The sequence below is a fragment of the Kitasatospora sp. NPDC059795 genome (genome assembly GCF_042732175.1).
Classification (GTDB): Bacteria; Actinomycetota; Actinomycetes; order Streptomycetales; family Streptomycetaceae; genus Kitasatospora.
In genome coordinates this window covers 466,927-508,027 of sequence record NZ_JBHWID010000001.1, presented here as the reverse complement: position 1 = coordinate 508,027, position 41,101 = coordinate 466,927, and the positions used below count along the sequence as shown (strand labels likewise).

Sequence of the window (41,101 nt, the reverse complement as noted above, 5' to 3'; positions counted from 1 at the left end):
ATGGTGGTGGTGTTTTTTTTGTTTTTTTATTGGAGGGGGGGGAGGGCGGTGGGGGTGGCAGCCAGCTCGCCACCCCTTCGGCCTTCCCGTGGATCCCCCATCGCGGCGTTTTCCCCACAAGATCCCCAACGCCCGCCCAAAGCCATCTGTCGTCAGCCGCACCTCTCCCCTACGCCTTCCACTCGGATGGGTCATCTGACGTGCCGTACAAGGGATTTGACTCTACGGTGCGGTAGCGGGGGCCTGACCTAGCGAGAGGTTTCACTGGCATGGCTGGCAAGTTCGAGCTGTACATGGACGAGATGGGCAATCACCGCTTCCGCCTGAAGGCGGCCAACGGCGCGATCGTGGTGACCGGAGAACCGGAGGAGTCCCGCGAGCAGTGCCTGAAGAGCATCGAGTCGATCCGGAAGCTCGCACCGTACGCGCAGCTCCAGGAGGCCTGAGGCACACCGGCCCCCCGCACGGGGCTGCGGCGACGAGTCTGTGACCGACCCGACGGGTTGTCACAGGCTCGTCGCCGTGACGGTTGCCGCGCCCGGCGCCAAGGCATGCTGGGGAGGGACGGGGCGGACCGGGCGAGGGGGTTGGCGATGGCGGGGCGTGAACTGCTGGCGGCGGCGGGGGTGCTGTTCCCCGACGAGCAGGGCCGGGTGCTGGTGGCGCGGGTGTCGTACCTGGCGAAGCATCCGATGGAGGTGCTGGGCGGCGGCTGGGACGCGTCCGACCCGTCGCCCCGGCACACGGCCGTCCGGGAGATCCAGGAGGAGTTGGGCATCACCCCGGTGCTGCGCGAACTCGCCTGCCTGGACTGGTCCCGCGACCGCCACCGGCCGCCCATCGCGGCGTTCCTGTACTGGGCCGATCCGCTGACGGCGGAGCAGCGGGCGGCGATCCGGCTGGAGGCGGAGGAGTTGGACGCACTGGTGTACCTGACGCCCGATCAGCTGATGTCGGCGTTGCCGCCGCTGCTGTCGCGGCGGGTCGGGTCCTGTGTGCTGGCGCCGCGGTCGGCCGCGCCGCTGGAGCTCGCGGACGGCCTGCCGGTCGGCCACACGGCCCGGCACCTGCGGCCGTGGCCGGCCCCCGCGTACACCGGCCCGGCCGGGATCGCCGACCTGCTGCCGCCGGGCGGCGACCGGGTCGCACCGCCGCCGCCGATGGACCGGGAGACGTACCTCGCGAGCCGTCCGCGGATCCGGGCGAAGGCGCGGACGCTGTTCACGGACGGGCGCGGCCGGGTGCTGCTGGTGCGGCTGGCACCGTGGAACGGCGAGTCGCCGTGGGTGCTGCCGGGCGGGTCGATCGAGGCGGACCGCGAGCTGCCGCGGGAGGCCGCGCGGCGGGAGACCCGGGAGGAGCTCGGCTGGGACTGCGAGCCGGGCCGGCTGCTGGCGATCGACTGGATGCCCGGCGTGGACGGTCAACTCCCGCGCACCGTCCTGGTGTTCGACGGCGGGACGGTGACGTCGGAGCTGCTGGCGACGGTCCGGCTGCAGGAGGAGGAGCTCTCCGAGTGGGGACTGTTCGAGCCCGAGGAGGCGCGGCGGCTGCTGCCCCCGTCCGGCGCCGGGCGGCTCGCCGCCTGCCTGGCCGTCCGCGCGCTGCCGCCCGGCGCGGGGCCGGCCGAGCTGGTGAACGGCGTGCCGCAGTCCGGTTCGCCGCCGGTCGCCGACCCCGGCGGGTCGCGCGGGTAGCCGGGGCCCCGCTGCGGGCAGGATCAGCGGCAGGAGTGGCGGCAGGTCGACGGCAGGTCGGCGACACGAGCGACAGCAGGTCGGCGACAGGATCGGCGAGCGCGGGCAGGGAGTACCGATGGAACGAGTGACGGGGACCGGGCTGGGCCTGGACGGGTGCGCGGTGCGGGGGCTGGGCGGCGGCGACCGGCTGGTGCTGCACCTCGACGGCGGGCTGCGGCTGACGGTCCGCAACGACTTCCGGCTGCTGCGGGGCGCGGAGGTCGACCACTTCTACCCCGCGCTCGGCGTCGCCCCGTCCGGTGCGCTCGGCGCGCTGTCGGAGGCCACCGTCACCGCCGCGACCGTCACCGCCGCCGGGGGCCTGCGGCTCGCCTTCGACACCGGCCACACCCTGGCCGTCGCCCCCGACCCGGGCCCCGGCGGGCCGGTCCACCCGTGGCAGCTGGCCTCCCCCGCCGGCCTGCTCTTCACCGGCGGGCCGGACGGCGGGCCTGCCGCCTGAGCACGGGCGGGCCTGCCGCCTGAGCACGGGCGGGCCTGCCGCCTGAGCAGGGGCGCGCCTACCGCCTGAGCAGGTGGCGGGCGGGGGTGGAGGTCGGGGGTGGAGATCGGGCCCGCCGTGCGGCTCGTTACGCTCCCACGATGATCATCTTTTCCGCCCCCACCACCGTCTTCGACATCGACGGCACGCTCTGCTTCGACGGAAGGACGATCGATCCCCGCATCCTCTCCGCCCTCGACGCCTGCGAACGGGCCGGCCACGAACTGGTCTTCGCCTCCGCCCGACCGATCCGCGACCTCCTGCCGGTGCTGGAGGGCGCGTTCCCCAGCGCGACGCTGATCGGCGGCAACGGCAGCCTGGTCTCGGTCGGCGGGCGGGTCCGGATGCGGGCCGCGTTCAAGCCCAAGGACCTCGCCGAACTGCTGGACGAGGCCGGACGGTTCCGGGCCGGCTACCTCGCCGACGGCCCGTGGGACTATGCCTACACCGGCCCCGAGGACCACCCGATCCTCACTCGCGTCGACCAGAGCCGGGTGGCCCGCCGCGTCCAGCTCACCGAACTCTCCGCCGTGGTCAAGCTCCTGGTGGTCTCCGCGACCGACCTGTTCGCCCTGGCCGCGTCCTGCCGCGCCCGCGGCATCGCCGTCAACCACCACGTCGACGAGGCGATCATCGACTTCGCCCCCGGCACCACCGACAAGTACGAGGCCCTCGCCTCCCTCGGCATCACCCGCTACAACGCCTTCGGCAACGACATCAACGACCTCACCCTCCTCCGCCACGCCCACCACGCCGTCCGCGTCGGCCCCCACCCCGCCCTCGCACCCGTCGCCGCCGTCACGGTCGCCCCCGACCCGGAGTCCGTCGCCGCCGAGATCCTCCGCCTCGCCGCCGCCCCGACCGCCTGACCGGAGCACGCCGACCGCCCGAGCGAAGCGCACCGACGGCGCCTGAGCGGTGCACGCCCGGCGGGCCGACCGGAGCGCGCCCGGCAGCCGGTCGTGGGACCGGTCGTGGGACCGGCCGTGGGGCCGGAACCCCGGGGGGCGGGGGCGCGTCACTAGGATGACGGCAGGTCGGGGGCCTGGGGCCCGGAGGGGGCGGGGACATGTTCGGGATCATCAGGCCGTGCCGGCACCGGTTGTCGGAGCGGCTGCACGCGTCCTGGCTGGCGCACCTGTGCGGGTTGTGCCTGGCGCTGCGGGACGATCACGGGCAGTTGGCGCGGACGGCGACCAATTACGACGGCCTGGTGATCTCGGTGCTGGTCGAGGCGCAGTCGCCGCGCGCCGCCGACCGCCGGACGGCGGGCCCGTGCCCGTTGCGCGGGATGCGGACGGCGCCGGTGGCGCGCGGCGAGGGGGCGCGGCTGGCGGCGGCGGTCTCGCTGGCGTTGGCGTCGGTGAAGGTCCGTGACCATGTGCTGGACGGCGACGGGGTGTTCGCGCGCCGGTCGGTCGCGGCGGGGGCGCGGCGAATAACCCGCCGCTGGGAGCGGCAGAGCACGGGCAGCGCGGCGGCCGTCGGCTTCGACACCGGGGTGCTGCTGGCCGCGGCCGGGCGGCAGGAGGAGGCGGAGCGGCTGGTGACGGCCGGCGGACCGCTGCTGCTGGCGACCGCGCCGACCGAGGAGGCGACGGCGGCAGCGTTCGCGCACACGGCCGTGCTGGCGGGCCGTCCGGGCAACGCGACGGCCCTCGCCGAGGCGGGCCGGCTGTTCGGACGGCTGGCGCACCTGCTGGACGCCGCCGAGGACCGGCAGCAGGACGAGGCGCAGGGCCTGTGGAACCCGCTGACCGTCTCGAACACCTCCCAGCAGGAGGCGCAGCGCCTGTGCCGGGACGCCGTGCACGGCATCCGACTCGCCCTGGCGGAAGTCGAGTTCACCGACCGCGTGCTGGTGCACCGGCTGCTGGCGCACGAGACCGGCGCGGCCGTCGACCGGGTCTTCGGCCGCCCCGGCCACGCCTGCGCGAGCGCCGCCCCGCCCGGCACCGACCCCGACGCACCGGCCGAGCCCCACCTGCCGCCGCCCGGCCCGCAGAAGCCGCGCCGGGACGCGGTCGCGGGCTGCGCGGTCTGGCTGACGATGGCCTGCACGTGCCAGTTGCTGTGCTGCGAGCACGACCACCCGTTCTCCCGGGATCGCCGCAAGGGGTTCTGCCAGCGCAACTGCGACTCCTGTTGCGACTGCTGCAACGGCTGCGACCCGGACTGCTGCAACTGCTGCGGCTCCTGCGACGACGGCTGCTGCAGCAGTTGCGACTGCGGATGCGACTGCTCGTGACCGACGACTGCTCGTGACGTACGACTTCTCGTGGCCGACGACCGCTCGTTCCCGACGAAAAGCGCAACACGAGAGGGCAACTGATGGGCGACATCCAGGAGTTCACGGCCGCGACCGAACTCGCCGACTGGGGCTGGCCGGAGACCCGGGCGCTGGGCGGCGGGAGCGACGACCCGTTCGAGGCGGCGTCGTTGGCCGTGACGTGGCGACCCAAGGACCGGCACTTCGGCGTGTGGCACGAAGGCCGGGTGGTCGCGCACGCCGGATCGGCGGTGGCGCCGGTGGAGGTCGGCGGGCAGCGCTTCGACGTGGTCGGCATCGGCGGCGTCATCGTCGACCCCGCCCTGCGCGGTCGCGGCCTGGCCCGGCTCGCCGTCGCCGGCGCGCTCGACGCGGCCCGCGCCGACGGCCTCGACCGGGCCCTCCTCTTCTGCCTCCCGGACCGTGCCCCGCTCTACACCCGCCTCGGCTGGTTCCCGCTCCCCGACCCGGTGACGGCCGATCAGCCCGACGGCCCGACGCCCGTCCCGCTCGGCGCCATGTGGAAGCCCCTGGCTCCCGGAGCCGGCTGGCCCGACGGGCCGGTCCGCCTGCACTCGTTGCCGATGTGATCCGCGCCGGGGGCCGTGAACCGGCGGCCGTTGCATGGCTGTTGCGCGCAGTGTGACCCGGATCACGGACCGGCGGGCCGGTGGCGTGATCGACTCGTCGGATGCCTACCCCCGCCTCCGCCTCCGTCTCCGCCTCCGTCCCCGTCCCCGTCCCCGCTTCCGCCGTCGCCCGGCCCGTGCTCGCCACCACCGCCCTCACCGCCGCCGCCGTGCTGCTCGCGGGGTGCGGGACGGTGACGGCCGGCAGTGGCGGTTCCGCGTCGCCGTCGGTGAGCGCCGGGCCGTGCGGGGTGGCGCCGACGGCGCCGCCGGAGGGGTGGGTGCGGGACGGCGTGCGGATCGTCGCGGTGAACGACGCCTGCGCGGAGTTCGAGATGACCAACTCGGGCGGCGAGGCCGTCGATGTGTCGGTGCTGTTCGGGTGGACGGGTGTCGGCGATCAATTCGGCAGCAACCCGACCGGCACGCTGACGGCGGTCGCGCCCGGCGCGACCGTCCGGGGGCGGGTCGAGACGGGCCGCACCGCGACACCCGGGGCGCCGCTCGTGCCGGCGGTGCGGATCACCCGGGTGCGCAGCGTGCCGACGGCCGAGGCGCCGTCGCAGGGCGGGCCGTGCCCGGCGTCGGGGGTGCGGTTGTACGCGGATCAGGGCGATGCGGCGATGGGCCTGCGGGTAGTGGGGCTGCACCTGGTGAACTGCGGGACGTCACCGGTGACGGTGGACGGCTACCCGCAGGTGCAGGTGCTGGACGAGCAGCACCGGCCGGTGGACCCGCTGCAGGTACTGAAGGGCGGCGCGGCGATCGCCACCGGCACCGGGGCGGACGCGCCGCCGCAGCGTATCGTGCTCGGCACCGGCGAGGGGGCGCGGTCCACGGTGGTGTGGCGCAACACCAATGACGCGACGTCGGACCCGGTGAACGCCCCGTACCTGCGGGTGCGGGCGACGCCGGACGCGGCCCCGGTGATGGTGACGCCGGAGCTGGACCTCGGCACCACCGGCAAAATCGGCGTGGGCGCATGGACGATCGAGAACGCTCGTTCCTGAACGATCCCACTCAGCCACCCAAACGGAAAACGCTTTCCGCGATCCGGGGCGGGTGCGGAAAGCGCTTTCCCCACCCACCTCCGGCCCGCACCCGACCGACCCCCCACCGCCACCGCCACCGCCACGCACCGACCACCCCGCCGCCGCCCCGCACCCGTCAGCCGACGTGCACCCGTGGCCGCCGCCCCCGGTCGGGCTCGGCCTCGCGCAGCACCTCGCGGGTGACGGGCGCGACCTCGCCCTGGCCGAACAGGAAGAACCGCAGGAACTGGGCGAACGGGCTGCCCTCGGTCCACTCGAAGTAGATGTGCGGGAGCTGGCCGGTGGTGTCGCGCACGTGCAGCAGCATCGCGGCGAGCGCGTTCGGCACGGAGGAGTGTTCGAGCGTCAGCACCCGGTAGCGGTCGTGCAGCACCTCGCCGCGGACCTTCAACTCGGCCTCGAAGTCGGACGGGTCGAGCACCGTGACCTCGACGAAGACCAGGTCGTCCTCGACCGGGATGTCGTTGTCGGCGCGGATCTGGTGCACCTTGTCGCGGTACTCGGCGAGGTCGCGGCCCTTCGGCTCGCTGGCGATGAGGCGGATCGTGCGATGTGCGGTGTCCCGCACGAAGCGTTCCGCGACCTCGTCCAACTGCACGTCGGTGACGCGCAGTTCGAAGGAGCGGGCGAGCCGGGAGGCGAGCGAGACCAGCACGATGCCGGCGATGAAGCAGGCGCCGATCTTCACGCCGTCGGGGCGTTCGGCGATGTTGATGATGGTGGTGTAGACGAACACCGCGGCGATGATCGCGAAGCCGATGGTCCAGTTGCGCTGCCGGGCGGCGTGCGCGGCGATGGTGACGGCGATCGCCGCGGAGGTGATCAGCACCAGCACGCCGGTGGCGTACGCGCCGCCCTGCTTGTCGACGTTGGCGTCGAACAGCCAGGTGATCAGGAAGGCGATCGCGGTGAGCACCAGCACCATCGGCCGCACCGCCCGCGCCCAGTGCGGAGCCATGCCGTAGCGCGGCAGGTAGCGGGGCATCAGGTTGAGCAGGCCCGCCATCGCGGAGGCGCCGGCGAACCACAGGATGGCGATGGTCGACAGGTCGTAGATCGAGCCGAAGGCGTTGCCCAGGTAGTGGTGCGCCAGGTACGCGAGGGCGCGGCCGTTCGCGGGGCCGCCGGCCTTGAAGTCGTCGGCGGGGATCAGCAGCGTGGTGATGAAGCTGGTGGTGATCAGGAAGCAGCTCATGATCACGGCGGCGGTGGTGAGCAGCTTGCGGGCGCCGCGGATGCGTCCGGTGGGGCGCTCCTCGGTGTCGTCGGGGTCGCCCTTGATGTGCGGCATCACGGCGACGCCGGTCTCGAAGCCGGACAGGCCGAGCGCGAGTTTGGGGAAGACCACCAGGGCGACGCCGACCATCACGATCGGGTTGCCGTGCTCCATGCTGAGGGCGTGCGTCCAGTCGGTGATGACGGACGGGGCGGTCAGGACGTGCCACAGGCCGACCGCGACGACCACCACGTTCAGCGTCAGATAGACCGCGACCAGCACGACCGCCATGCCGATGGCCTCGCTGAAGCCCTTCAGGAAGACGCCGCCGAGCAGCGCGACCAGCAGCAGGGTGATCAGGACCTGGTGGCCGCTGAGCAGGCTGTTCAGGTGCGGGTTCTCGACCAGGTGGGCGGTGGCGTCGGCGGCGGACAGCGTGATGGTGATCACGAAGTCGGTCGCGGCGAAACCGAGCAGGGCAAGAACGAACAGTTTGCCCTTCCAGAACGACAGCAGTCGTTCGAGCATGGCGATCGAGCCTTCACCGTGCGGGCTCTCCTGCGCGACCCGGCGGTACACGGGCAGTGCGCCGAGCAGGGTGACGGCGACCAGCACGATGGTGGCGATCGGGGAGAGCAGTCCGGCGGCGAGCGCGGCGATGCCGGGCTGGTAGCCGAGGGTGGAGAAGTAGTCCAGGCCGGTCAGGCACATCACCCGCCACCAGCGCTGCCCGTGCTGCTGGTCGATGGCCTGGGCGTGCGGGCCGGGGTGCTGCTTGGCCATGTCCGACAGGCCTTCCAGCAGCCAGGCCCGCAGACGCTCCCGCGCCGAGCCGGTGTCCGCGGCGGCGGAATCGACCACTGTGCTGCTCCTGTCGCGAGGTCGGGAGCCCCGGGCCGCCGGATGCTCCGGCCCACCGGGCGGACTCCCACGTCAATGTAGGTCACGTCCGCCGCCGTCCGGGGCAGGCTGGAGCGTAACGTCCCCCATCTGCGCAGGTCGGCACCGGTCCCGGGGGCTTGACGTCCCGTTGAGACCGCCTTGGCGCGCCATTTGCCTACCGTCCCGCCATCCACCGCCGGGCCTCCACGCCGCCTCCACGCCGCCTCTACCGCCTCCCGCCTCCGGCCCCCACGCCGCCTCCCACCGTCGCCCTCCACCTCGCCCTCCACCTCGCCGTCCACCGTCGGCCCGGGACGACCGTTCGAGCACGTCCGGCCGTTCGCTGTCAAGGGCCGACCGGTCCCTTTCCGGGGACGGTCGGGCGGGGTGGGCCCGATCGGGCGGCGGGTACGGTGGGGCAGACTGCAGGGCGTCTGCGCCCGGACGCCGGTCCGGGCTCCGCGGTCGCGCAAGGAGGAGTTGCTGCCATGTCCGAGGGTTCGGCACCGATCAGGGTGTTCCTGCTGGACGACCACGAGGTGGTCCGTCGCGGGGTGCACGACCTCCTGGACTCCGAGCCCGACCTGGAGGTCGTCGGCGAGGCCGGCACGGTCGAACAGGCCCTGGCCCGGGTGCCCGCGCTGCGCCCGGACGTCGCGGTGCTCGACATGCGGCTGCCCGACGGCGACGGCGTCTCGGTGTGCCGGGAGTTGCGTTCACGGATGCCGCAACTCGCCTGCCTGATGCTCACCTCGTTCGACGACGAGGAGGCGCTGCTCGACTCGATCATGGCGGGCGCGGCCGGCTACGTGCTCAAGCAGATCAGCGGCACCGACCTGGTGACGGCCATCCGCACCGTCGCCTCCGGGCAGTCGATGCTCGACCCGGGCGCGGCGACCCGGCTGATGGCCCGCCTGCGCGGCGAGGCCACGGCGCCCGCCCCCGACTTCCCGAACCTGACCGAGCGGGAGCGCGAGATCCTGGCGCTGATCGGTGAGGGCCTGACCAACCGGCAGATCGGCGAGCGGGTGTTCCTCGCCGAGAAGACCGTCAAGAACCACATCTCCCGGCTGCTGGCCAAGCTCGGCGTGGAGCGCCGGGTGCAGGCCGCGGTGATCGCCACCCAGACGATGGCCGCACACGCGGAGCGCAGCGCCTGACCCGGGGGCGTGATCGCGGGGCGTGATCGCGGGGCGTCATCACGAGGTGTGATCACGAGGTGTGCTTCCGGAGATCCGATCGCGGGGGTCTGATCGCGGAGGGGTTTGATCGCGGGGGGGTCCGATGCCGGAGGCCTGGTCACGGGCCGTCCCGGGATCGGGCGGTGGTGTCGGAGGTGATCGTTAGGGTTCCCTCCGAGTGGCCGGACGATCATGGCGGCCGCACGGATTCATCGGGTTTCTGGAGGGGCAGTGCGGCGCTGGGAGCTGGTCGGCGACGGTTCGGCGAAGTTCTGGGAGGCGGTGGCCGACGGCGCGTCCGTGCAGGTCCGCTACGGCCGGATCGGCACCGCGGGACGCGTCCAGGCGAAGGACCTTGCGGACCCGGCCGCCGCGGAGGCGCACCTCGCGAAGCTGATCGCCGAGAAGGAGCGCAAGGGCTACCGCGAGGCCTCCGCCGCCGACGCCCCGCCGGCCGGGCCCGCCCTCGAAGCCTCCGTCGCGCCCAGCGTCGAGCCCGCCGTCCGGCCCGCCGTCGCGCCCGCCGTGGAGCCCACCGTGGAGCCCCTCGCCGGGAACCCCGAGGAGACCGACGACGCCGAGTTCGCCGAACTCCCGGACGAGGACGCCTTCGTGCTGCCGACGTCCTGGCACCCGCTGGTGGTGCCGCGCCGCGGTGGCGGCGTGCCGGTCGGGCCGCCCCGGCCGGTGGTGGACGTGGCGGCCGCCGCGGAGCGGGAGTCGCTGCGGATCGCGAAGAACGAGACCCGGATCGAGGAGGTGCTCGCGGGCTCCCATTCGGAGGCGCGCCTGGTGCGGGCCGCCCGGGCGCATCTGGCGGGGATGCCGGACGCGATCGGGGCGGCGACGGTCGCGGCGATGCTGCGCGAGACCTGGCAGAAGGGCGGCTTCCAGGAGGTGCTGGACTCCTGGATCGCCCGCTTCGGCCTGGGTTTCGCGGCCCGCGCCACGGTGACCGCCTTCGAGTTCGACGAGGGCGCTGCCCGCCCGAGCCCGTACCGGGCCGCCCTGGTCACGGACGGCCCGAACTACCGGGACCCGCGCGCGGCGGAGTTCGCGTTCGGTCTCGCGCAGGGCGTGCGGCGGGCGCTGGCGTCGGCCGAGGAGGACGAATACCGTTCCGTGCTGGCCGAGTTGGCGTCGATCCGGACGACGTGGGCGCGCCAGGTGGTGACGGCGTTCCTCGCGCCGGAGGTGCCGGGCTGGGTGGACGAGTGCCTGGCCGACCCGCGGAAATACCGTCAGGACAGCGATCTGCACCGTTCCCTGCTGCTGCACTCGGTGGGCACGGCCGCGCAGGTCGACCTGCTCCGGCAGCACCGGGTGCGGGCCTGGACCGAGTGGACGCCGGTCCAGTTGGCCACCCTCGCGGACGGGGTGGGCATGGCGTGCGTGCCGCTGTTCGGGCACGCCCTGGGGGCCCAGTACGACAACGACCGGGTCCGTGAACTGGCGTTGCTGATCGCCGAGTTCCCCGGTGACGAGGCGTTCCGGGTGCTGCTCGACCGGATCGCCGTCCGGCATGTCCGGCCCGCTCTGCTGCGCGCGATGCGGCGCTTCCCGGTGCGTGCGGTGCGGTTGTTGGCGGAGTTCGCGCGGCAGCGGGTCGGCGCGGAGGCCGCGAGTGCACGGCAGTTGCTGGTGAGCCAACTCGGCATGCTCCGTGCGCAGTTGCCCGAGGTGCTGGCCCGACTCGACGCCGACACCGCCGAGTTCGTCGGCTCGCTGGTCGACCCGCGTCAGCAACTCCCGGAGGCGGCGGCGTCCGCGCTCCCCGGGCTGCTCGCCGCACCGCCGTGGACGCGTCCGCGCCCCGCCCGCAAGGCGCAGGTGCTGACCGGCGTCGCCGTCGAGGACGAACCCGAACTCGTCTGGCTTCCTGGCGAGTTGGAGAGTTGGAGCGTCGGCAGGAAGTCCCCGTGGACGTTCGGCCCGGACTACGACTGGGCCGCCGAGATGGAGATCCGGCTGCGGGGCGCCGGCGGCCTCTGGTACGGCGCGGAGCTGCTGGTGCACGGTCCGGTCGAGATCGCCCGCCCGTACCTGGCCGAGTGGCGGCCGGGCGAGTACTGGAACGCGGCGGAGTCCCTGCGGCCGGTGGTCGCCCGGTTCGGTCTGGACGCGTTGCCGTTGCTGCACGCGGGGGCGGCGGCGCAGCCCGGGCATGTGGTGCCGCTGCTGCTGCCGTTCCGTGACGCCACTGTCGCGGGGGTGATGGCGGATGCCCTGGTGCGTCTCAAGTCGCAGCGGGCGTCGGCTCGTTCGTGGTTCGCGCGGCACGGTGTGGCGGGTGCGCTGCTGCTGGTGCCGAGCGCGGTCGGCAAGGCCGGGCGGGCCCGGCAGGCCGCGGAGAACGCGCTGCGGCTGGTCGCGGCGCAGCAGGGCGCGGGCGTGCTGCTGGATGCGGTGCGGGACCGTTTCGGCGAGGCGGTGGCGGCCGTGGTGACGGCGGCGTTGACCGCGGATCCGCTGGTCAACGCGCTGCCCGCGCGGATGCCGGAGTTCCCGGACTGGCTGCCGCTCGGTGCGTTGCCGCAGTTGGTGCTGCGGTCGGGCGAGGCGTTGCCGCGGTCGGCGGTGCGGCAGGTGGTCACGATGATGGCGCTGTCGAAGCTGCGTGACCCGTATCCGGGTCTGCCGCTGGTGGCGGAGCTGCTGCGGCCGGAATCGGCGGCGGAGTTCGGGTGGGCGTTGTTCGAGGAGTGGCGGCAGGCGGGGATGCCTGCGGCGGACAGTTGGGCGCTGTTCGTGCTGGGCGAGTGGGGCGACGACGGGACGGCGCGCCGGCTGGCGCCGGTGTTGCGGGAGTGGCCGGGCGCGGGTGCGCACCACCGGGCGGTGGAGGGCCTGGAGGTGCTGGCGGCGATCGGCAGTGACGTCGCGCTGATGCAGTTGCAGGGCATTGCGCAGCGGGTGAAGTTCAAGGCGTTGAAGGTGCGGGCGCAGGAGAAGGTCGCGGAGATCGCGGAGGCGCTGGGCCTGACGGGCGAGCAGCTCGCGGACCGGCTGGTGCCCGAGCTCGGCCTGGACGCGGACGGCACCACGGTCGTCGACTACGGCGCCCGGACGTTCACGGTCGGCTTCGACGAGCAGTTGCGGCCGTTCGTGCTGGACGCGGACGGCAAGCGCCGCAAGGATCTTCCGGTGCCGGGCGCCGCGGACGATCCGGAGCTCGCGGTGGCCGAGCGCAAACGTTTCTCCGCGTTGAAGAAGGAGGTCCGGGCGCTGGCTTCGGACCAGATCCACCGCCTTGAGGCCGCGATGGTCGCCGAGCGGGCGTGGACGGCGGCCGAGTTCCGGACTCTGCTGGTCGGGCATCCGCTGCTCCGGCACCTGGTGCAGCGGTTCGTCTGGAGCACGGCGGAAACCGCTTTCCGTGTCGTCGGGGACCGCGGCTTCGCGGACGTTCACGACAACGCGTTCGCCCTCCCCGACGACGCCGTCGTCCGTCTCGTGCACCCGTTGCGCCTCGGCGATGACCTTGCGGCCTGGGCGGAGCTGTTCGCGGGCCACGGGCTGCTGCAGCCGTTCCGTCAGCTCGACCGGCCGACGGCCGCGTTGACGGCGGAGGAGGCGGCGGGGCACCGGCTGCACCGTTTCGAGGGGGCGAAGGTGCCGGTGGGCCGCCTGCTGAGCCTGACCAAGCACGGCTGGCAGCGCGGCACGCCCGAGGACGCGGGGGTGGAGCGTTGGTTCCACAAGCCGCTGCCGAACGGCCGGCAGCTGGTGATCGCCCTCGAACCGGGCATCTGGGTCGGTGTGGTGACGGAGTTCCCGGAGCAGACCTTCGGCACGGTGTGGCTGGACACTCGGGCGCACGACTACTGGCCGGGCCGCGGCCACCACGAGCAGTTCGCGGACCTGGACGCCGTCACGGCCTCCGAACTCCTCGCCGACCTGGAGGAGCTGACGGCGGACTGATCGCTCCCGGCTCTGGCCTCGACGCAGGTCGCCGACAGAGAATGATCACTGTCGGCGGAAACCGACCGAGGGGAGCGCGAGCGTGGACGAGGACCGGACGGCCGGGCTGGAGGTCGCGAGCGCCGCGGTGTGCGAACGCATCCGGGCGAGCTTCGACCGGCAGGGCCTGTTGTCCCACCTGGGTGCCCGGATCACCCACATCGGCCCCGGCCGCGTCCACCTCGCGCTGCCCTCCCGTCCGGAGGTGTCCCAGCAGCACGGCTGTGTCCACGCCGGGGCGACCGGCGCGATCGCCGACACCGCGGGCGGCTACGCGGCGCTGACGGTGTTCCCGGAGGGCAGCGAGGTCCTCACCGTCGAGTACAAGATCAACCTGCTCGCGCCGGCCCTCGGCGACCACCTGGAGGCGATCGGCGTCGTCGTGCGGTCCGGCCGGACGCTGACGGTGTGCCAACTGGAGGTCTACGGCGTCCGCGAGGGCGACGGCACGCGCCGGCTCGTCGCGACCGGCCAGCAGACACTGATCCGCCTGGACGCCGCCGCGCAGTGACCCCTCCGCAAACCGACCGCCGCCGTTCAAGAGAGAGGCCGTTCACGTGAGTTCACCCCACGAGCCGCACCCTGCCGAGCCGCTCGGCGACGCGCAGGTCGCGGCACCGAACGACGCGCCGGGCGCGGCACCGAACGAGGCACCGGGCGCGGTTTCGAACGAGGCCCCCAGCGAGGCGTTCCGCGCCGAGGCCGAGGAGGTGCGGCGGTTCTGGGGCGGGCTCGGGCTGCCCGGCCTGATCGACGTCCACACCCACTTCATGCCGGAACAGGTACTGCGCAAGGTCTGGGCGTACTTCGACGCCAACGGGCCGCTGGTCGGCGGCCTGGCCTGGCCGATCACCTACCGCGCCGAGGAGGCCGAACGAACCTCCGTGCTACGGGAGTTCGGCGTCCGGGCGTTCACCTCGATGCTCTACCCGCACAAGCCGGGCATGGCCCGTTGGCTGAACGACTGGGCCGTCGACTTCGCCCGCCGCACCCCGGACTGCCTGCACACCGCCACCCTCTACCCCGAACCCGACACCGGCGAGTACGTCCGCGAAGCCCTCGACGCCGGCGCCCGGGTCTTCAAGGCGCACGTGCAGGTCGGCGACTACGACCCGGCGGACGAGCAACTCCGTTCGGCGTGGGGCATGTTGGCGGAGGCCGGCGTCCCGGTCGTGATGCACTGCGGCTCCGGCCCGGCCCCCGGCCGTTTCACCGGCCCCGAGTCGGCCGCCCGGGTGCTCGCCCAGCACCCACAACTCCGGCTGATCGTCGCCCACTTGGGCATGCCCGAGTACGAGGCGTTCCTCGACCTCGCCGAACGCTACCCGCAGGTCCACCTCGACACCACCATGGCGTTCACCGACTTCACCGAGAGCTTCATGCCCTTCCCCCGGCCCGCCCTCCCCCGCCTCGCCGACCTCGGCGACCGCATCCTGCTCGGCACCGACTTCCCCAACATCCCCTACCCCTACCTGCACCAACTCCAAGCCCTGGAACGCCTGAACCTCGGACCCGACTGGCTCCGGGCGGTCTGCCACGACAACGCCGCAAAGCTCTTCACCCTCTGACCGCCCCAACCCCCACAGGGCCGACCTCAGCCACCACCACCGCTTCCCGACGACCACCCCGCCTTCCTGGCCGCCGGCGAAGGCAGGCGTCAGGCCGGGTGTTCGTCGGCGGGCGGCCAGGTGTGGAGGGCGGCGAGGTCGAGGACGAGGGCGGCGATGTTCCAGGCGTCGTCCTCGCCGCGGTGGTGGCGGCCTTCGAGCGGGAGGCCGGCGATGTCGAGGGCCTGGGCCATGCCGGGGCGCTTGCGGAGGCCGTGGGCGTCGGTGAAGACGGCTTTGGCGTTGGTGTGGTGGCGGCCGAAGGGGTAGGGGGTGCGGGTGGCCCGGCACTGGCGGGTGAACTGGTGGCGGTCGTAGTCGCCCCAGCTGGTCCATGGGCGGGTGCCGGCGTGGTGTTCGGTCGCCAGCAGGCGGCAGGCGGCGGCGAAGGGGAGGCCGCGGTCGACCTCGGGCTGGGTGAGGCCGGTCAGTTCGGTGCAGAACGCACTGACCCGGGAGCGGGCGGGCCGTACCAGGATGCGGTGGCGGGCGACGCGTGAGCCGGCGTGGAGGTCGACGACGGTCAGGCCGATCTCGATGATCTCGCTGACCGCGCCGGGCGGCGGGGAGCCGTCCCAGCACGTCGCTTCGACGTCGACGACGTTGACGAGGTGCTCGGCCCGGGTGCTGTCCATGGCGGGAAGCGTAGGGAGACCCGGCGGCCGCGGCACCCGGTTTTTCGGGGCGCAGCCCGGGCGGGCCGCTCGGTCCGAGCGGCCCGCCCGCGGACCCGCACCGCAAGTCGGCGCAAGGTCAGGCCAGTTCGCGCAGCAGTCGCTCCTCTTCCGCCGCACTGAGCCCCTCGCTGCCGGCGGTCGGGCCACCGCGGGCGGTGTCCCAGGCGAGGGTGTCGGCGATCGTCTCGCCGAGCGGACGGAGCGTCAGGCCCGCGGCCAGCGCGCGCGAGACGTCGACGCGGTTGATCGCCGCGCACGCGGGGTCGGCGATCCACATCGGGACGCCCATCCACGGGTCGAGGCCGGCGTTCAGCAGCTGCTCGCTGCTCAGCCAGACCGGCTCCGCGGACGGGTTGACCAGCTCCCGGCAGGTGGCGAAGAACTCGCCGAACGGCAGGGTGCGGCCGGTGACGTTGTGGATGCCGGCGCGCTGCGCGGTGACGCAGCCGAGGATCCACCCCGCCAGGTCGCGGACGTCGATGAACTGGGCGGGGTCGCCCGGGTCGCCCGGCAGCAGCACCCGGCCGCCGCGCCGGAAGCGTCGCGGCCAGTACGGGAACCGGTCGGTCGTGTCGTACGGTCCGACGATCATGCCGGGCCGGACGACGGCGGCCCGCTCGCCGTACGCGTCCAGCACGATCCGCTCGCACGCGGCCTTGCGGGCGCCGTACAGCTGGTGCGGCAGCACGTTCTCGTCGAGGACGAGCACCTCGCCGTCCTCGTCCTGCACGGTGGACTGATCGGCGAGGACCGACAGCGAGGAGACGAAGACGTACCGTCCCGCGCTCCCGCCCAGGGCGGTCACCGACCGGCGGACCACCTCGGGCTCATAGCCCGCGACGTCGACCACGGCGTCCCAGTGCCGGCCGTGGAGCGCGGACAGGTCGGCGGTGCGGTCGCCGACGACGGTCTCGACCTCGGCCTCGGGGAAGAGACCGGGCGCGGTGCGGCCGCGGTTGAACAGCGTCACCTGGTGCCCCTCGGCCAGTGCGGCCTCGACGAGGGTGCGACCAACGAAACGCGTGCCGCCCAGCACGAGCAGGCTCAGTGGGCGGGGGGTGGTGCTCTGCATGGTGGAAAGACTCCGGAGGTGTGAGGCGGTCCGGGACGCCGGCGGCGAAAGCCGGCTCAGCCGGCGACCCGGTCGGGCACGTGACGGAACTCGCTCCCGGCAGCCATAGGACTCACCCCCTCCGACGATCCGCCGACGCAAGCCCTGCGCCGCATTGACGCTGCACCAGCACCGCACCGGCGCCGCATTGGCGCTGCACCGGCGCGGGCGAACCTAGCAGAGAACGATCACGGCCGTCAGGCGCCCGAGCGCAGCAGCAGGTCGACCACGCCCGTGAGGTCCTCCTCCCCGCTCCCCTCGCCCAGCCGACGCCGCATCAACTCGAAGTAGGGCGCGAGAAGTTCGGGGCTGACGCCCTGCTGTTCGGCGGTGGCGAGGAAGGTCGGGGTGCCCGCGACCTGCATGGCGAGCGGGGAAGTGACGTTCTTGGTGTAGTCGCCGGTGCGGAGGTGCTCGGCGGTCTGGTGGACGGAGGGCGCCATGGCGGCGAGCCAGTCGGCGAGCAGCGGGGCGAAGGCGGTGGGGTCGATGTCCTCGGTGCGGATCAGGGCGAAGGCGTGCGCCGCGCCCGCGAACATGCCGTACATGGCGCTGAGCAGGGCGATGTCGTGGAGGGCGGCGAAGCCGGGGTCCTCGCCGGTCCAGGTGGCGGCGAGCGGGACGGCGAGGGCGGGGCGGTGCTGCTCGAACAGGTCGGGTGCGCCGCTGTACAGGACGTAGCCGCCGGCCTGGGGGATGCCGACCATCGGCGGGACGGCCATGATGCCGCCGTCGAGGTAGCGGGCCCCGCGCTGCCGGGCCCAGGCGGCGCGCTCGCGGGCCTGGGCGGGGGTGCCGGTGGTGAGGTTGACGAGGTCGCGGCCGGTCAGGTCGACGTCGGCGAGGACGTCGCCGACGGTGGCGTCGTCCAGCAGGCAGACGACGACCAGGGGGTTCGCGGCGACGGCCTCGGCGGCGGTGGCGGCGACGGTCGCGCCTTCGGCGGCGAGGGCCTCGGCGCGGGCGGGGGTGCGGTTCCAGACGGTCAGCGGGTGCCCGGCGGCGAGCCAGGCGCGGGCCAGCGCGGTGCCCATCGCGCCGAGGCCCAGCAGCGTGACGGGGGCCTTCCCGACGGGGACCCCGGCGGCGGCGTGCTCGACAAGGGCGTGCTCAACAGCGGTGTGCTCAACGGCAGCGTGATCGGTAACAGTGTGCTCAACAGCGGTGTGTGCCATGACGATTAGGCTGGTCCAGGGCCCGGGAGTGATCAAGTACGCACTTTGCGGTGGGTGCTTACCCCGGGGTGAGTGAGCAGGTCGGAAGGGTGGTGGGGCGATGACGACGGTGAACCGGCCGGGTACGCCGGAGGGGCACGTCTGCGGGATCGACAGCGCGATGGAGGTGATCGGCGGCAAGTGGAAGGTGCTGGTGCTGTGGGCGCTGCACGAGCAACCGTGCCGCCGTTTCGGGGAGTTGCGCCGTCTGCTGCCGGGGGTCACGGAGAAGGTGCTGGCGTCGCACCTGCGGGAGCTGGAGGCGGACGGCGTGGTGCGCCGGGTCTCGTACGAGGAGGTGCCGCCCCGGGTGGAGTACTCGCTGACGGAGGACGGCCTGCGCCTCAACGACGCGCTCCAGCCGCTGGCCGCCTGGGCCCGCGAACGGCAGTCCCGCACCGGGCGCGCCCAGCCCCGACAGCCCTGACACCCCCGACAGCCCCGACAGCCCTGAAGTCCGTTCGCCCGCCGGGGCCCCGGTCAGTGGCCCAGCGGAACCGTCCAGTTGAGCGCGGTGCCGCCGCCGGACGGGGCGGTGACGGTGAGCGAGCCCCCGAGGGCGTGGGCGCGTTCCTCCAGGTTGCGCAGGCCGCTGCGGCGGCCCTGGGCGGGGATGCCGACGCCGTCGTCCTGGACGGTGAGGGCGACCTGGCTGCCGGTGGCCTGGAGGACGACCTCGACGCGGCCGGCCTTGGCGTGGCGGGCGGCGTTGCTGAGCGCCTCGCCGAGGACGGCGACCAGGTGGTCGGCGACGGCGGGCGGCACGTCGGTGTCGAGCAGGCCCTCCATGCTGAGGCGGGGGGCGAAGCCGAGCGCCGAGTGGGCCTCCTCGACGACGTGGACGGCGCGGGCGCGCAGGCCCTGGCCGGCGCCGGCCTCGCGGACCCGCAGGCCGAAGATCGTCGATCGGATGATCTTGATGGTCTCGTCCAGGTCGCCGACGGCCCGCAGCACCCGGTCCGAGGCCCCGGGGTGGTCGATGAACCGGGACGCGCTCTGCAGCGTCATGCCGGTCGCGAACAGCCGCTGGATGGCCAGGTCGTGCAGGTCGCGGGCGATCCGGTCGCGGTCCTCCAGGACGGCCAACTGCTCGGCGTCGCGCCGCCGTTCGGCGAGTTCCAGGGCCAGCGCGGCCTGGTCGGCGAAGGCCAGCAGCGGGTCGATCTCGCGCTCGGTGAACTCCGGTTCGCCGCTTGCCCGCACCAGCAGCAGCACGCCCTCGGTGTGGCCCTCGGCCCGGCCCAGCGGCACCGCGACGGCCGGGCCGAGGCCCGCGTAGCGGTCCGCCCGGACGGGGAAGCGCGGGTCCTCGGCGAGGTGGGGGGAGGTCACCGGCGCGCCCTGCACGCAGGCCGCGCCCGAGATGGTGCCCTCCAGCGGGACGTTCGCGCCGACCCGGCCGGTGAGGTCGCCGCCGAGCGAGAGTTCCATGTGCAGGCCGCTGCCGGCGGGCAGCACGGTGAGCACGTCGGCCTGCTTGGCGCCGCTGATGTCGCAGGCCCGCTGGGCGATCAGCTCGACCACCTGGGTGCGTGAACTGCCGGACAGCAGGCGGCGGTTGATCTCGGCGGTGGCGGTCAGCCAGCGCTGCCGGCGCTGCGCCTCCTCGTACAGGCGGGCGTTGTCGATGGCGACGCCCGCGGCGACGGCGAGGGTGGCGATCACCGATTCGTCGTCGTCGTCGAACCCGGCGGCGCCGCGCTTGTCGGTCAGGTAGATGTTGCCGAACACCTCGTCGCGGACCCGGACCGGCAGGCCCAGGAAGGTGCGCATCTCGGGGTGGTGGGCGGGGCAGCCGGTGGACGCGGGGTGCTGGGTGAGGTCGTCCAGGCGCAGCGGTTCGGGGCGGCGGATGAGTTCGCCGAGCAGGCCCTTGCCGGTCGGGTAGGGGCCGATCTTCGCGATTTCCTCTTCGTTCAGGCCGACGGTGAGGAACTGCGAGAGGGTGTCGCCGTCTGGGCCGATCACGCCGAGTGCGGCGTACTTGGCGTCGGCGAGGACGGCGGCCGCCTCGACGATCCGGCGCAGCACCTGGGTGAGTTCGAGTTCTCGGCCGACCGAGAGGACGGCTTCGAGCAGGCTGTGCACCCGGTCGCGGGTGCCTCGGGCCACGTCGATCCGGGCCTGAAGTTCGGCCAGCAGTTCGTCCAGCCGGAGCTGGGGAAGCCGCGACCGCGGTTCCTCCTCGCGCACTGCGTTCCTCCTCGTCGTTCGCCCTTGATCGCCGCCCGATTCTCGCAGACCGGGCGGCGAGGGTGGACCGACGGGGTGGTCGGAAGCGTCACAAAGGGGCAGGTAAGGGGCAGGGCGGTGGCGGAGAAGGGGGCGGGGCGGGCATCCTGGCGGGTCAGGCGTAGGCCGGCGAGCGTGCGGTGCGGACGGCGAGGGCCGCCAGTGCCTCGGGGGCGCCGGGTTGGTGGCGGATGCCGGGGAAGGCGTTGACGTCGACGGCGATCGGTCCGTCGGGGCCGGGCAGCAGGTCGATGCCGTACACGTCGAGGCCGAAGGCGGGGCCGGCGGCGAGGGCGAGGGCGCGTTCGTCGGGGCCGGGCGTCCAGGGGCGGCGGGCGGGGCCGCCGGGGTGGAGTTCGGAGCGGCGCTGTTCGGCGAAGAGCTGCCCGTCGACGACCCACAGTTTGCGGTCCCAGCCGTCGCCGGCCACCGGCCGTTGGACGATCACCGGCTCGTCGGCCCACCGCTCGGCGAGCTCCTGCCACTGTGCGGCGGTGTCGGCGCGGGCCACCAGGTCGCCGCGCCGGCTGTGCCGACTCTTGACCACCGCCGGTCCGTCCCAGGCGAGTTGGCCGAGGACGCCGCGGGCCGCGGTGGCCGCGAACGGGATGCCGGCGCTGCGGGCCTGGCGTTCCATGGCGGCGCGGTCCTGGCAGAACGCGGTGGCGGCCGAGGAGTTGAGCACGGGCGTGCCCGACTCCTCGTAGCGGCGGGCGAGTTCGAGCGCGTCCGCGGTACGCGCCTTGAGCAGCAGCAGGTCGGCCGGCTGCCCGGCGTCGACCGTCAAGTGACCCTGGGCGGCGAGGAGTCGGCGGGTGGCGGCGAGCAGCGGGTGGTGCGGGTCGCGGGCCAGCACGGCGATGCGCAGCGCGTTCATCGGGCGGCCGGGGCGGGGGTGAGCAGGGAGCCGGCGCCGGGGGTCGGCCAGGACGAGCCGGTACGGGCGAGACGGACCACCGCGTCGGCCACCCGCTCGACGGCGCGCGGGACTTGACGGAAACTCGGGAAGTCGTTGATGTCGACGACGGTGGGTCCGTCCGGTCCGAGCAGCACGTCCAGGCCGTACAGGTCGAGGCCGAACACCTCGCCGACCTGGGCGGCGAGCGCGGCGACTTCGCGCGGCAGCGGGACGGGCCGTTCGGTGGCGGGCCGGTGCGGGTGCAGCGGCGAGGTGCGCTGGGTGGCGAAGAACTCGCCGCCCGCGCAGTACACCTTCAGGTCGAGCCCGTCGTTGGCGACGTACGGCTGCGCGATCAGCAGCCCGCCGGCCTCGGGGGCACCCAACTCGGCGAGCTGGGAAGGGCGTTCGACCAGATGGACGGCGCGCCCGGAGGAGCCGTCGGCGGGCTTGACGACCAGCGGGTAGTGCCGCTCGGGTATCGCGGCGAACGCGGCCGGGTCGGCGGCGGCCCAGGTGCGCGGCATCGGCAGGCCGTGCAGGGCGGCGACCACGGCGGTCTGCGCCTTGTCGCGGACCGGCCGGATCGCCCGGGCGTCGTTGACGGTGGTCAGGCCGGCCGCCGCGGCCGACTCCAGCAGGCCGAGTCCGGGCCCGCCGGAGACGGTCTTCAGCACCCACGCGTCGTGCGTGCCGCCGCTCACCAGCCGCGCGAGGTCGAGCAGTTCGGCGCCGGGACGCAGTACGTCCACCCGGTGGCCGGCCGCCCGCAGATGGTGGACCACCTCCAGCGGCATCCCGTCGTGGCGGTAGTGCTCCTCGACCAGGAAGCAGAACCTCATCTGTGCCCACCCATTCCCCTCTGTCCCCCGTGCGCGTGCCGTGGGGCCGTTCGCATCTGTCCACCCTGTCACGGATCTTCGAACGGAAGTCGCCCAGGGTGTCCGGGAACGGCCACAGACCCGTCACAGCCGCATTGCCGCAGGTCTGGAACCCAACGACCCGGGCATGACGTTGACATGACGTTCTCTTGGCACACTCTTGAGGGGGACCGTGTGCATTCACAGCTGCGTCCGCATGCCCGGCACGACCTGACGGACCGCCCGGCGCCGGACGCCCTGGCGTATCCCGCGAACGACGTCCTGGTGGTCTCCGGCCTGCCCGGCAGCGGCAAGAGCACCCTGATGGCGCGCTGCGCCCGGGCCCGGGTGATCGACTCCCAGCACACCCGGCAGCGGTTCGCGTCCGCGCTGCCCGGCGTCCCGTACGCGCTGTACCGGCCGCTGGTCCGCGGCGCCCACTACCTGCGGCTGCGGTCGGCGCTGCGGGCCGGCGGGCCGCTGGTGGTGCACGACTGCGGGGCGCTGCCGTGGGTGCGCCGGGCGATCGCCCGCACCGCGCGCCGGCAGGGCCGCCGGGTGCACCTGCTGCTGCTGGACGCCACGCCCGCGCAGGCCGCCGACGGCCAGCGGCGGCGCGGCCGGCGGGTCTCCCGGTACGCCTTCGCCCGCCACCGCCGGGCCGGGGCCGCGCTGCGCGCCCTGGTCACGGCGGACGTGCCGCTGCCGCCCGGGGTGGCGTCGGCGGTGCTGCTGCCGCGCGCGTCGGCGGCCCGGCTGGCGGCCATCGAGTTCGGCGCGCCGCATCCGCCGCACAGCTGCCGGCGGCCCGCGCCGCGCCCGGCGTCCGCACCGGCCCGGGCGGCGACGGGCGCTGCGGCGAACGGCTGAGCCGCCTCGCGCGTCGCCCGCCGCCCGGCCGCGTGCTGGCTAGTCTCCGGGCCATGCGCACCCCCGACCCCGCCGTCCCGGACGCCGCCGTGCCGGAAGCCGCCCCCGAAGCCCCCGGCCCGGCCGCCGCCCCCACCGCCATCGCCGCCGCCGCCGTCTCCGAACGGCCGCCGCGCGGCCCGCGGGTGCGGCGGATCGCCGACCGGCTGTCCGTGCAGTTCCGCGTCCCGATCGAGCCGCAGTACGACCAGGCCGGGCACCGCTGGACGCTGCGCTGGTACGACGGGCCGACCGTCGCCGCCGTGCGCTGCGCCCTGGAACGGCTCTTCCCGAACGACCCGGCCGCGCCTGGCGACCCGGCCGCGCCGAACAACCCGGCCGCGTCTGGCGATCCGAGCGCCTCGGGCGGCGCGCACGCCTCGCGCGCCTCGAACGACCCGGCCGCCGAGGACGCTGCGCGGCTCGCGGTGCGCCGCGACCTGACCACCCGGGCGCTGGTGCTGGCCGCGATCCGGGAGACCCGGGCCGGGGCGATGCACCGCTCGGTGGGCAGTTGGGGCCAGCGCTACCACCTGGAGCAACTGCTCGCCGACCAGGAGCACCCGGACCGGACCGCCGATCCGCGCGAAGCGGCCATGCTGGAGCGGCTGTTGGAGGCTTCCTCGACCGGCGTCGCGCGCGGCGCGGGCGGGCCGGACCTGGCCCGCGCGTTCGACCTGGTGGCCCGCGACGGCGTCGCCTGGCTGCTGCCCGAGCCCCACCTGGCGGGGCCGGCCGACCGGGACGCGCTCGCACTGACCCCGCTGGAGTACCTGACGTCCCGCTACGCGACAGGCGTCCACCGCGCCGCGTGGGAGACCGCGTTGACGCCCCTGCCGCTGCGGACCGCCGTCACCGCCGCCCACCAGGACCCGGAGCCCGGCCCGGACGCGGCCCGCGCCGCCCTCACCCTGCTGCCCGCGCTGCGCGCCCGGGCGTCCGCCGAACTCGACGCCGTCGAGGCCCGGTTGGCCGCGGTGGTCGCCGCCGTCACCTCCGGCAGCGTGTCGACCCCAATTCTGCCTGCTCACGAGCGTTCGCGGTAGGACCGGACGCACACTCGTTCTCCCTTGTCCGGGCGGCTCGTCGGGCCGCAGACTCGTCCGCACTCCCCCCTGCTGGACGAATCGACAGGAGACGTGTGTCCTCCCACGTGAATCACGAACTGGCCCTGCGCGCCCGGGTGCTGCTGGCCGGCAGCGAACCGCCCACCCCGTGGCAGGCGTACCGGGCGCACCGCCTGCTGGCCCGGGTCAACCCGGTGGTGCACCTGCCGAAGCTGGCCCTGGCGGCGATCGAACTGACCCGCCACCACCCGGTGTTGCTCCGCCGTGACTTGCAACTCCAGCTGCTGGACGAGGCGTTGGACGCGGCCTCGCGGATCCCCGTGGACGACCCGTACCGTCCGCGGGCGCTGGCGCGGATCCTGGAGGAGCACGCCGAGCGCCTCAGGCAGCTCGGCATCACGCCGAGTTGACGCGCCGGGGCCGGGTGCGGCCTGCACGGCCGGGTGCGGCCCGCTCGGCCGCTCCCGGCCCACTGCCGCCGCGCCCGGCCCACTGCCGCCGCGCCCGGCCCGCTGCGGCTACACCCGGCCCTGGAAGTGCTGCTTCTCCACCAGCACGCCGTCCGTGAAGCAGAACCGCACCACGTCCTGGCCGCCGCTGGGGCCGGTCTCGGCGTCGCCCGCGAACCAGCGGCAGTGCGTGCCTTCCGGCACCGGCGGGCCGATCTTCTTGAAGTCGCCGGTCAGGAAGTCGCTGCCGACCGGCAGCCGCCCGTTGACCGACTCCTCGGACTGGCCGATGTCGATCGAGTCGTACAGCTTGGTGGAGACGGTGGCGTCGCGCATCGAGCTGATGAACATCAGCACGCCGACGGCGGCGACCACGCCGACCACGGCGAGCACGGCGACCGCGCCCAGCGCGCAGCCCATGGCGGGGCTCCGGCGGCGCTTCTCCGGGCCGATCAACCGGTCGGCGAGTTCCCGCAGTTCCTCGTCCTCGGGGATCGCGGCGAGCGCGCCGTCGGAGGTGTACGGGAGGCGGCCGCTCAGCCGGTACCCGCCGCCCGGCTGCCCGCCGGCCTGTATCGCGCCGCCGAGCAGCCGGGCCCGCTCGCGCAGTCCGGTCAGGCCCTGGCCGCCGGAGACCGCCGAAGTGCCGTCGCCGCCGGGCCCGTTGACGACCTCCACCATCACGGCGTCGCGCTCGTACCGCACCGTCAGCACGATCTGCGCGCCCGGCGCGTGTTTGTGCGCGTTGGTCAGGCCCTCCTGGGCGATCCGGTACGCGGCGTGGCCGGTCGCGGCGGCGAGGTCGCGCGGCGTGCCCTCGTGCCGGAGCTCGACCAGCGCGCCCGCGGCCTGCGAGTTCTCCGCGAGCCGGTCGATGGAGTCCACGCCGCCGGCCGCCGGCGCCGAGTCCTCGCGCAACAGGCCGACCACCTCGCGCAGTTCGCGCATCGCGCCGGTCGCGGCCTGTCGCAGCACCCCGACCGCCTCGCGCTGCCGCTCGCCGAGGGTGCGGTCGACCTCCAGCGCGCCGGTGTGCACGGCGATCAGCGCGAGCTGGTGGCCGAGGCTGTCGTGCATGTCCTGGGCGATCCGGTGGCGTTCGCGCAGCCGCGCCTGGTGGGCGATCATGACCCGTTCGCGGACCAGCTGCTCGTTGCGTTCGCGCAGGCTGTCCAGCAGGGCGGTGCGCTGCTGCCGGTAGCGGCCGAACAGCGCGGGCAGCACGCCCACCAGCAGGAACCCGACCACGCAGATGCCGAACAGCGCGGGCAGCGGGAAGTGGTCGCGCCGGTTCTGCAGCACCCCCGTGGCGACGTTCAGCGCGAACCCGATCGCGAAGACCGCCGGCGCGTGCCACGGCCTGGTGATCCGCCGGCCCGCCCCGTGGCCCGCGGCGACCAGCAGCGGCAGGAACCCGCTCGGCCCGCCGGCGCCCGCCGCCGCCAGCACCAGCACCGGCCCCGGCAGCCCCCGCCGCAGCAGGAACAGCAGCCCGGCGACGGCCACCACCAGCCCCGACGGCCACCCGCCGTTGTCGGCGGCCTGCAACAGCGCCCCGAGCCCGCACACCACGAGCCCGCCCAGCACCTCCCGGACCACCAGCCGCCACGACCAGGGCCCCGGCACCGCTCGCTCCACCCACGCACGTATCACGCCACGACCCTAGCCGCCCCGCACCCCCGCCCACCGCCGCCGGGTCGGCGCGTCGAACGGGTGACGACGATGGGCCGAACGGGTGAGGGTCAGGTCGGCGGCGGTGGGCCGAACGGGTGAGGGGCGGGCCGACAGCGGTGGGCCGAACGGGTGAGGGTCAGGTCGGCGGCGGTGAGCCGGGCGGGTGAGGGGCGGGCCACGGACGGGTTGGCAGCGGTGCGACAAGGGGATCATCGGCCGGTATGCCCACGAAGAACCGTGACCCCAGGCCCTCGCGCCGCCGTCACCTCGTCGCTCTCACCGCGCTCACCGCCCTCGCCTCCCTCGCCGTCGGCTGCTCCTCGCTCCGCACCGAGGACGACGCCCACGCCGCACCGCCCGCAGCCCGCCCCGCCGCCGGACAACCCGCCGCCGGGCAACCCGCCGCCGGGCAACCCGCCGCCGGGCAACCCGTGGCCGCCCAGCCCGCCGTCGCGTTCCCGCAGGCCGCGGCCGGGCAGGAGCTGAACGGCCGGCTGGGCGCGGCCGAGCGGGAGTCGAGGCAGCAGCAGGCCGAACTCGCCGCCGCCCGCCGGTGGGGCCTGGCGGCGCTCCCGTTGAAGGCGCCGGCCGCGCCCGCCGAGAAACCGGAGCTCGTCGCGGGGCCGAACGTCCTGCTCGCCGACGGCCTGCCGCCGGTGGTCCGGCGGGTGCCCACCGAGGACGACGTGGTGTTCCTGACCGTGGACGACGGCGCGGAGAAGGACCCGGAGTTCGCCGCGATGGTCGAGGAGCTGGGCGTCCCGCTGTCGGTGTTCCTCTCCGACTACCTGGCGCGCTCCGACTACGACTACTTCCGCGACCTGCGCGACCACGGCGTCGGCGTCTACAACCACACCATCAACCACCCGGACCTGCGCCGTCTCGGCGGCGACGCCCTGCAGCGCGAGATCTGCGGCCAGCAGGACCGCCTGGAGCAGGAGATCGGCGCCCGCCCGCGCCTGTTCCGGCCCCCGTACGGCGAGTACACGGCCGCCGCGCTGCGCACCGCCGCGTCCTGCGGGGTCACCGCCGTCGCGCTGTGGACCGAGGAGGCGTTCCCCGACCACCTCGAGTACCGCTACTCCGACGCGAAGCTCCACCCCGGCGACATCATCCTCACCCACTTCCGCGCCCCCGCCGCCGGCTGGAAGGGCACGCTGTCCGACATGCTGCGCCGCGTGATCGACACCGCGACCGCCGAGGGCTTCGCCATCGGCCGCCTGGAGGACTACCTCTGAGCCGGTGGCCCCGCCCGCCACCGGACGGGCAGGGCCATCGGTCTCGGGCCGGCCCCGCCCGCCGCCGGACGGGCGGGGCCGCCGGTGTCAGGCCTGCTCGGCTGCGGCGGCGACCTTGGCCCGGTACGCGGCCCACCACTGGGCGTCGGCCTCGGGCATCGCCGCCACGCCCGGCCGGTAGCCGACCTCGCCGTCGATCAACTCCCGGACGATGTCGGCGTGTCCGGTGTGCCGCTCGGTCTCGCCGATCAGGTGGACCAGCACCCGCTGCAGGCTCGGGGTGCCGGTCCGCTCCACCCACCACGGCACGTGGCCGACGGCGTCCAGCGGCAGCGCCTCGACGGTCTCGTCGGCGTGCTTCCACGCCGTCCGGTAGCTGTCGAGGATCGCCTCGCGGGACTCCTCGGCGGTCGCCCACATGTCGACGTTGGGCTCCAGCCCGGCCGCGCCCAGATCCGGCCGGAACCACGGCACCTGCACGGTGGGCTGCCGGTCGAACACCCAGCCCAGGTAGAGCAGTTCGACGCCCGCCAGGTGCTTGACCAGGCCGAGCAGGTTGGTCCCGGTCGGGGTGAGCGGGCGGCGGACGTCGCGCTCGCTCAGGCCGTCGAGCTTCCGCACGACGGTCTCCCGGGCGTCCTGCAGGTGCCGCTGCAGGTCGGTCTTGAAGTCGGTGGCAGTCATTCGGTGTGTCCTCTTCTCTCAGTCGCCGAGCAGGCCGACGGGGTTGCCGTCCGGGTCGTCGAACACGGCGATCCGGCCCTGCCCGGGCACGGCCCGCGGCTCCATCCGGCGGCGGCCGCCGAGCTTCTCGGCCTTGTCGAGCGCCTGGGCCACGTCCGCGACCCGGAAGTACACGACGATCCCGGTGTAGGGGCTGCCCGGGCCGGACTGGCCGATCCCGCCGATCGGTTCGCCGCCCGCCGCCCCGCCGATCCGTGCGTACGTCGCGTCGAGCACGTCGATCGGCCAGTCGAACAGGTCGCGGTAGAAGCGGTGGGCGCGCGGGGCGTCGGGGGTGGAGATGTCGAACCAGGCGGGCGTGGGCGGGTGTTCGGGGGCGGTTGTCACGGCTGCTCCTCGGGTGCGGAAACACGGGTCGAGGGTGTGACTTCCGCCGTGGGGCAGAATCGTCGCCCGTGAGCGAGGAATTCTGCGCACCCCCCGCCGACGCCGACCTGGCGGCGGCCCGCGACGGCGACGACGCCGCCTTCACCCGCCTGGTCGCGCCGCTGCGCCGCGAGCTGCACGCGCACTGCTACCGCATGCTCGGCTCCACCCACGACGCCGACGACGCGCTGCAGGAGGCGCTGGTCCGCGCCTGGCGCGGCCTCGCCGGGTTCGAGGGCCGCAGTTCGCTGCGCGGCTGGCTGTACACGGTGGCCACCCGCACCTGTCTGGACGCCATCGCCCGCCGCGGCCGCCGCGCGCTGCCCGTCGACCTGGGCCCGGCCGCCGACCACGCCGTGCTCGACGCCGCCCCGCTGACCGAGGTCGCCTGGCTGGGCCCGTACCCCGACGCGGGCCTGCCGCTCGGGCCCGCCGGCCCCGCCGCCCGCTACGAGCAGCGCGAAGCCGTCGAACTCGCCTTCGTCGCGGCCGTGCAGCACCTGTCGGGCAACCAGCGGGCCGCGCTGCTCCTCTTCGACGTGCTGGGATTCTCCGCCGACGAGATCGCCGCCATGATGGACACCTCCACCACCTCGGTGAACTCCGCCCTCGCCCGGGCCCGGCGCACCCTCACCGCGAAGCTCCCGCAGGTCTCCCAGCAGCGGACCCTGCGCACCCTCGGCGACCCGCGCGTCCGGGGCATCGCCTCCTCCTTCGCCACCGCCCTGGAACGCGGCGACGCCGACGCCCTGGTCGCCCTGCTCACCGAGGACGTCACCTGGTCGATGCCGCCGCTGGCCCAGTGGTACGCGGGCCGCGCCGCCGTCATGGACTTCGCGGTGGCCGTCCCCCTCACCCGCTGCCCGAGCTGGCGGCACCTCCTCACCACCGCCAACGGCCAACCCGCCGTGGCGTTCTACCTCGGCGAGGCCCCGGACGCACCCCACCGGGCCTGGTCGCTCACCGTCCTGACGCTGCGCCGCGACGCCGTGGCGGGCCTGGTCTCCTTCCTCGGCGCCGAGCACGCCGTCCGCGCCGGCCTGCCCGAGCTGCTCCCCTGACCCGCGAGGTCCGATGACCCGCGAGGTCCGATGACCCGCGAGGTCCGCCCCGTGCGGTCGAGCGGGCCGTCAGGGGGCGACGAAGCCGGAGCGGTAGGCGAGGACGACGGCGTGGGTGCGGTTGCGGGCGCCGAGCTTGGTGAGGATGTTCGCGACGTGCGTCTTGACGGTCTCCGCGCCGAGGAACAGCGTCGCGGCGATCTCGGCGTTGCCGAGGCCGGAGGCCATCAGGCGCAGCACGTCCTGTTCGCGTTCGGACAGCGGGTGCGGGAACGGGGTGGTCGCGCGGCGCCGGTGCAGGGCCAGGTCGCGCACCGAGTCGGGGAACATCAGCGTGTCGCCGAACGCGGCGAGCCGGACGGCCTGCACGATCGCCTCCGGCCGGGAGCGTTTGAGCAGGAAGCCGGCGGCTCCGGCGAGCAGTGCGTCGTGGACGCTGTCGTCGTTCTCGAAGGTGGTGATGACGACGACGCGCGGGGCGGGGACGACGGTGTCGAGGATCCGCCGGGCGGCCTGGATGCCGTCGAGCGCGGGCATCCGGACGTCGGTGAGGACCACGTCGGGGGTGAGGGTGCGGGCGAGGGCGACGGCCTGGGCGCCGCTCTCGGCCTCGCCGACCACGTCGATGTCCGGTTCGGCGCCGAGGATGACGGCGAGGCCGGAGCGCACCAGCGGTTCGTCGTCGGCGATCAGCACCCGGATCGGTGCGGTGCTCACGTGTCCCTCCCGGGGCGGTCGTTGGCCCGGCCGAGGGCGAGGGGCAGCCGGGCGGCCACCTGCCAGTGGCCGTCGTCGGGTCCGAATTCGGCGTGTCCGCCGAGGAGTTGGGCGCGTTCGGCGATGCCGCGGGTGCCGCGTCCGCCGCTGCGGCCGGGGCGGCGGGTGGCGGGCAGCGGGTTGCGGACCAGCAGGCGCAGTTCGCCGCCGGCGGCGTCGACGGTCACCTGCACGGGTGATCCGGCGGCGTGGCGGAGGGCGTTGGTGAGGGCTTCCTGGACGATCCGGTAGGCCTCGCGGGAGACCACGGCGGGCATCGCGTGGAGGTCGCCGACGGTCAGGTCGACGGGTGATCCGGTGGCGCGGGCGGAGTCCGCGAGGCGGTGGAGGTCGCGCAGGTCGGGTTGGGGGGCGCGGCCGGGGTGCTCCTCGCGGAGCAGGCCGAGGACGTGGTCGAGTTCGTCGGCGGCGGACCGGGCGGCCTCCTCGATCGCGGCGAGGGCGCTGCGGGCGAACGCCGGGTCGCGGTCGAGGACCCGTCCGGCGGCGGCGGCCTGGAGCGTGACGACGCCGAGCGCGTGGCCAACGGAGTCGTGCAACTCCCGTGCCAGGCGGTTGCGTTCGGCCAGTCGGGCGCTGTGGCGTTCGGCTTCGGCGAGCCGCTCGGCGGCGGACGGTCCGAGCAGGGCGGGGGCGGAGCGTTCGAGGGCCAGGCCGGCCGCCCGTGCGGCGGTCGGCAGCAGCACCGCGAGCAGCGCCCCGGCGGGCGGCCCGAGCCAGGCGGGCACCGCGCCCAGCCATCCGGGGGGATCGTCCAGGAACGGGCGGACCGTCAGCAGCACGACGGCGGCGGGCGGGACGGCCATGGTCGCCCCGGCCACGGGCGCGCCGAGGCCGAGGTGCAGCACCGCCCACAGGGCGGTCCGTCCGCGCGAGGCGGCGGGCTCGTCCGGGCGTTCCCAGCGGGCGCCGACGGGCAGCAGGGTGCGGACGATCGCGGTCTCCAGCTGCCGGACGAACGGGACGGCGGCGGCGGTCGCGGCGACCAGCGGCAGCGCCGCGAGGTAGGCCGCGAACTGGACCAGCAGCGAGCGGTCGGTCGAGCCGGTCGGGGACAGCGGCGCGAGGGCGATGTTCGTCACGAACCAGAACGGCGTCATCATCGCGCCGCCCAGGATCAGCAGCGCCCAACGCCGCAGGGCCGCCCGGCCGAACAGGGCCTGGGCGACCCGGCGGACCTCCCCCCGTGGCGTCACGCCTGGATCATCCCACTGCGGCGGGCCCGGTCGTCGGATGCCCCCGCGGCCTCGACCACCAGCAGGGCCAGCACGGTCGCGTGCACCGCGCCGACCACCGCCAGCAGGCCGCCGACCACGGCGACGCCGCGCATGTCCTCGCCCCTGCTGAGCGGGGTGGTGACGGTCGAGGCGAGCAGCCAGAACAGGCCCCAGCCGAACGACGTCCCGGTGCCGACCCAGGCCGCCACCAGCGCGCCGCGCGCCGGCCGACCGTCGCGCCGCCGCCAGGTCAGCGCCTGGATGCCGACGAGTCCGACCACGGTGAGCAGTGCGTAGCCGCCGTTGACGACCAGGGACTGGGCGTCCGGGCGGTTGTCGTCGGGCCGCAGGACGTGGCTGCCGAACGCCCAGCACAGCTGGATCGCCACCGGGACGAGGCCGAGCGCGGCGACGCCGACGACGACCAGCCGCCGCACCCCGTCGGCCGGGCCGACGGGCAGGTCGCGCAGGCGCAGCGCGAACACGGGTGCCCAGCGTTCGCGGGCGTGCAGGACGAAGCCGCCGACCAGGCCGATCGCCTGGAGGCCGAAGCCGCCGTAGACCATGGCGAACACCCAGCCCTCGATGAAGTCCTGGCCCTGGTCGCTGCTGGTGATGCCGCCGGTGAACGCCCCGACGACGGCCGCGACGGGTGCGACGAAGGCGATCGGGGCGAGCAGGCCGGTGGCGACGAACATCGGCAGGACCAGCAGCCAGCCGGGGATGCGCCGGCCCCAGGGGCGGGCCAGGGCGAGGGCGAGGACGGCGGCGACGGCGTCCATGCCGACGGTGGCGAGGTTGGCGCCGATCATGGCGCCGCTGTGCATGCCGTCGCCGTGGACGCCGATGCCGCTGCCGGCGACCCAGGCGATCTTCAGTGCCAGGTAGGGCAGGGTGGCAACGATCGTGCCGGCGCACAGGGCCGTCCGCAGGCGGCTCGGGTCTGTGGCGGTGCGTATTGTCGTCATGCCCCGACGATCGCAACCGCCGGGGGTGTGACGATTCCCCCGTACAGGGGACGATCCTCCCCCGTTCGGGGGAACGTCCACTCCGCGGTTCCGAGGCCGGGCGCAGGCCCTTGCGAGGCCGGGACGCCGCCTTTCCGCCGGGCGCGGATTCACACCCCCGGGTGACGGTCCCGGTCCGGGCGCGATGGGTGCGGCGCGGCCGGGCATACGCGGGGAGCCGGTCAGTGGGGTCGGTCAGGGAGGACGGGCCAGTGAATCCGATCGAACGCGCGCTGCGGGCCGTCGACCGCACCCAGCAGCGGCACCGGCCGCTGGCGGCGGTCTTCGGCGTGATCAAGAAGTACGGCGACGACCGGGGCGGTCTGCTGGCCGCGCTGATCACCTACTACGGCTTCGTGTCGCTGATCCCGCTGCTGCTCCTGCTCTCCACCGTGCTGGGTTTCGTGCTGCACGGTCATCCGGAGGCGCAGGAGTCGGTCCTCAACTCCGCACTGGCCGATTTTCCGATCATCGGAGACCAGTTGCGGGAGAACGTGCACTCCGTGCAGGGCAGCGGGCTGGCGCTGGTCATCGGCATCCTCGGCCTGTTGTACGGCGCGCTGGGCATCGCGCAGGTGATGCAGCACGCGATGGCCGAGGTGTGGAACGTGCCCGGCGTCCGGCGGCCCGGCTACTGGCCGCGACTGGCCCGCTGCCTGGCGCTGTTCCTCGCGCTCGGACTCGGCCTGGTGGTGACCACGGCCGCCGCCGCGCTGGTCTCCACCACCCTCGGCGGCACCCTGGCCCGGATCGGCGGCCTGCTGCTGTCGGCGGTGCTGAACTCCGCGCTGTTCGTCGCCTGCCTGCGGATCCTCACCCCCAAGGAGGTGCACACCCGCCGCCTGGTGCCGGGCAGCCTGGTCGCGGGCCCGCTGTTCACCGTCCTGCAGGCGTTCGGCGCGGCCCTGGTCGCGCACCAACTGCGGCACGCCAGCGCGGTCTACGGCTTCTTCGCGACGGTGATCGGCCTGCTGTCCTGGCTGTACCTGGCGTCCCAGATCACCGTCTACGCCGCCGAGACCAACGTGGTCCTGGCCCGCCGCCTGTGGCCGCGCTCGCTGCTCCAACCCCCGCTCACCGGCCCCGACCGGGAGGTCCTGGCCCTGCTGGCCCGCCAGGAGGAGCGCCGGCCCGAACAGCACGTGGACGTCGCGTTCGACCCGCCCGAGTCCGCGTCCGAACCCGCGTCCGAACCCGAGGACCCGGACCCGGAGCCGGACGACCGGAAGTAGCCCCGGCCGGCTGTCGGTGCCCGCCGGTACCGTCCGGGCCATGACTGATCGTGAGACTGATCGTGAGACGTACGCCCCGCTGTCGTTCTTCGAGTACGACCACCGGCCCGGCTCGTACTGCCTGCTGCTGACGGACGACCGGATGCTCGCCGTGGACGAGGTCTTCGAGGCCGCCGGTCAGCAGAACGGCGGCTACGGCTGGGAGGCGGTGGCCCGCTCGGCGGTCCGCACGCACGCGCCGCAGCTGGAGGGCCGGTTCGGCTACGACCCGGAGGCCGGGATGTTCGTGGCGTACGGCGAGGACGCGGCGGCACTGCGCGAACTCGGCGTGCTGCTGTCCGGCGCCTTCCGCGACCGGGCGGCGCTGCGCGAGCTGATCGACGCCGCCGACCCCGACTGGTTCGACTGAGCCGCACCTCCCGGCGTCCGGGCACGCGAACGCCGACGGCCGCCCCCTCCCGACATGAGGGGGCGGCCGTCGGCGTGTGCGGGTGGTCCGGCGGTGCGGACCGGTCAGGCGGAGGTGCCTCAGACCGAGAGGACCTGGCCCGGGAAGATGACGTCGGCGCTGGCGCCGATGGTCTTCGCGTTGGCCTGGAACAGCGCGTCGACGGTGGTGCCGTTGGCGGCGGCGATCGCGCTCAGGGTGTCACCGGACTTGACGGTGTAGTTGCCGCCGGCGGCCTTGGCGTTGTGCTTCGTCCAGGACTTCTCACCCTGGGCCTTGTCGACCTGGGCCTTGTCGACCTTGACCGTCTTGGCATCGGACGAGGTGCCCTGGGCCTTGACGACCTGCGGGGTCGCGGTGTTGCCCGCCGTGGTGTTGGTGGAGGCCGCGTCGCTCTTCGTGGTGGCGAGCTTCACGGACTTGGTGGCGGCGTTGTTCGCGGTGGCGGTGCTCGTGGTGGCGGTGCTCGCGGTGGCGGTGGTCGCCGAGGCGGAGGTGTCGACCTGGGCAGCGGTGCCGCCCTTGGTCAGACCGGCCTTGACGGAGCACACCGGCCAGGCGCCGGGGCCCTGGGAGGCGAGGACCTTCTCGGCGACGGCGATCTGCTGCGCCTTGGTGGCCTGGTTGGCCTGCGGGGCGTAGGCGGTGCCGCCGTACGCGGCCCAGGTGGAGGAGGTGAACTGCAGGCCGCCGTAGAAGCCGTTGCCGGAGTCGATGGACCAGTTGCCGGTCGACTCGCACTGCGCGACCTTGTCCCAGGTGGACACGTCCGCGGCGTGGGCCGAGGTCGCCGTGACGAGTCCGGCCACCGGCAGAACGGCCATCGCGGAGCCGACCACGATGGCGGCACGGACGCGCTTGCGGGTGCTGCTGCCCTCGGCGGCGGTGGTGGTGGCGGTCTTGGCGGCGGCGGTCTCGTTACGGAAGATCATGCGATTCCTTTCGGATGCCCCGGGCAGGCAAGGCGGAACCAGAGCCCCTGACGGGCCTGCTGTTTCGCGCTTGTGGATCGGACGGTGCCGTCGCTTGCCGACGTGCTCTCCGTCGCGGTCACCCTGCCCGTGCGGTGCGGCTCGGTGGCCGCTCCGGGGCGATGGTGTCGGGTGATCCCGGGTAGTGCGCCCTGCACTGGTTACGAAGCTACGGGCGTTTCGGCCGATGTCCAAGCATTCGAAGGTCTGTGCAGGTCAGAGCCGCGTTACCGGCGGTACATCGGGGCTTTTCACCGAGTGGTCCCGCGATTTTCCGGGCCCGGCCCGCGCGGCCTGTGACCGGCCTCACCGGGTTCCGGGCCCTTTCGTCGGCCCGCCGCGCACGGTGCGTGTCCCGGCGGCGACCGAGCGCCGATCACCCGGCCGTTCGCCTATGGGCCGGGCCACAACGGCCACGGTCGGTCGATCCCCCGGTCACCCGCCGTGGCCGAACTGCCGCCTCAGGACCGGGCGCCTCGGGACCGGGCACCTCGGGACCGGGCACCTCGGGACCGGGCACCTCGGGACCGGGCACCTCGGGACCGGGTGCCTCAGGACCGGGCGGTGAGCACGCGCGGCCCGTCCTCGGTGATCGCCACGGTGTGCTCGGAGTGCGCGCCGCGCGAGCCGTCCGCCGACCGCAGCGTCCAGCCGTCCGGGTCCACCCGCAGCTCCGCCGTCCCCGCGCACCACCACGGCTCCAGCGCCAGCGTCAGCCCCGGACGCAGCTCCAGGCCGCGCCCGGGGCGTCCGACGTTGGCGACGTGCGGGTCCTCGTGCATGGTGCGGCCCAGGCCGTGGCCGCCGAAGTCGGTGTTGATCCGGTAGCCGGCCGCGTGGCCGACCGCGGCGACGGCCGCCGAGATGTCGCCGATCCGGTTGCCCGGCACGGCGACGGCGATGGCGGCGTCCAGCGCGGCCCGGGTGGAGTCGATCAGCCGGACGTCCTCCTCGGCGGCCGTGCCCGCGACGACGGTGACGGCGGAGTCGGCGACCCAGCCGTCGATCGACACCGCGAAGTCCAGGCTGATCACGTCGCCGTCGCGCAGCACATAGGGGTGCGGCTGCCCGTGCAGCACCGCGTCGTTCACCGACAGGCAGATCACGTTGCGGAACGGCCCGCGCCCGAACGACGGCGCGTAGTCCCAGTAGCAGGACACCGCCCCACGCTTCTCGATCAGCTTCCGGGCCCGGTGCTCCAGGTCCATCACCTCCCGCCCGGGCTCCACCAGCCCCGACAGCTCCGCCAGCGTCTCCGCCACGAACCGCCCGGTCACGGCCATCTTCTCGATCGCCTGCGGACTCTTGAACTCGATCACGACACGGCTCCCTGCACAGCGGCAGCACGCCGCCCACTCGACGAGAATGCCGGTATTTGAATACCGGCGGAACGGGGACACCCTAGCACCAACCCGGTATTTAAATACCGCGCCACCGATGCCGCAGCCAAAGTCCGTGGCGGTGTGTCGGCGGGTCCGGCATCATCCCCGCATGACGGCGACGCAGCCCACCCAGAAGCCCTTCCCGCCCGGCGACCTCGCCCTCCGGCCGGCCGGACGGCTCGCGAGATGACCAGCTTCCTGACCCACCGGGCGCGCGTGCACGACGACCGGCTCCCCCCGCATCGGCGGCACAGCGCGCTGCGCACCTGCCTCACCGAGTTCGCGCCCTACGGCCTCCGGGCGACCTACCACCACCTCACGCTCAGCGCCCGCATCCCGCGGCGACTGGAGGCCGACCCGGACTCACTGCTGCGGGCGGTGGAGGAACTGCACGAGGCGAGGCTGCTGTGGCTCGTCCGGGCGGAGGAGTTCGCGGTGCGACGCCGGGCGGAGAAACGGGCCGGGCGGCGGGCCGTACCGAACCCTCGGCCGTGGTGGCTGCGGATCTGGTCGGAGGAGCGGCCGGAACGCGCCTGGTTCGACGACCCGTTCCGCCACCCGTCACTGCGGCTGCCCGCCTACGTCCTGCGGCAGAACGCACTCCAGGACGGCGTCGAGCTCCCCGGCTGCCCGGCCTGCGGGCACGAGGGGGCGCCGGTGTCGCAGTCGACCGGCCACGGATGGATCGAGTGCTGCACCCACTGCGCCCGAGTGTCGACCCCCTGCCGATGCGGACGGCAACACCCGCTCGCGCCCCCGGTCGAGCACGCCTGGAACGGGATCTGGCGGCGGGCACACATGCGCGACGACGGCACACCCAACCCGCACCGGCCTTAGCCCTGGGCCCCCGCTACTGCCCCGCCGTGTCCAGCAGTGTCTCGACGGCGGTGCGCGCGTGGTGGGCCGGGGTGGGGGTGCCGGTGATCGCGGCGGTGACGATGGCGCCCTCGGCGAGGAGTTGGACGGGGGCGGGGTCGGTGAGGCCGGCGGCGGTGGACCAGTCGGCGAGATGGCGGTGGAAGGCGTCCTTGTGGGCGCGGACCTCGGCGAGCACGGCCGGCGAGGCGGGGCCCAGTTCACCGAAGGCGTTGATCCAGGCGCAGCCCCGGAAGCCCGGTTCGGCGCACCAGGCCGCGAGCCAGTCGAACGCGGCCAGCAGCCGGGCCCGCGGGTCGGCGTGCGTCTCGGCGGCGACGGTGAGCCGTCCGCGCCAGCGCGTGTCGCGGCGGCGCAGCACGGCGACCACCAGGTCGTCCTTGGTGGGGTGGAGGCGGTAGATGCGCTTGAGCGGCAGCCCGGAGGCGGCCCGGACCTCGTCCATGCCGACGGCCCGGATGCCCTTCTCGTAGAACAGCGCCTCGGCGGCGTCGAGCAGCCTCTCGTGGTCCTGCCGGGTCTGCTCCTGACTGAGCGGGGCGGGCATCTGGGCGCTCCTGCGGGGGAATTGACGTGGAGAACGGTCGTTCCCTAGCCTAGCGTCCAGCAGCGTTGAGAACGCTCGTTCTCCACCCCTCTCCCCCGCCAGGAGGCCGCCATGACCGAGGACCGCCCGCCCCACCCGCCGTTCACCCGCGAGAGCGCTCTCGCCAAGGTCCGGGCCGCCGAGGACGCCTGGAACAGCCGCGACCCGCAGCGCGTCGCCCTCGCCTACACACCCGACTCGGTGTGGCGCAACCGCGGCGTCTTCCTCACCGGCCGCGCCGAGATCGTCGCCTTCCTCACCGCCAAGTGGGCCCGCGAGCACGAGTACGCGCTGCGCAAGAACCTGTGGGCGTTCGACGGCGACCGGATCGCCGTCCGTTTCCAGTACGAGTGCCACGACGACGAGGGCCGGTGGTGGCGCAGCTACGGCAACGAGCTGTGGGAGTTCGACGCGAACGGGCTGATGCGGCGGGGCGAGGCCAGTATCGACGACGCGCGGATCGACGCCGCCGACCGCCGCATCCTCGGCCCCTGGCAGGACGGCGAGCCCGAGCTGCCGGTGCACTGAGAGCGGACGGTCTTTCGGCGCGATGCGACGGGAGGCCGTCGCGTTCAGTAGCGTGGCGGCATGGTGCGAGTCCCCCTCACCCCCGAGCAGATCGAGGCCGGCCGGCGCCTGGGCGCGCTGTTCCGCGAGACCCGGGCCGGCCGCGACCCGGTCGCCGTCGCGCAGAGCGCCGGCATCTCCCCCGAGACCCTCCGCAAGATCGAGATGGGCCGTCTGCCCAGCCCCGGCTTCGGCACGGTGGTCGGGCTGTGCGCCGCGCTGGACGTTCCACTGGACGACGCCGCACAGGTCTGGCTGGGCGTGGTCGCCGACACCCGCCGCGCCGCCGGCTGACCGGGCCCCGCAGCCGCGCCACGCCCCAGCTGCACCGCTGCTGCGCCTCTGCTACACCGTCGCGAGCACCGCGTAGCGCTCGTCCGGCACCGGGCCGCCCCACAGGTCGGCGTCCTGCGAGAGCGTCTCCACCCGCAGGTCGCGCACCAACGGCCTTACTGCGTCGGCGAGTTGGTCCGCCGTGACGCCGCCCGCCCAGGGCAGCGCGTCGGCGCCCGGCGGGTACGGTTTCGCCGCCGCTCCCGCCTCGCGCCACCGGCCCTCGATCAGCACCAGCCGGCCGCCCGGGCGCAGCAGGGTCGTCCAGTGGTGCAGTGCCGCCCGTGGGTCGGGCAGCGTCCACAGCAGGTGGCGGCAGAGCACCGCGTCGAACCGGCCGTCGGCGACGGGCGGCCGTGCGGCGTCGCCCACGACGAAGTGCCCGGCGTGGCCCGCGGCCTCCGTCTTCGCCCGGGCCCGGCGGACCATCCCGGCGGCCAGGTCCACGCCGGTGACCTGGTGCCCGGCCTCCGCCAGCAGCACCGACAGCGACCCCGTCCCGCACCCGACGTCCAGCACCTGCCCCGCCGCGTCCGGCACCCAGGCCGCGAGCCTGCGCGCCCACGCCTGCCGGGTGCGGCCGTCGGCGAGGCCGTGATCGGGTTCCCGGTCGAAGGCGGGGGCGGCGTCGTTCCAGTACGCGGCGATGGCGTGCAGGCGGCTGTCCATCCCCGCAGCGTGCCATCCGCCGCCGACAGCCCGGGCGGTCAGGACGGGCGGTCAGCCCGGGCGGTCACGACGGGCGGTCAGTACGGGCCGACGCCGCTGTCCGGGCAGCGGAGTTCGAGTCGTGCGGCGTCGGCGTCGAGCTTCTTGGCGCTCTGCGCGGGGTCTCCGCTCGCCGTGCCGTCCAGGATCAGCGCCAACTCGCGGAATTCACCGGCAAGTTCGACGATCTCAGGTCTGATTGCCGGGTCGGCCGACGTGCTCGCCGCCGTCAGCGCCCGGTCGGCCTCCCGCGCCGCACCGGCCCGGATCTCCGGTCCTCGTCCGGCCGCCGTCGCCCGGTACGCGTCCAGCGCCCCGTGCACCTCGCGGCATCCCACCCGGGAGGCGACGACCGGCGGCGACTCGCCGGGAACGATCTGTCCCGGCGTCGGCCCGCCCTGGTTGTCCCCGGGCTCGCCGCCGTGGGGCCGGAACATCAGCACCGCGACGAGCGCGACCACCGCCGCACCGAGCGGCACCCAGAACGTCACCACCCGCCGCGAGGTCATCGCCGGCGCCGGCCCACCGATCCTGCCCATCGCCACCGGAGCCCCGGGCGCGGCCGCCTGCTTGTACGCGTACGCCGTCGCGAACCGCCGCATCGGGGGCGGGACGGCGAACCTCCGGTCCCTCGTCGGCGCGACCGCGGCCCGGCGGCGGGCCGGACCGGCCGGCGGTAGGCCGGTCAGCGACGCCAAGTAGCGTCGCCACCAAGACACTTCACTCCCCGGCCGCGGCTCGAAGGGCAGCGCCTCCCGGCCGCCCGCGGTCAGCGATTCCAGGTACCGACGTCCGAAGCTCACGACCCGACCTCCCCCGGCCGCCCGGGCCCCGGCCCGGGCACCGGCACCGACGCCGGCCCGCCCGGCCCGCCCGGACCACCCGACTCCACCGCCTCCGGCGGCTCCTCCCCCCGGACGACGGCCCGCACGCTCGTGAGCGTCCCGATCTGCCGCAGCAGCGCGGGAGCCGAGGCCCCGGCCGCGACCGCCGCGTACAGCCCGGTGATCTGCGAGTGCAGCAGCCACCCGGTGACCGCCCCCAATGCAATCCGGCTCACCCCGGCCGCCAGGTCCGCCGTCGGATCGATGAAATGCCGTAACGGCGGCATCCGCCGCCGCCTCTCGTCCCGCGCCCGATGCCGCGCCGACTGCCAGGCCAGCAACCGCCCATTGGCGATCACCAGCTCCACCAACGCTCCCCCGACGCCGCCGAACCCGGCCGCGTGAGCCCAGTCCAACTCTGCTCCTCCCCCGGCAGGTTGATCCTCCGCCAGAGAGCATCCAGCATTCCCCCGCCCCCGACAAGAATCCCCCGCCCTCGACCGCCGAGGCTGTCGTCGACCCGGTCCGGCGGCAGCCCGACTCGGCGTCGCACAGGGCGTTTCACTCCGCCGGAGGGATGGCCCCGCGCCGCCGGTGGGCGGCCCGCACGGCGAGCACCGAGCGGTAGGAGAGCAG

42 protein-coding genes (1 of these 42 cut by a window edge) are annotated in these 41,101 nt (G+C 74.4%); 22 read left to right on the top strand and 20 right to left on the bottom strand.

All coding sequences use genetic code 11. The features are described 5' to 3' along the window. Positions 1-269: 269 nt before the first annotated feature. The 7 genes from ACFV4P_RS02390 (at position 270) to ACFV4P_RS02360 (ending at position 6,149) form a co-directional block, all read left to right on the top strand. Positions 270-446, top strand: coding sequence for a YegP family protein (locus ACFV4P_RS02390; protein WP_380466418.1), 177 nt, complete (start codon positions 270-272; stop codon positions 444-446). A gap of 147 nt (positions 447-593) precedes the next feature. Further along, entirely contained in the window at positions 594-1,697 is a 1,104-nt protein-coding gene (locus ACFV4P_RS02385) for an NUDIX domain-containing protein (RefSeq protein WP_380466416.1), read from the top strand. 118 nt (positions 1,698-1,815) lie between these two features. Further along, complete coding sequence (locus tag ACFV4P_RS02380; RefSeq protein WP_380466414.1) at positions 1,816-2,202, top strand: DUF6188 family protein; 387 nt, start codon at positions 1,816-1,818, stop codon at positions 2,200-2,202. A 140-nt stretch (positions 2,203-2,342) separates the two neighbouring features. Beyond that, on the top strand, positions 2,343-3,110 hold the full coding sequence (locus ACFV4P_RS02375; protein WP_380466412.1) for an HAD hydrolase family protein: 768 nt from the start codon (positions 2,343-2,345) through the stop codon (positions 3,108-3,110). 200 nt (positions 3,111-3,310) lie between these two features. Beyond that, a complete protein-coding gene (locus ACFV4P_RS02370) occupies positions 3,311-4,489 on the top strand; it encodes a DUF5685 family protein (protein ID WP_380466411.1) in 1,179 nt (392 codons plus the stop codon). A gap of 83 nt (positions 4,490-4,572) precedes the next feature. After that, complete coding sequence (locus ACFV4P_RS02365) at positions 4,573-5,100, top strand: GNAT family N-acetyltransferase (RefSeq protein WP_380466409.1); 528 nt, start codon at positions 4,573-4,575, stop codon at positions 5,098-5,100. A 101-nt stretch (positions 5,101-5,201) separates the two neighbouring features. Beyond that, entirely contained in the window at positions 5,202-6,149 is a 948-nt protein-coding gene (locus tag ACFV4P_RS02360; RefSeq protein WP_380466407.1) for a DUF4232 domain-containing protein, read from the top strand. A 157-nt stretch (positions 6,150-6,306) separates the two neighbouring features. Here the strand turns inward: ACFV4P_RS02360 and ACFV4P_RS02355 are convergent, their stop codons facing one another. Continuing rightward, positions 6,307-8,190, bottom strand: a complete 1,884-nt coding sequence (locus tag ACFV4P_RS02355) for an amino acid transporter (protein WP_380467106.1) — start codon at positions 8,188-8,190, stop codon at positions 6,307-6,309. 587 nt (positions 8,191-8,777) lie between these two features. Here ACFV4P_RS02355 and ACFV4P_RS02350 point away from each other — a divergent pair. From ACFV4P_RS02350 to ACFV4P_RS02335, 4 genes are all read left to right on the top strand, one after another. Then, on the top strand, positions 8,778-9,449 hold the full coding sequence (locus tag ACFV4P_RS02350; protein WP_380466405.1) for a response regulator: 672 nt from the start codon (positions 8,778-8,780) through the stop codon (positions 9,447-9,449). 252 nt (positions 9,450-9,701) lie between these two features. Beyond that, positions 9,702-13,391 carry a WGR and DUF4132 domain-containing protein gene (locus tag ACFV4P_RS02345; protein WP_380466403.1) on the top strand — a complete coding sequence of 1,230 codons (3,690 nt, stop codon included), beginning with the start codon at positions 9,702-9,704 and terminating at the stop codon, positions 13,389-13,391. Between the two features lie 82 nt (positions 13,392-13,473). Continuing rightward, the gene (locus tag ACFV4P_RS02340) at positions 13,474-13,941 is read left to right on the top strand and encodes a PaaI family thioesterase (protein WP_380466401.1); all 468 of its coding nucleotides are present in this window, start codon (positions 13,474-13,476) and stop codon (positions 13,939-13,941) included. Between the two features lie 199 nt (positions 13,942-14,140). Next, positions 14,141-14,998 carry an amidohydrolase family protein gene (locus ACFV4P_RS02335; protein ID WP_380467104.1) on the top strand — a complete coding sequence of 286 codons (858 nt, stop codon included), beginning with the start codon at positions 14,141-14,143 and terminating at the stop codon, positions 14,996-14,998. 89 nt (positions 14,999-15,087) lie between these two features. Here ACFV4P_RS02335 and ACFV4P_RS02330 read toward each other — a convergent pair whose 3' ends face one another. The 3 genes from ACFV4P_RS02330 to ACFV4P_RS02320 all read right to left on the bottom strand — a co-directional run bounded on the left by ACFV4P_RS02330 (position 15,088) and on the right by ACFV4P_RS02320 (position 18,000). Beyond that, positions 15,088-15,672, bottom strand: coding sequence for an exonuclease domain-containing protein (locus ACFV4P_RS02330; RefSeq protein WP_380466399.1), 585 nt, complete (start codon positions 15,670-15,672; stop codon positions 15,088-15,090). A 118-nt stretch (positions 15,673-15,790) separates the two neighbouring features. Next, positions 15,791-16,786, bottom strand: a complete 996-nt coding sequence (locus ACFV4P_RS02325; RefSeq protein WP_380466397.1) for an NAD-dependent epimerase/dehydratase family protein — start codon at positions 16,784-16,786, stop codon at positions 15,791-15,793. 236 nt (positions 16,787-17,022) lie between these two features. Beyond that, positions 17,023-18,000 (bottom strand): NAD(P)-dependent oxidoreductase, encoded by a 978-nt coding sequence (locus ACFV4P_RS02320; protein WP_380466395.1) that lies wholly within the window; start codon positions 17,998-18,000, stop codon positions 17,023-17,025. Positions 18,001-18,100: 100 nt separating this feature from the next. Between ACFV4P_RS02320 and ACFV4P_RS02315 the strand changes: the two genes are divergently transcribed. Continuing rightward, positions 18,101-18,466 (top strand): winged helix-turn-helix transcriptional regulator, encoded by a 366-nt coding sequence (locus ACFV4P_RS02315; RefSeq protein WP_380466393.1) that lies wholly within the window; start codon positions 18,101-18,103, stop codon positions 18,464-18,466. Positions 18,467-18,519: 53 nt separating this feature from the next. Here the strand turns inward: ACFV4P_RS02315 and ACFV4P_RS02310 are convergent, their stop codons facing one another. The 3 genes from ACFV4P_RS02310 to ACFV4P_RS02300 form a co-directional block, all read right to left on the bottom strand. Further along, positions 18,520-20,232, bottom strand: a complete 1,713-nt coding sequence (locus ACFV4P_RS02310; RefSeq protein ID WP_380466391.1) for a GAF domain-containing protein — start codon at positions 20,230-20,232, stop codon at positions 18,520-18,522. Positions 20,233-20,386: 154 nt separating this feature from the next. After that, on the bottom strand, positions 20,387-21,148 hold the full coding sequence (locus tag ACFV4P_RS02305; protein ID WP_380466389.1) for a RimK family alpha-L-glutamate ligase: 762 nt from the start codon (positions 21,146-21,148) through the stop codon (positions 20,387-20,389). Then, positions 21,145-22,011: a RimK family alpha-L-glutamate ligase gene (locus tag ACFV4P_RS02300; RefSeq protein ID WP_380466387.1), complete on the bottom strand. Its 867-nt coding sequence runs from the start codon at positions 22,009-22,011 to the stop codon at positions 21,145-21,147. Before ACFV4P_RS02300 ends, ACFV4P_RS02305 begins: the two co-directional genes overlap by 4 nt. A gap of 213 nt (positions 22,012-22,224) precedes the next feature. Between ACFV4P_RS02300 and ACFV4P_RS02295 the strand changes: the two genes are divergently transcribed. From ACFV4P_RS02295 to ACFV4P_RS02285, 3 genes are all read left to right on the top strand, one after another. After that, positions 22,225-22,899, top strand: a complete 675-nt coding sequence (locus tag ACFV4P_RS02295; RefSeq protein ID WP_380466385.1) for an AAA family ATPase — start codon at positions 22,225-22,227, stop codon at positions 22,897-22,899. A gap of 53 nt (positions 22,900-22,952) precedes the next feature. Next, on the top strand, positions 22,953-23,984 hold the full coding sequence (locus ACFV4P_RS02290) for a hypothetical protein (RefSeq protein ID WP_380466383.1): 1,032 nt from the start codon (positions 22,953-22,955) through the stop codon (positions 23,982-23,984). Positions 23,985-24,079: 95 nt separating this feature from the next. Beyond that, positions 24,080-24,415, top strand: a complete 336-nt coding sequence (locus ACFV4P_RS02285) for a hypothetical protein (protein ID WP_380466381.1) — start codon at positions 24,080-24,082, stop codon at positions 24,413-24,415. Between the two features lie 108 nt (positions 24,416-24,523). On the opposite strand, the gene ACFV4P_RS02280 is transcribed toward ACFV4P_RS02285, so the two are convergent. Next, the gene (locus ACFV4P_RS02280; RefSeq protein ID WP_380466379.1) at positions 24,524-26,080 is read right to left on the bottom strand and encodes a sensor histidine kinase; all 1,557 of its coding nucleotides are present in this window, start codon (positions 26,078-26,080) and stop codon (positions 24,524-24,526) included. A 269-nt stretch (positions 26,081-26,349) separates the two neighbouring features. Here ACFV4P_RS02280 and ACFV4P_RS02275 point away from each other — a divergent pair, with 269 nt between their 5' ends. Next, entirely contained in the window at positions 26,350-27,366 is a 1,017-nt protein-coding gene (locus ACFV4P_RS02275) for a polysaccharide deacetylase family protein (protein WP_380466377.1), read from the top strand. Positions 27,367-27,453: 87 nt separating this feature from the next. Here ACFV4P_RS02275 and ACFV4P_RS02270 read toward each other — a convergent pair whose 3' ends face one another. Together ACFV4P_RS02270 and ACFV4P_RS02265 are read right to left on the bottom strand one after the other, a co-directional pair. After that, positions 27,454-28,050, bottom strand: coding sequence for a DinB family protein (locus ACFV4P_RS02270; RefSeq protein WP_380466375.1), 597 nt, complete (start codon positions 28,048-28,050; stop codon positions 27,454-27,456). An 18-nt stretch (positions 28,051-28,068) separates the two neighbouring features. Continuing rightward, positions 28,069-28,437: a VOC family protein gene (locus tag ACFV4P_RS02265; RefSeq protein ID WP_380466373.1), complete on the bottom strand. Its 369-nt coding sequence runs from the start codon at positions 28,435-28,437 to the stop codon at positions 28,069-28,071. A gap of 68 nt (positions 28,438-28,505) precedes the next feature. Between ACFV4P_RS02265 and ACFV4P_RS02260 the strand changes: the two genes are divergently transcribed. Next, a complete protein-coding gene (locus ACFV4P_RS02260) occupies positions 28,506-29,537 on the top strand; it encodes a sigma-70 family RNA polymerase sigma factor (RefSeq protein ID WP_380466371.1) in 1,032 nt (343 codons plus the stop codon). Between the two features lie 69 nt (positions 29,538-29,606). On the opposite strand, the gene ACFV4P_RS02255 is transcribed toward ACFV4P_RS02260, so the two are convergent. The 3 genes from ACFV4P_RS02255 to ACFV4P_RS02245 are packed head-to-tail and all read right to left on the bottom strand — an operon-like array spanning position 29,607 to position 32,499. Beyond that, positions 29,607-30,254: a response regulator transcription factor gene (locus ACFV4P_RS02255; RefSeq protein WP_073809987.1), complete on the bottom strand. Its 648-nt coding sequence runs from the start codon at positions 30,252-30,254 to the stop codon at positions 29,607-29,609. Further along, positions 30,251-31,510, bottom strand: a complete 1,260-nt coding sequence (locus ACFV4P_RS02250) for a sensor histidine kinase (RefSeq protein WP_380466369.1) — start codon at positions 31,508-31,510, stop codon at positions 30,251-30,253. Before ACFV4P_RS02250 ends, ACFV4P_RS02255 begins: the two co-directional genes overlap by 4 nt. Beyond that, positions 31,507-32,499 carry a hypothetical protein gene (locus tag ACFV4P_RS02245; RefSeq protein ID WP_380466367.1) on the bottom strand — a complete coding sequence of 331 codons (993 nt, stop codon included), beginning with the start codon at positions 32,497-32,499 and terminating at the stop codon, positions 31,507-31,509. Before ACFV4P_RS02245 ends, ACFV4P_RS02250 begins: the two co-directional genes overlap by 4 nt. 251 nt (positions 32,500-32,750) lie before the next feature. Between ACFV4P_RS02245 and ACFV4P_RS02240 the strand changes: the two genes are divergently transcribed. Then, the gene (locus ACFV4P_RS02240; protein ID WP_380466365.1) at positions 32,751-33,770 is read left to right on the top strand and encodes a YihY/virulence factor BrkB family protein; all 1,020 of its coding nucleotides are present in this window, start codon (positions 32,751-32,753) and stop codon (positions 33,768-33,770) included. Between the two features lie 40 nt (positions 33,771-33,810). Beyond that, entirely contained in the window at positions 33,811-34,179 is a 369-nt protein-coding gene (locus ACFV4P_RS02235) for an immunity 51 family protein (RefSeq protein ID WP_380466363.1), read from the top strand. Between the two features lie 119 nt (positions 34,180-34,298). On the opposite strand, the gene ACFV4P_RS02230 is transcribed toward ACFV4P_RS02235, so the two are convergent. After that, entirely contained in the window at positions 34,299-35,150 is an 852-nt protein-coding gene (locus ACFV4P_RS02230) for a transglycosylase family protein (protein WP_380466361.1), read from the bottom strand. 590 nt (positions 35,151-35,740) lie between these two features. Continuing rightward, a complete protein-coding gene (gene map / locus ACFV4P_RS02225; RefSeq protein ID WP_380466359.1) occupies positions 35,741-36,508 on the bottom strand; it encodes a type I methionyl aminopeptidase in 768 nt (255 codons plus the stop codon). Between the two features lie 249 nt (positions 36,509-36,757). On the opposite strand from map, the gene ACFV4P_RS02220 reads away from it, so the two are divergent. Continuing rightward, the gene (locus ACFV4P_RS02220) at positions 36,758-37,408 is read left to right on the top strand and encodes a hypothetical protein (protein WP_380466357.1); all 651 of its coding nucleotides are present in this window, start codon (positions 36,758-36,760) and stop codon (positions 37,406-37,408) included. 13 nt (positions 37,409-37,421) lie between these two features. Here ACFV4P_RS02220 and ACFV4P_RS02215 read toward each other — a convergent pair whose 3' ends face one another. Continuing rightward, positions 37,422-37,994: a TetR/AcrR family transcriptional regulator gene (locus ACFV4P_RS02215; protein ID WP_380466355.1), complete on the bottom strand. Its 573-nt coding sequence runs from the start codon at positions 37,992-37,994 to the stop codon at positions 37,422-37,424. A 111-nt stretch (positions 37,995-38,105) separates the two neighbouring features. Between ACFV4P_RS02215 and ACFV4P_RS02210 the strand changes: the two genes are divergently transcribed. After that, positions 38,106-38,561, top strand: a complete 456-nt coding sequence (locus ACFV4P_RS02210) for a nuclear transport factor 2 family protein (protein ID WP_380466353.1) — start codon at positions 38,106-38,108, stop codon at positions 38,559-38,561. 60 nt (positions 38,562-38,621) lie between these two features. Next, complete coding sequence (locus ACFV4P_RS02205) at positions 38,622-38,894, top strand: helix-turn-helix transcriptional regulator (RefSeq protein ID WP_073809970.1); 273 nt, start codon at positions 38,622-38,624, stop codon at positions 38,892-38,894. A 51-nt stretch (positions 38,895-38,945) separates the two neighbouring features. Here the strand turns inward: ACFV4P_RS02205 and ACFV4P_RS02200 are convergent, their stop codons facing one another. The 4 genes from ACFV4P_RS02200 to ACFV4P_RS02185 all read right to left on the bottom strand — a co-directional run. Then, positions 38,946-39,602 carry a class I SAM-dependent methyltransferase gene (locus ACFV4P_RS02200; RefSeq protein ID WP_380466351.1) on the bottom strand — a complete coding sequence of 219 codons (657 nt, stop codon included), beginning with the start codon at positions 39,600-39,602 and terminating at the stop codon, positions 38,946-38,948. Between the two features lie 77 nt (positions 39,603-39,679). Beyond that, positions 39,680-40,444, bottom strand: a complete 765-nt coding sequence (locus tag ACFV4P_RS02195; RefSeq protein WP_380466350.1) for a hypothetical protein — start codon at positions 40,442-40,444, stop codon at positions 39,680-39,682. Continuing rightward, positions 40,441-40,833, bottom strand: coding sequence for a hypothetical protein (locus ACFV4P_RS02190; protein WP_380466348.1), 393 nt, complete (start codon positions 40,831-40,833; stop codon positions 40,441-40,443). Before ACFV4P_RS02190 ends, ACFV4P_RS02195 begins: the two co-directional genes overlap by 4 nt. Before the next feature lie 193 nt (positions 40,834-41,026). Next, positions 41,027-41,101, bottom strand: the end of a protein-coding gene (locus tag ACFV4P_RS02185; protein ID WP_380466346.1) for a hypothetical protein. 222 nt of this gene lie beyond the right edge of the window; 75 of the gene's 297 nt are visible here — the last part of the coding sequence; its start codon lies off the right edge, out of view; its stop codon occupies positions 41,027-41,029.

Coding starts and splice junctions, on each gene's coding strand:
- ACFV4P_RS02390 (WP_380466418.1), top strand. CDS start 270: ATGGCTGGCAAGTTCGAGCTGTACATGGACGAGATGGGCAATCACCGC.
- ACFV4P_RS02385 (WP_380466416.1), top strand. CDS start 594: ATGGCGGGGCGTGAACTGCTGGCGGCGGCGGGGGTGCTGTTCCCCGAC.
- ACFV4P_RS02380 (WP_380466414.1), top strand. CDS start 1,816: ATGGAACGAGTGACGGGGACCGGGCTGGGCCTGGACGGGTGCGCGGTG.
- ACFV4P_RS02375 (WP_380466412.1), top strand. CDS start 2,343: ATGATCATCTTTTCCGCCCCCACCACCGTCTTCGACATCGACGGCACG.
- ACFV4P_RS02370 (WP_380466411.1), top strand. CDS start 3,311: ATGTTCGGGATCATCAGGCCGTGCCGGCACCGGTTGTCGGAGCGGCTG.
- ACFV4P_RS02365 (WP_380466409.1), top strand. CDS start 4,573: ATGGGCGACATCCAGGAGTTCACGGCCGCGACCGAACTCGCCGACTGG.
- ACFV4P_RS02360 (WP_380466407.1), top strand. CDS start 5,202: ATGCCTACCCCCGCCTCCGCCTCCGTCTCCGCCTCCGTCCCCGTCCCC.
- ACFV4P_RS02355 (WP_380467106.1), bottom strand. CDS start 8,190: ATGGCCAAGCAGCACCCCGGCCCGCACGCCCAGGCCATCGACCAGCAG.
- ACFV4P_RS02350 (WP_380466405.1), top strand. CDS start 8,778: ATGTCCGAGGGTTCGGCACCGATCAGGGTGTTCCTGCTGGACGACCAC.
- ACFV4P_RS02330 (WP_380466399.1), bottom strand. CDS start 15,672: ATGGACAGCACCCGGGCCGAGCACCTCGTCAACGTCGTCGACGTCGAA.
- ACFV4P_RS02325 (WP_380466397.1), bottom strand. CDS start 16,786: ATGCAGAGCACCACCCCCCGCCCACTGAGCCTGCTCGTGCTGGGCGGC.
- ACFV4P_RS02320 (WP_380466395.1), bottom strand. CDS start 18,000: ATGGCACACACCGCTGTTGAGCACACTGTTACCGATCACGCTGCCGTT.
- ACFV4P_RS02315 (WP_380466393.1), top strand. CDS start 18,101: ATGACGACGGTGAACCGGCCGGGTACGCCGGAGGGGCACGTCTGCGGG.
- ACFV4P_RS02305 (WP_380466389.1), bottom strand. CDS start 21,148: ATGAACGCGCTGCGCATCGCCGTGCTGGCCCGCGACCCGCACCACCCG.
- ACFV4P_RS02300 (WP_380466387.1), bottom strand. CDS start 22,011: ATGAGGTTCTGCTTCCTGGTCGAGGAGCACTACCGCCACGACGGGATG.
- ACFV4P_RS02290 (WP_380466383.1), top strand. CDS start 22,953: ATGCGCACCCCCGACCCCGCCGTCCCGGACGCCGCCGTGCCGGAAGCC.
- ACFV4P_RS02275 (WP_380466377.1), top strand. CDS start 26,350: ATGCCCACGAAGAACCGTGACCCCAGGCCCTCGCGCCGCCGTCACCTC.
- ACFV4P_RS02270 (WP_380466375.1), bottom strand. CDS start 28,050: ATGACTGCCACCGACTTCAAGACCGACCTGCAGCGGCACCTGCAGGAC.
- ACFV4P_RS02245 (WP_380466367.1), bottom strand. CDS start 32,499: ATGACGACAATACGCACCGCCACAGACCCGAGCCGCCTGCGGACGGCC.
- ACFV4P_RS02235 (WP_380466363.1), top strand. CDS start 33,811: ATGACTGATCGTGAGACTGATCGTGAGACGTACGCCCCGCTGTCGTTC.
- ACFV4P_RS02230 (WP_380466361.1), bottom strand. CDS start 35,150: ATGATCTTCCGTAACGAGACCGCCGCCGCCAAGACCGCCACCACCACC.
- ACFV4P_RS02220 (WP_380466357.1), top strand. CDS start 36,758: ATGACCAGCTTCCTGACCCACCGGGCGCGCGTGCACGACGACCGGCTC.
- ACFV4P_RS02215 (WP_380466355.1), bottom strand. CDS start 37,994: ATGCCCGCCCCGCTCAGTCAGGAGCAGACCCGGCAGGACCACGAGAGG.
- ACFV4P_RS02210 (WP_380466353.1), top strand. CDS start 38,106: ATGACCGAGGACCGCCCGCCCCACCCGCCGTTCACCCGCGAGAGCGCT.
- ACFV4P_RS02205 (WP_073809970.1), top strand. CDS start 38,622: ATGGTGCGAGTCCCCCTCACCCCCGAGCAGATCGAGGCCGGCCGGCGC.
- ACFV4P_RS02200 (WP_380466351.1), bottom strand. CDS start 39,602: ATGGACAGCCGCCTGCACGCCATCGCCGCGTACTGGAACGACGCCGCC.